At 69.9% G+C, this 56,159-nt stretch carries 55 protein-coding genes and 1 tRNA gene (1 of these 56 running past the window's edge); 27 read left to right on the top strand and 29 right to left on the bottom strand.

Features of this window, described 5'->3' with window-relative positions:
- Both FK530_RS17795 and FK530_RS17790 read right to left on the bottom strand, forming a co-directional pair.
- On the bottom strand, positions 1–1,828 hold the 5' portion of the coding sequence (locus tag FK530_RS17795; protein ID WP_231706686.1) for an arabinosyltransferase domain-containing protein. 1,595 nt of this gene lie to the left of the window's left edge; 1,828 of the gene's 3,423 nt are visible here — the first part of the coding sequence; its start codon is at positions 1,826–1,828; the stop codon falls past the left edge of the window.
- 110 nt (positions 1,829–1,938) lie between these two features.
- Complete coding sequence (locus FK530_RS17790; protein WP_231706685.1) at positions 1,939–5,190, bottom strand: arabinosyltransferase domain-containing protein; 3,252 nt, start codon at positions 5,188–5,190, stop codon at positions 1,939–1,941.
- A gap of 101 nt (positions 5,191–5,291) precedes the next feature.
- On the opposite strand from FK530_RS17790, the gene FK530_RS17785 reads away from it, so the two are divergent.
- The gene (locus FK530_RS17785) at positions 5,292–5,717 is read left to right on the top strand and encodes an ImmA/IrrE family metallo-endopeptidase (RefSeq protein ID WP_158645132.1); all 426 of its coding nucleotides are present in this window, start codon (positions 5,292–5,294) and stop codon (positions 5,715–5,717) included.
- Positions 5,714–6,766, top strand: a complete 1,053-nt coding sequence (locus tag FK530_RS17780) for a hypothetical protein (RefSeq protein ID WP_146488322.1) — start codon at positions 5,714–5,716, stop codon at positions 6,764–6,766. The genes FK530_RS17785 and FK530_RS17780 overlap by 4 nt, the downstream gene beginning before the upstream one ends.
- Before the next feature lie 36 nt (positions 6,767–6,802).
- Here the strand turns inward: FK530_RS17780 and FK530_RS17775 are convergent, their stop codons facing one another.
- Positions 6,803–7,204, bottom strand: coding sequence for a transcriptional regulator (locus FK530_RS17775; RefSeq protein ID WP_146488321.1), 402 nt, complete (start codon positions 7,202–7,204; stop codon positions 6,803–6,805).
- Between the two features lie 117 nt (positions 7,205–7,321).
- Between FK530_RS17775 and aroQ the strand changes: the two genes are divergently transcribed.
- Positions 7,322–7,762 (top strand): type II 3-dehydroquinate dehydratase, encoded by a 441-nt coding sequence (gene aroQ, locus FK530_RS17770; RefSeq protein WP_146488361.1) that lies wholly within the window; start codon positions 7,322–7,324, stop codon positions 7,760–7,762.
- Positions 7,763–7,791: 29 nt separating this feature from the next.
- Here aroQ and FK530_RS17765 read toward each other — a convergent pair whose 3' ends face one another.
- Complete coding sequence (locus FK530_RS17765) at positions 7,792–8,373, bottom strand: TetR/AcrR family transcriptional regulator C-terminal domain-containing protein (protein WP_158645131.1); 582 nt, start codon at positions 8,371–8,373, stop codon at positions 7,792–7,794.
- A gap of 40 nt (positions 8,374–8,413) precedes the next feature.
- Between FK530_RS17765 and FK530_RS17760 the strand changes: the two genes are divergently transcribed.
- The 3 genes from FK530_RS17760 to FK530_RS17750 are packed head-to-tail and all read left to right on the top strand — an operon-like array spanning position 8,414 to position 10,309.
- Entirely contained in the window at positions 8,414–8,980 is a 567-nt protein-coding gene (locus tag FK530_RS17760; RefSeq protein WP_191834109.1) for a biotin transporter BioY, read from the top strand.
- A gap of 34 nt (positions 8,981–9,014) precedes the next feature.
- A complete protein-coding gene (locus FK530_RS17755; protein WP_146488318.1) occupies positions 9,015–9,734 on the top strand; it encodes an energy-coupling factor ABC transporter ATP-binding protein in 720 nt (239 codons plus the stop codon).
- Positions 9,734–10,309 carry an energy-coupling factor transporter transmembrane component T family protein gene (locus FK530_RS17750; RefSeq protein WP_146488317.1) on the top strand — a complete coding sequence of 192 codons (576 nt, stop codon included), beginning with the start codon at positions 9,734–9,736 and terminating at the stop codon, positions 10,307–10,309. The genes FK530_RS17755 and FK530_RS17750 overlap by 1 nt, the downstream gene beginning before the upstream one ends.
- Positions 10,310–10,338: 29 nt before the next feature.
- Here FK530_RS17750 and FK530_RS17745 read toward each other — a convergent pair whose 3' ends face one another.
- From FK530_RS17745 to FK530_RS17715, 7 genes are all read right to left on the bottom strand, one after another.
- Entirely contained in the window at positions 10,339–12,003 is a 1,665-nt protein-coding gene (locus FK530_RS17745) for a TIGR03767 family metallophosphoesterase (protein ID WP_146488316.1), read from the bottom strand.
- A gap of 104 nt (positions 12,004–12,107) precedes the next feature.
- Positions 12,108–13,130: an ABC transporter substrate-binding protein gene (locus tag FK530_RS17740; RefSeq protein WP_146488360.1), complete on the bottom strand. Its 1,023-nt coding sequence runs from the start codon at positions 13,128–13,130 to the stop codon at positions 12,108–12,110.
- 95 nt (positions 13,131–13,225) lie between these two features.
- Positions 13,226–14,053: an SDR family NAD(P)-dependent oxidoreductase gene (locus FK530_RS17735; RefSeq protein ID WP_146488315.1), complete on the bottom strand. Its 828-nt coding sequence runs from the start codon at positions 14,051–14,053 to the stop codon at positions 13,226–13,228.
- 2 nt (positions 14,054–14,055) lie between these two features.
- Positions 14,056–15,945 (bottom strand): arabinofuranosyltransferase, encoded by a 1,890-nt coding sequence (locus tag FK530_RS17730; RefSeq protein WP_146488314.1) that lies wholly within the window; start codon positions 15,943–15,945, stop codon positions 14,056–14,058.
- A gap of 42 nt (positions 15,946–15,987) precedes the next feature.
- Positions 15,988–16,749, bottom strand: coding sequence for a decaprenylphospho-beta-D-erythro-pentofuranosid-2-ulose 2-reductase (gene dprE2, locus FK530_RS17725; RefSeq protein WP_146488313.1), 762 nt, complete (start codon positions 16,747–16,749; stop codon positions 15,988–15,990).
- Positions 16,750–16,770: 21 nt separating this feature from the next.
- Positions 16,771–18,201, bottom strand: coding sequence for a decaprenylphosphoryl-beta-D-ribose oxidase (dprE1, locus tag FK530_RS17720; RefSeq protein ID WP_146488312.1), 1,431 nt, complete (start codon positions 18,199–18,201; stop codon positions 16,771–16,773).
- Between the two features lie 68 nt (positions 18,202–18,269).
- Positions 18,270–18,881, bottom strand: a complete 612-nt coding sequence (locus FK530_RS17715) for a TetR/AcrR family transcriptional regulator (protein WP_146488311.1) — start codon at positions 18,879–18,881, stop codon at positions 18,270–18,272.
- 111 nt (positions 18,882–18,992) lie between these two features.
- Here FK530_RS17715 and FK530_RS17710 point away from each other — a divergent pair, with 111 nt between their 5' ends.
- Positions 18,993–20,153 (top strand): acyl-CoA dehydrogenase family protein, encoded by a 1,161-nt coding sequence (locus FK530_RS17710; RefSeq protein WP_146488310.1) that lies wholly within the window; start codon positions 18,993–18,995, stop codon positions 20,151–20,153.
- 7 nt (positions 20,154–20,160) lie between these two features.
- Here FK530_RS17710 and FK530_RS17705 read toward each other — a convergent pair whose 3' ends face one another.
- Positions 20,161–20,376: a sigma factor-like helix-turn-helix DNA-binding protein gene (locus tag FK530_RS17705; protein WP_146488309.1), complete on the bottom strand. Its 216-nt coding sequence runs from the start codon at positions 20,374–20,376 to the stop codon at positions 20,161–20,163.
- Positions 20,377–20,500: 124 nt separating this feature from the next.
- On the opposite strand from FK530_RS17705, the gene doeB2 reads away from it, so the two are divergent.
- Genes doeB2 through FK530_RS17685 form a run of 4 tightly spaced genes read left to right on the top strand, consistent with a single transcriptional unit; the run spans position 20,501 to position 25,552 of the window.
- Entirely contained in the window at positions 20,501–21,652 is a 1,152-nt protein-coding gene (gene doeB2 / locus FK530_RS17700) for a N(2)-acetyl-L-2,4-diaminobutanoate deacetylase DoeB2 (RefSeq protein WP_146488308.1), read from the top strand.
- Between the two features lie 26 nt (positions 21,653–21,678).
- A complete protein-coding gene (locus FK530_RS17695) occupies positions 21,679–22,932 on the top strand; it encodes an aspartate aminotransferase family protein (RefSeq protein WP_146488307.1) in 1,254 nt (417 codons plus the stop codon).
- A complete protein-coding gene (doeA, locus tag FK530_RS17690; protein WP_146488306.1) occupies positions 22,929–24,176 on the top strand; it encodes an ectoine hydrolase in 1,248 nt (415 codons plus the stop codon). The genes FK530_RS17695 and doeA overlap by 4 nt, the downstream gene beginning before the upstream one ends.
- The gene (locus FK530_RS17685) at positions 24,173–25,552 is read left to right on the top strand and encodes an NAD-dependent succinate-semialdehyde dehydrogenase (RefSeq protein ID WP_146488305.1); all 1,380 of its coding nucleotides are present in this window, start codon (positions 24,173–24,175) and stop codon (positions 25,550–25,552) included. Before doeA ends, FK530_RS17685 begins: the two co-directional genes overlap by 4 nt.
- A 12-nt stretch (positions 25,553–25,564) precedes the next feature.
- On the opposite strand, the gene glmS is transcribed toward FK530_RS17685, so the two are convergent.
- Both glmS and FK530_RS17675 read right to left on the bottom strand, forming a co-directional pair.
- The gene (gene glmS, locus FK530_RS17680) at positions 25,565–27,400 is read right to left on the bottom strand and encodes a glutamine--fructose-6-phosphate transaminase (isomerizing) (RefSeq protein WP_146488304.1); all 1,836 of its coding nucleotides are present in this window, start codon (positions 27,398–27,400) and stop codon (positions 25,565–25,567) included.
- Positions 27,401–27,414: 14 nt separating this feature from the next.
- Positions 27,415–27,675 carry a hypothetical protein gene (locus tag FK530_RS17675; protein ID WP_146433602.1) on the bottom strand — a complete coding sequence of 87 codons (261 nt, stop codon included), beginning with the start codon at positions 27,673–27,675 and terminating at the stop codon, positions 27,415–27,417.
- Between the two features lie 150 nt (positions 27,676–27,825).
- On the opposite strand from FK530_RS17675, the gene FK530_RS17670 reads away from it, so the two are divergent.
- The 6 genes from FK530_RS17670 (at position 27,826) to FK530_RS17645 (ending at position 33,474) form a co-directional block, all read left to right on the top strand.
- A complete protein-coding gene (locus tag FK530_RS17670) occupies positions 27,826–28,041 on the top strand; it encodes a helix-turn-helix transcriptional regulator (RefSeq protein WP_146488303.1) in 216 nt (71 codons plus the stop codon).
- On the top strand, positions 28,031–28,522 hold the full coding sequence (locus FK530_RS17665) for a hypothetical protein (RefSeq protein WP_146488302.1): 492 nt from the start codon (positions 28,031–28,033) through the stop codon (positions 28,520–28,522). The genes FK530_RS17670 and FK530_RS17665 overlap by 11 nt, the downstream gene beginning before the upstream one ends.
- A 29-nt stretch (positions 28,523–28,551) precedes the next feature.
- Positions 28,552–28,989, top strand: a complete 438-nt coding sequence (locus FK530_RS17660) for a GtrA family protein (protein ID WP_146488301.1) — start codon at positions 28,552–28,554, stop codon at positions 28,987–28,989.
- Positions 28,989–30,623 carry a glycosyltransferase family 39 protein gene (locus FK530_RS17655; RefSeq protein WP_146488300.1) on the top strand — a complete coding sequence of 545 codons (1,635 nt, stop codon included), beginning with the start codon at positions 28,989–28,991 and terminating at the stop codon, positions 30,621–30,623. The genes FK530_RS17660 and FK530_RS17655 overlap by 1 nt, the downstream gene beginning before the upstream one ends.
- Before the next feature lie 147 nt (positions 30,624–30,770).
- Complete coding sequence (locus FK530_RS17650) at positions 30,771–32,270, top strand: FAD/NAD(P)-binding protein (RefSeq protein WP_158645130.1); 1,500 nt, start codon at positions 30,771–30,773, stop codon at positions 32,268–32,270.
- Positions 32,263–33,474, top strand: coding sequence for an MFS transporter (locus FK530_RS17645; RefSeq protein ID WP_146488298.1), 1,212 nt, complete (start codon positions 32,263–32,265; stop codon positions 33,472–33,474). Before FK530_RS17650 ends, FK530_RS17645 begins: the two co-directional genes overlap by 8 nt.
- A gap of 88 nt (positions 33,475–33,562) precedes the next feature.
- Here FK530_RS17645 and FK530_RS17640 read toward each other — a convergent pair whose 3' ends face one another.
- The 5 genes from FK530_RS17640 to FK530_RS17620 all read right to left on the bottom strand — a co-directional run bounded on the left by FK530_RS17640 (position 33,563) and on the right by FK530_RS17620 (position 38,428).
- Positions 33,563–35,197 (bottom strand): acyl-CoA synthetase, encoded by a 1,635-nt coding sequence (locus FK530_RS17640; protein WP_146488297.1) that lies wholly within the window; start codon positions 35,195–35,197, stop codon positions 33,563–33,565.
- A gap of 79 nt (positions 35,198–35,276) precedes the next feature.
- The gene (gene glfT1 / locus FK530_RS17635) at positions 35,277–36,188 is read right to left on the bottom strand and encodes a galactofuranosyltransferase GlfT1 (protein WP_146488296.1); all 912 of its coding nucleotides are present in this window, start codon (positions 36,186–36,188) and stop codon (positions 35,277–35,279) included.
- On the bottom strand, positions 36,181–36,975 hold the full coding sequence (gene wzt / locus FK530_RS17630) for a galactan export ABC transporter ATP-binding subunit Wzt/RfbE (RefSeq protein WP_146488295.1): 795 nt from the start codon (positions 36,973–36,975) through the stop codon (positions 36,181–36,183). The genes glfT1 and wzt overlap by 8 nt, the downstream gene beginning before the upstream one ends.
- A 1-nt stretch (position 36,976) precedes the next feature.
- Positions 36,977–37,834 carry a galactan export ABC transporter permease subunit Wzm/RfbD gene (gene wzm / locus FK530_RS17625; RefSeq protein ID WP_146488294.1) on the bottom strand — a complete coding sequence of 286 codons (858 nt, stop codon included), beginning with the start codon at positions 37,832–37,834 and terminating at the stop codon, positions 36,977–36,979.
- Positions 37,835–37,918: 84 nt separating this feature from the next.
- Entirely contained in the window at positions 37,919–38,428 is a 510-nt protein-coding gene (locus FK530_RS17620; protein ID WP_146488293.1) for a bacterial proteasome activator family protein, read from the bottom strand.
- Positions 38,429–38,498: 70 nt separating this feature from the next.
- Between FK530_RS17620 and FK530_RS17615 the strand changes: the two genes are divergently transcribed.
- Both FK530_RS17615 and FK530_RS17610 read left to right on the top strand, forming a co-directional pair.
- Positions 38,499–39,755 (top strand): cysteine desulfurase-like protein, encoded by a 1,257-nt coding sequence (locus FK530_RS17615; protein WP_231706684.1) that lies wholly within the window; start codon positions 38,499–38,501, stop codon positions 39,753–39,755.
- Between the two features lie 2 nt (positions 39,756–39,757).
- Positions 39,758–40,396, top strand: coding sequence for a LysE family translocator (locus tag FK530_RS17610; RefSeq protein ID WP_158645129.1), 639 nt, complete (start codon positions 39,758–39,760; stop codon positions 40,394–40,396).
- A gap of 9 nt (positions 40,397–40,405) precedes the next feature.
- On the opposite strand, the gene FK530_RS17605 is transcribed toward FK530_RS17610, so the two are convergent.
- Complete coding sequence (locus FK530_RS17605) at positions 40,406–41,392, bottom strand: hypothetical protein (RefSeq protein WP_146488290.1); 987 nt, start codon at positions 41,390–41,392, stop codon at positions 40,406–40,408.
- A complete protein-coding gene (locus FK530_RS17600) occupies positions 41,389–42,354 on the bottom strand; it encodes an NAD(P)H-quinone oxidoreductase (protein ID WP_146488289.1) in 966 nt (321 codons plus the stop codon). The genes FK530_RS17605 and FK530_RS17600 overlap by 4 nt, the downstream gene beginning before the upstream one ends.
- A 146-nt stretch (positions 42,355–42,500) precedes the next feature.
- Here FK530_RS17600 and FK530_RS17595 point away from each other — a divergent pair, with 146 nt between their 5' ends.
- From FK530_RS17595 to FK530_RS17585, 3 genes are all read left to right on the top strand, one after another.
- Complete coding sequence (locus tag FK530_RS17595; RefSeq protein WP_146488288.1) at positions 42,501–43,259, top strand: 3-hydroxyacyl-CoA dehydrogenase; 759 nt, start codon at positions 42,501–42,503, stop codon at positions 43,257–43,259.
- Positions 43,260–43,291: 32 nt separating this feature from the next.
- The gene (locus FK530_RS17590; protein ID WP_146488287.1) at positions 43,292–44,467 is read left to right on the top strand and encodes a thiolase family protein; all 1,176 of its coding nucleotides are present in this window, start codon (positions 43,292–43,294) and stop codon (positions 44,465–44,467) included.
- A gap of 40 nt (positions 44,468–44,507) precedes the next feature.
- Positions 44,508–44,592, top strand: a tRNA-Ser gene (locus tag FK530_RS17585).
- Between the two features lie 660 nt (positions 44,593–45,252).
- On the opposite strand, the gene FK530_RS17580 is transcribed toward FK530_RS17585, so the two are convergent.
- From FK530_RS17580 to FK530_RS17550, 7 genes are all read right to left on the bottom strand, one after another.
- A complete protein-coding gene (locus FK530_RS17580; protein ID WP_146488286.1) occupies positions 45,253–45,720 on the bottom strand; it encodes a hypothetical protein in 468 nt (155 codons plus the stop codon).
- Positions 45,710–46,405, bottom strand: coding sequence for a DNA/RNA non-specific endonuclease (locus tag FK530_RS17575; RefSeq protein WP_146488285.1), 696 nt, complete (start codon positions 46,403–46,405; stop codon positions 45,710–45,712). Before FK530_RS17575 ends, FK530_RS17580 begins: the two co-directional genes overlap by 11 nt.
- Before the next feature lie 964 nt (positions 46,406–47,369).
- Positions 47,370–47,705 carry a hypothetical protein gene (locus FK530_RS17570; protein WP_146488284.1) on the bottom strand — a complete coding sequence of 112 codons (336 nt, stop codon included), beginning with the start codon at positions 47,703–47,705 and terminating at the stop codon, positions 47,370–47,372.
- A gap of 625 nt (positions 47,706–48,330) precedes the next feature.
- Complete coding sequence (locus tag FK530_RS17565; protein WP_146488283.1) at positions 48,331–50,034, bottom strand: polymorphic toxin type 44 domain-containing protein; 1,704 nt, start codon at positions 50,032–50,034, stop codon at positions 48,331–48,333.
- A gap of 246 nt (positions 50,035–50,280) precedes the next feature.
- Positions 50,281–50,763, bottom strand: coding sequence for a helix-turn-helix domain-containing protein (locus FK530_RS17560; RefSeq protein WP_146488282.1), 483 nt, complete (start codon positions 50,761–50,763; stop codon positions 50,281–50,283).
- Positions 50,760–50,981, bottom strand: a complete 222-nt coding sequence (locus FK530_RS17555) for a hypothetical protein (protein ID WP_146488281.1) — start codon at positions 50,979–50,981, stop codon at positions 50,760–50,762. The genes FK530_RS17560 and FK530_RS17555 overlap by 4 nt, the downstream gene beginning before the upstream one ends.
- A 30-nt stretch (positions 50,982–51,011) precedes the next feature.
- Positions 51,012–52,199 (bottom strand): MspA family porin, encoded by a 1,188-nt coding sequence (locus tag FK530_RS17550; RefSeq protein WP_146488280.1) that lies wholly within the window; start codon positions 52,197–52,199, stop codon positions 51,012–51,014.
- Positions 52,200–52,743: 544 nt separating this feature from the next.
- Between FK530_RS17550 and FK530_RS17545 the strand changes: the two genes are divergently transcribed.
- From FK530_RS17545 to FK530_RS25915, 4 genes are all read left to right on the top strand, one after another.
- The gene (locus tag FK530_RS17545; protein WP_146488279.1) at positions 52,744–53,067 is read left to right on the top strand and encodes a hypothetical protein; all 324 of its coding nucleotides are present in this window, start codon (positions 52,744–52,746) and stop codon (positions 53,065–53,067) included.
- A gap of 703 nt (positions 53,068–53,770) precedes the next feature.
- Positions 53,771–54,286, top strand: coding sequence for a hypothetical protein (locus FK530_RS17540; RefSeq protein WP_146488278.1), 516 nt, complete (start codon positions 53,771–53,773; stop codon positions 54,284–54,286).
- A complete protein-coding gene (locus FK530_RS17535; protein WP_146488277.1) occupies positions 54,280–54,846 on the top strand; it encodes a hypothetical protein in 567 nt (188 codons plus the stop codon). Before FK530_RS17540 ends, FK530_RS17535 begins: the two co-directional genes overlap by 7 nt.
- Before the next feature lie 122 nt (positions 54,847–54,968).
- The gene (locus tag FK530_RS25915) at positions 54,969–55,136 is read left to right on the top strand and encodes a hypothetical protein (RefSeq protein WP_158645128.1); all 168 of its coding nucleotides are present in this window, start codon (positions 54,969–54,971) and stop codon (positions 55,134–55,136) included.
- Between the two features lie 70 nt (positions 55,137–55,206).
- On the opposite strand, the gene mihF is transcribed toward FK530_RS25915, so the two are convergent.
- On the bottom strand, positions 55,207–55,518 hold the full coding sequence (mihF, locus tag FK530_RS17530) for an integration host factor, actinobacterial type (RefSeq protein WP_146488276.1): 312 nt from the start codon (positions 55,516–55,518) through the stop codon (positions 55,207–55,209).
- Positions 55,519–55,689: 171 nt separating this feature from the next.
- Between mihF and FK530_RS17525 the strand changes: the two genes are divergently transcribed.
- Positions 55,690–55,989 carry a hypothetical protein gene (locus FK530_RS17525; RefSeq protein WP_146488275.1) on the top strand — a complete coding sequence of 100 codons (300 nt, stop codon included), beginning with the start codon at positions 55,690–55,692 and terminating at the stop codon, positions 55,987–55,989.
- Positions 55,990–56,159 lie beyond the last annotated feature (170 nt).

Below are 56,159 nucleotides of genomic sequence, written 5' to 3'. Positions count from 1 at the left end.
CCACCGCCACCGTCGTCACCGCGGCGAGCGCGGCGGCGAGGCCGGCGTACACCCCGAAGTGCACCGTCCACTTGGTGGGCGTGAGCGAGAGCAGGGCCGCCGCGATGAAGACGGCGCCCACCAGGCGCCACACCGGGCCCGGTGCGATGCGGGGGATGCGCCGGCCGCGGAGCATCACGAAGAGCGCCACGAACAGGCACATGACGAAGAGGTAGACCGGCACGCGGCGGACGAGCGAGCCGTCGGTGGTCTCGACCGTGAGGAAGAAGAAGCGCAGGTACTCCTGCGTCCACGGCGCCGCCGGGCCCACTTCGAGGCGGATCCGGATGGCCTCGGCGACCGAGGCCAGCGACTGGTCGCGGAAGGCGATCGGGATGATCACCGCGGCCGCGGCCAGGACGGGCAGCACCAGCGCGGCCAGTCCGGCCTCGCGCCGGCGCGCGACGAGCACGCGGAGCACCGCGGCCGACGAGGCCAGGAGCAGCGCCGCCGCGATGACGCCCTGCGGCGCGAGGCCCAGCGTCAGCCCCGCCGCCATCGCGGCGATCGCTGCGGGCAGCGCGCGGTGCGTCGCGACCGACCGCTCCACGGCGGCCCAGGTGACGATGGTGCCGAGCACGATGATCGGCTCCGAGCGCAGTCCCGAGGCCAGCGGGAACCAGAAGGCCAGCAGCATCGCGCCCGCGGCCCACACGGCCAGCGGGTAACGGCGGATCCCCGGCCCGAGACGGGGGAGCAGCACGCGGCTGAGCAGCAGCCACACCACGACGCCCGCGGCCAGCATGGGCAGGCGCATCCAGATGGCGTTGGCGCTGACCGAGCCCCAGTGCGAGAGGAAGGTGTAGTACCAGTCGAACGGGGCCTCGGGGGCGCCGAAGAAGCGGTAGTAATTGGCGGTATACCCGGCCTCTGCCGCGACCTTGCCCATGGACAGGATGTAGCCGTCGTCGGAGCTGCCGGCGCCGAGCACGGTCCACAGGGCCAGGCCGCCGATCACCGCCGCGTCGACGGGGCGGGGGCGCAGGAGCTGCCCGAGGGTGCGGTGCGGCGCCCGGCGGTGGTGCCCGAAGGCCCGGTCCAGCAGCCACAACGCGACGAGCGAGGCGAGCACGCAGAGCAGGCCGAAACCGATCGCCGCCGCCTTGAGCGGGGACGGGGAGAGCTCGAAGCGGGTGTCCAGGTCGGCGTGCAGGCGCAGGCCCGGGCCCGCGGCCGCGACGTCGTCGGCCTGGAGCGAGGTGAAGACGCCGCCCATGACCGGACGGTTCTCCGTCGGGATCGCACCGGCCACGTCGATGCCCTCGAAGCGCGCGCCCACCTCGGCGGCGTTCGACCACAGCCGCAGCTGCGAGCAGCCCCGCACCCGGTCGACGGGTGCCGCCGCGATGACGGTGTTCCGCGAGGAGACGGTCACCGACTGACCCGGCCCGGGCGCCCCGACCACGACGTTCAGGCCCAGCTCCCGCGCCGCGCCCGAGCCGACGGGCAGCGTCGACAGCACCGTCCCGCCGGAGCCGGCGGCGCGGGCGATCGCTGCGCACGGCACCGTCGCGGTGAGATCGGCGGGCGACTGCGTCACCAGGGAGGCCGTGACCTCCGCGCTCTCGGCGCCCGGCCTCAGCTGCGGCCAGTCGAGCGAGGCGGTGGACTGCTGGACGGGCAGCAGCGGGGTCAGCAGGCAGAGCAGGAGGCCGACGGCGCCGGCGACGACCGCGACGAGGCGGGCGCCGGCGACACCGCGCGGAGCATCGCTGGTGGCTCGCCGCGGACCATCGCTCGCGGGTCGCCGCTCTGGCTCCTGCTCGGAGCTCGACGTAGGCACGGACACGGGTGCTCATGGTATGCCAGAGAGCTGGGAGAACCGATTCGCCGTCCGGGGAAGCCCCCATCGTTCAGGCGATTCTCAGTCCGCGCGATGCCGCAGGTCAGGAAACCCGGTCAGGAATCGGTCCGGTCCTTGCGGATCGGCGCCTCGACGTGGGTCCCCCACACGGTGCGTTTCCCGAGTGTGAGATCCGCCGCTCGGGCCTGCGAGTACGGGACCAGCCGCATCACGTCGCCGAAGTCCTGCCCCAGATCGCCCTGGAGGTAGCCGGGGATCTTCTCCTGCTGGAGCAGCATCTGCGCCCAGCCCAGCGGCCCGCCGCCGAGCGTGCCCTCCCACTCCGTGGTCACCGGCGACAGGTTCTGGTCGGGCGTGATCCGCCACTGCGGCACCTCGGCGACCCCGTTGCTGTGGCTGAACGGGCGCTGGCACGGGAAGGCCAGGCCCGACGTCCAGTCCAGGAGCACCGGCTCGGTGGAGCCGATCAGCTCCTGCGCCGTGACCAGCTTCGACACCCGCGGCGGGGTGACGGCCAGCCAGTGGTCGATCGCCAGGTCGTCGTCGACCGCGACCACGCGGATCGCGGTCGCGTTCGCGGGCAGATCGGTGCGCGGCAGGCGCAGGTTGCGCCACGCCGGCTTCGGGCCGATGTCGATGAGGGACTTCTTGCCCGCGACCTTCGGTTCGGCGCCGACGGCCGGGGCGTCCGTGGCGTACTCGAGGTACAGCTCGTCGTCGGTGAACTTGCCGGCGGCCGAGAGCGTGATCAGGGAGCGGTCGGCGGCCTGTGCCGGCAGCGGATACCACTTCGAGACCACCTGGGCCTTGGACTGCGCCTCCTGCGAGTACGAGCCCAGCACGGGGGTGCGCGCCGGGTCCAGCCCGTACGGCAGGCGCATGTGCGAGCCGTTGATCCCGGCCGTCGACGTGCGGCCCGACGTCGTGTCCTGCGGCAGGCGCGCCATCGCGTCGAGGGAGGTGCTCGAGTCGTCGGTGTTCGAGCTGGTCGTCGCATTGATGATGGTCGGCACCCCGTCGGGCGAGACGCCGGTCGTGCCCGGCCCGGCGAGCCCGTCGCGGATGTTCCCGTCGAGCGGCAGTAGCAGGCCCGACGTGGGGTCGGGCTCGGTGAGCACGTAGTCCGCCAGGTTGCACCCGTGGCCGCCGAGCGCGCGCAGGTTCGCCTTCCCGTTGGAGAAGGAGGAGAACTGGGTGATGCCGGTGGTCGCCGCCATCGAGCCGATGCAGAGGATCACCACGGTCCACGCGGCCCAGGTGATCGACGACTGCCTGCCGAAGAAGTCGACGACCCGCTTCGCGCGCGGCGGCACCGGGGCCGGATCGGGCTCGTGGAAGTGCAGCCACCCCGCGACGAGCAGGGCGATCCCCGCCCCGGCGAAGAAGACCGTGCCGAGCGCCAGCACCGTCGACTCGCCCCACGGGACGCCGTAGTTGCTCGCGTACCACCAGCCGTTGGGACCGCTGAAGGACAGGCCGAGGACCAGGAGGACCACCGCGGCGCTGAGCGCGCGGTTGCGGGCGCTGCGCAGCGCGGCCGGGGCGATCGCGATGGCCGCCAGCGCCGCGAGGGCGCCCGCGAGCCCCGCGAAGGCGCCGAACTGGTGCGTCCACTTGGTGGGCGTGAACATCAGCAACAGGAGGCCGCCGAGGGTGACGGCGACCAGGCGCCGGCTCGGCCCGAGGCTGGCGCCCGGGATCCGGCCCTTGCGCAGCAGTACCGCGCCCGCCAGCAGCAGGCAGACGATGGTGACGATGACCGCGAACCGCCGGGCGACGCCGCCGTCGGCCGTGAACGTGAACAGGGCCGAGTACCGGTCGATCTCGTTGTACCACTTCTTGGTGTCGACGACGGTGCCCACATCGGACTGCATGAGCGTCTTCGCGACGAAGGCCGACGCGGTGAGTTTGGAGAAGATGATGGGCACCAGCAGCACGCCCGCGGCCAGCACGGGTGCGACGTACGCCGCGATGGTGAGCCGGAAGCCGAGGGGACTCGTGCGGGCCCGCGCCAGGATGCGGCGTCCCACCGGGCGGACGCCGGCGAGCAGCGCGGCCACCGTCATGATGCCGGTCGGGCCGGCGGCCACCGTCCACCCCGCGAAGACCGCGGCGGCGGCGAACGGGAGGACCCGCCCCGTCGCGATGGCGCGTTCCACGGAACACCAGGTGAGCAGGGCGCCGAGGGCGATCACGGGCTCGGGGCGCAGGCCGTTGTTGAAGGCGAACCAGTAGACCAGGAAGACCCCGGCCGCGGCCCAGAGTGCGAACCGGGAGCGGGCCGCGCGCCCGAGTCTCGGTACCACCTCGCGGCTGATGATGAGCCACGTCGCGATGCCGCAGATCAGCGCGGGCAGGCGGACCCAGGGGCTGGCCGTGGAGAGGTGCGAGAGCCAGGCGAAGGCCTGGTAGTACCAGCCGAACGGGGTCTCCGGCGCGCCGTACCAGCGGTAGTAGTTGGCCGTGTACCCCGCGGCCTCGGCCGTGCGCGCCATGGTGAGGATGTAGCCGTCGTCGGAGGTGTTCGCGCCGATGAAGTGCCACGCGACGAGGAGCGCGATGACGGTGCTGTCGAGCTTGCTCGGGCGCCACCAGCCCGCGGGCAGTATCCGACGGTGCCGGCGGCCGTCGGCGGCGACGTCGAGCCGGTGGAGCGCGACGAGGCTCGCCACGATCAGCGCGATCGCGAGGATGATGACGACCCACCGCGCAGCGGCCGGAACGGTCGAGTAGCGCGTGTCGATATCCGCACGGAACTGAATTCGCGTGCCGTCCGTCACTGTGCCATGTAGTTCTGTGAACACACCGACGACCTGCGGCCGGTAGTCGAAGCCGTTGTCCTTGCCACCGGTGAGCGGCGCCCCGTCGGGGCCTGCGACGCCCGTGACCTCAGCTTTCACCGTTTTCGTGTCGCCGGAGAAGACGATCGATCGGCAGCCGGGCGCGGCCAGGGCCGCGACGTCGACCGTGAGCAGGGGGGTGTTGCGGACCACCACCTCCAGCATGCGGCGCTGGTCGGGAAGGGTGGTGACGCCGATCGTCATGCCCCGTCGGACCGTGTCCGGCGAGTCCACGGGCCCCGTCGCGACCAGGGTCCCGACCCCGCCGGGCAGGGCGCTCACGGCGGAACACGGGATCGTGACGTCGATGCGATCGGGCACGTACGACAGCAGGGGCGCGGTGACCGCTTCGAGCGAACCGCGCTGCGGCCAGTCCAGCGCCGCGGTCGTCTGCTTGACGGGCATGAACGGCGTGAGCAGCGCGAACAGCACCCCGAGCACGCCGGTCAGGGCGGCGGTCCGGGCTGTGGTGCGGGCTGCGCGGGCAGCAGCGGACGGTTCGGGCACCCCGCGAGTCTAGACGCCGCGACCTGGTGGAATCCGGGCGAACCGGTGCTATGCGCGGCTTGGTGTACAACGAGCCGACGAACCGACGTACAGTTTCGTGCATGAGGGGATCCGACCGGCCGACGCGCGCAGTGCGCGCCGTCGTGCGCGCCGTGACCCCGCAGGCGGGGTCGGGTCCCGGCACCGTCGCCGAGGTGGTCGCCGCGTACGCCGAGCACCTGGGCCGCCGGATCGACGTGCAGCGGATGACGATGCCCGTCGGCGTCTTCGGCATGTGGCTGCGCTCCGACGAGCGGGACCTCCTCGTGGTCTCCAGCGGCGTCGCCACCTTCGAGCAGACGCTCGCGCACGAATTGGGCCACCTGGTGCTCGGCCACGAACAGGGCTGCTCGTCCGACCCCGACAGCGGCAGGGCCGCGCGGTGCGAGGCGGAGGCGGAATCCTTCGCCACGCTGCTCGTGCGCCGGGTCAAGGCCGGACACACGATCACCCGCGTCGACTCGGTGGTCGACGAACTGCTCGGATGATCGCTTCACTCGTCGCACCGATCCTCTGGCTCGGTGCGCTGGAACGGTACAGCCGGTGGCGCGCCAATCGGAACGCCCCCGCCGGCGGCGCGCTGCTGACCGCCGTGGCGCTGGCGCTGATGGTCACGATCGACACCCCCATGGTCATCGCCGCCCTGGGCGACCTGGGGATGCGGGAGTTCGAGGTCGTGACCGTCGAGCGCGTACTTCTCCTCGTGGCCTGCTTCGGGGCGCTCGTCTTCGCGTTCGCGCTCGACGGGGTGCTCACCCGTGCCCGGTTGACCGCGTGGGCGCTGCCGCTGGTCGCGGTCGGCGTCGTGATCGTGACCGGTGCGGTCCTGGGCCGGCTCGACGATCCGACGGGCCTCGGCTTCGGCGGCGAATTCGGGCTGGCCGTCGAGACGGCCCTGATCTACACCTGTCTCGGCACCACCGCGCTCGTCGTGGCGGTGTCGACGTGGCGGGTGTCCAAGCGCAGCCGGGTGCACCGCGCGCAATTGCGTCTGCTGGCGCTCGGCGGCGTCCTGCTCGCGATCGTGGCGGTCGCGAACGTCATCGCGGGCGGCGTCCTGCTGCAGCAGTTGCAGGTGGGCGTGTGGGTGCTACGGCTCAACCGGCTCATGCTCGACGCGGCGTTCGCGAGCTGGACGCTCGTGCTGATGGCCTCGTGGCTGACGTCGATCCTGATCTCCGCGCGCGAGTGGCTGCACTTCCGGCCGGCGTACGAGCAGGTCAAGGAGCTCTTTCCCGACCTCGAGGCCGTCGTGCGGCAGGGGGGCGGCTGGGTCGAGACGGCGGAGGCTCGCGCCGTGGTCGTGCTCGACGGCTGGGCGATGCTCGCGAGCCCGGGCGAGGGGAAGCTGTCCGGGGCCTCGCCGACCGACCGCGCGGACGCGGTGGCCCGCTGGCTGGACCGCGAGGCGCCGTACGGTTCCGTGCACGCCGTCGACCTGGAGCCCCCGTCGGGCTGGCGGACGTCGCGGTGGACGGCCGCAGTGACGAAAAGGGCCCAGCACACCCCGTCGCCCCTGTTGGAGCGGGTGCGCTGAGCCCCGGTGGGCCGGTGCCGGCCCGGAGGGATACGGCTAGGCCGTACCCTCCTTGCCGTCCTCCGCCTCGAGCTCGGCGAGGAGACCGGCGAGCGCTGCCCGACGGTCCGCCGACAGCTTCGTCGAGCGGCGTGCCATCTCGAGCATGCCCGACTCGCGCAGCTCGCGGGTCAGCTCGAGGTCGGCCAGGACCTCACGCTCGTAGAGCGGATCCGAGAAGTACTCGGCGCGCACGCCGAAGGTCTGGGCGATGGACGCCACCATGTCGTACGCCGGGCGCGAGCTCCGGCCCGAGCGCAGCTGCGACAGATAGGGAACGGACAGCTTGCCGCCGCTCTCCTCGACCATCCTGCAGAACTCCGAGGAGGTGTAGGGCCCCCGGTCTGCGGGATGCACGACCTCGAAAAGTCGGTTCAACTTGGCCGCGAACGTCGTCATGAGGCCCTCCCTTCCAGATTGCGAATACTGGGAGATTACATGATCCGCGGGCGCGATGCGCACGGCGTGGGACATGTATCCCATTTCTCTGGAACGGTGGACAGCTATTCTGGCCGCATGGGAGCCCGCATTCTGGTGCTGAACGGACCGAATCTGAACATGCTGGGAGTGCGGCAGCCGCAGGTCTATGGGGATAATTCGTACGCCGACGTCGTCGACGTCTGTCGCCGGGCCGCGGCCGCGCGGAACGCCGAGGTGGAGGTCCGGCAGACCAATGACGAGGCCGAGCTGTTGGGGTGGATTCACGACGTCGCGCGGGAACGTGAATTCTCCGCGATCGTGATCAATCCGGCAGCGTGGACACATACTTCAGTGGCGCTCGCCGATGCATTGGTGATTCCGGACGTCCCCGTCATCGAGGTGCACATCTCCAACGTGCACGCGCGTGAGGCGTTCCGGCACCACTCGTACGTCTCGCCGGTCGCTGCGGGCGTGATCGCCGGATTCGGGATCGCCGGGTACGGCTACGCCGTGGATCGCGCCGTCGATCTGTCCTGACGCCCTGCCCGATCCGCTGCGCGGCGGAGTCAGGCCAGCGTGGCCGTGCGGGCCCGCAGCCCGTCGACGATGAGGTCGACGCCGCCGGCGAAGGACCGGTCGGTGGCGGTCTGATCGAGGTCGCCCGCGGCGGCACCGGCGCGGGCCATCGCCTCGCGGGTCTGCTCCTCGAAGGTGAAGCCCACGACGAAGTGCGTCAGGGTGAGGGCGACGGCGTTCGCGTCGGCGGGTCCCGCGCCGGCGGCGGCCGCGATCTCCGCGATCTGCGCCTGCAGGTTGCTGGTCCCGAGCTGCGAGGCGAGGGACGCGGAGACCACCTCGGCGCCGTCGCGGTGCTTGCGCAGCACGGCGCGCAGCGCGTGCGCGTAGCCCGTGAGTTGGCGGTCCCACCGCATCCGGGACTTCGACGCCGCCGCGGCGAGCGACGGGTCGGCGAGAATGGTGTCGGCGATCGCGGCCAGCAGCGACTGCTTGTTCGGGATGTGCCAGTACAGGGCGCCCGGGGCGACACCCAGGTCGGCGGCCACCCGGCGCATCGTCAGGTCCGGCAGGCCCGACCGGTCGAGGACGCCGATCGCGGAGGTCAGCACGTCGGAGCGGTTGATGGCCACGGACTTGACTCTAGCCGAGCGCCCCGATACTTCTTGAACCGTGTTCAACGCCGCCACGTATCGCGCCACGCCGCGCGATCTCGCTCTCGTCGCCGTCTTCACCGCTCTCACCGCGGTGCTGGCGATGCCCACGGTCACGATCAGCGGCATCGCGCCCATCACCCTGCAGACGCTCGGGTTCATGCTCGCCGCGTCGCTGCTCGGCTACCCCTGGGGCGGGGCGTCGGTGGCACTGTACGTGCTGCTCATCGTCGTGGGACTGCCGATCGGCGCGGGTGGACGCGGCGGTCTGGCGGTGCTGACCGGCCCGACGGGCGGCTTCCTCATCGGCGGCATCATCGGCGCGCTGGTGACCGGCTGGCTCGTCGACACGTGGGGCCGTACCAACCCGCTGAAGGTGGGGCTCGCCAACGTCATCGGGCTCGTGCTCGTCGTCTACGCCGTCGGCCTGCCGTGGCTGGGCTGGCGCACCGGGTCGGGCCTGTTCGCCAAGCTCACGCTGGGCTTCCAGTTCGTCCCCGGCGACCTCATCAAGGTGGTCATCACCGCGCTCGTGGTGGTGACGGTGGCGCGGGCGTACCCCCGCATCGCGAAGAAGAGGGCATGATCCCGCCGCGGCGCGCCCCCGCGGGGAGCCGGGCGTGATCCGCCTCGACGACGTCCGCCACACCTACGACGAGCGGCCGGTGCTCCGTGGCATCACGGCGGAGCTGTCGGAACGACGGATCGGGATCATCGGTGCCAACGGCTCGGGCAAGTCGACGCTCGCGCGCACGTTCAACGGCCTCGTCGTGCCCGACTCCGGCACCGTCGAGACCCTGGGGCTCGACGTGCGGAAGAAGGTGTCGGAGGTGCGGCGCCGCGTGGGCTTCATGTTCGCCGATGCCTCCGCGCAGATCGTCATGCCGACGCCGGCCGAGGACGTCGCGCTCTCGCTCCGCCCGCCCGGACGCGAGCGCCGCCGGGCGCCGTGGAAGCGTTCCGAGCGGTCCGAGGCCGTCGCCGCGGACGCGGAACGGGTCGCGGAGATCCTCTCCGAGTTCGGCCTCGCCGACCACGCGGACGCGCCCGCCCAGCTGCTCAGCTCGGGCCAGAAGCAGATGCTCGCCTTCGCGTCTGTGCTGGTCACGGACCCGGAGATCCTGGTCTGCGACGAGCCCACGACGCTCCTCGACCTGCGCAACGTGCTCACGGTCCGGGACCGGCTCGCCGCGCTCGAGCAGCAGGTCATCCTGCTCACGCACCACCTCGACATGCTCGACGACTTCGACCGGGTGCTGGTCATGGACGACGGTGCGCTCGTCTTCGACGGTCCGCCCGCCGACGCGATCGCCTTCTACCGCGAGCTGGCGGCCCGCTGATGCTCGGCCGCTACGTCCCGCGCGAGTCGCCGCTGCACCGCACGCCGGCCGCCGTGAAGCTGGCGGCGATGCTCGTGCTCGTCACGTTCCTCGCGGTCCTGCCGCGCCCGATCCCGCTCGCGGTGTCGGCGCTGGTGGTCGCCGCCCTGTTCCCGGTGGCGCGGCTGCGCCCGGTGCACCTGTGGCGCGCCCTGCGTCCGGCCCTGCTCTTCGCGGTGGTGCTGACCGTCTTCTACCTGATCAGCCAGGGATTGTCCGACGGTGCCCGCGCCGCCGTCGGCCCCGTCGGGCAGCTCGTCGTGGGCGTGCTGGCGGGCAACCTGCTGGTCTTCACCACGCGCGCCGGCGACCTCGCCGCGCTCGCCGGCCGGATCCTGGGGTGGCGGGTGGAACTGCTGGTCGCGCTGACGATCCGCTCCATCCCGACGGTGATCGCCGTCGTCCGGCAGAGCCGCGAGGCGGCGTGGGCGCGCGGTCAGCGCGCCTCGCTCGTCCGCGTGCTCCCGACGGTGCTCATCCGCCTGATCCGCGACGCGGACCTGCTCGGCGAGGCCCTCGCCGCCCGCGGGCTGTAACCGCTCGCGACTCCGCCCCGCCGCGACGGTCAGCGCAGCGGGTGGGTGAGGAGGAGCTCGCAGTTGCGGTCGGCCTCGGCGCCGAGGAGCTTGTCGTCGCGGTGGATGTCGTTGTAGGCCAGCTCGCGGTAGAGGCTGGCGAGGCCCTTCGCGCTGAGGTCCGAGGGGTTCGCCGTGGCGGGGCTCGCGGCCTCGATGAGCGGGGTGAACAGGCTGATCGTCCCGTCGCGGTTGTCGGCGACCTCGATGATCCGTGCCAGCTGCGGGAAGTCGACGTGGCTGGCGGTGTTGATCTCCCAGAAGCTCTGCTTCGGCGTGGGGCCGGTGTGCGCGATCATCTCGTTCTTGTGGGTGTGTCCGTTGACCCAGGCGATCACGTTGGGGTGGTCGGTGAGCGTCTTGACCACCACCTCGCCCTGGTACTGCTTCTCGCCCGGCTCCTCGGGATCGGGGAGCCCCGCGGTCATCGACTTCGAGGTGTGGTGGCTGAAGACGATCACCAGCTGGTCCGGGTGGGCCTTGAGCTGCGCGACGAGCCAGGCCAGCTGCTTCTCGCCGATGGTGCCCTCGGCGATGCCGAGGTTGTTGGTGGTGTCGAGGGCGATTCCGAGCACGCCGGGGGCGATCTGGAAGGTGTACCAGGTGGGGCCGTCCGGGCTGGAGAAGCCGTGCCCGACGGGCCCGGGGCCGGTGACGGCGGGGTCGAAGTGCCGGCGCACGAAGTCGCGCGGGCTGAACGGGGCCCGCTTCGGGTCGACGGTGACGGGGATGACCGGACCGGAGAGCTTGAGCTTGGTGAGCATCGGCCCGACCTGCGACGGATCAGTGGTGAGCGCGCGGGCGATGGCGAGCGCCGCGGGATCGGTGTGCGGGATGTCGAGCTTGACCGGCGAGAGGTAGAGCCAGTCGGCGATGCCGTTGGGCAGGGTACCGAGCAGGCTGTCGTCGTGATTGCCGACGACGGCGTACCAGGGCATCCGCAGGCCGGGGCTGGTGTGCGCGCCGATGGCCGCGCGCAGGAAGCCGGGGATCTGCTGGAAGCCCTTGTCCTTGTACATGTCCCAGTAGGGCGATTCGGGCTGCCAGTAGAGCGCGGCGCCATGGGCCTGCAGGCCCTCGAAGCGGTCGGGGGCGCCGGTGTTGGGCACCACGGTGCCGCCCGAGAGCACCGTCTGGAACCAGTTCAGCTCGGCGAACTCCCGGTTGTCCGTGTTGTCGCCGGTGGTGATGACGCAGTCGAAGGCGCGGCCGGTGAACGGGCCGGAGCCGATCGCGTTGATCCGCTCGACCAGCGAGACGGCGCCCTGCGTCGTCAGCGTCTCCTGGGGGCGGAAGGCCGGGGCCTGGAAGGGGTGGACGAACTCGAACCGGGCGGGACTCTGGGCGTCCACGATGTGCATGTCGGTGAGCTGCACGAAGGAGGCGAGCGGGGCGCGCATCGCCTCGCGGGTGGCGCCGGCGGTCGCGAGTTCCTGGCGGACGTACAGGGGCCAGCCGGCACCGTCGACCAGCGGGCGGTAGCCGCCGGCGCGGGCCTGCCCGGGCACGCTCACCCGCTCGAGCGTGGTGCCGGTGATGCGCCCGGCGACGGTCGTCCCGGGCAGTGCGTGCGCGATGCGGCCGGTGGCGGCGGCGGTGGCGGTGGCGAGCGCGGCGACGGCGCCCGCGCGCAGGAATCCCCGGCGTGTGGTCATGGATAGAGACCCTAACCACAAACCCCATGAGACACATGAACAACACGCGTAACATCGTTAACAGGCGGGTGACACCTGCGGTGCGCAGGTGCCACCCCCGACGCCTACTTGGCCAGGTACTCGCCCAACTGCTTGACGATGAGGTTCGCGCCGGTTGGGCCGAGGCCCAAGTACCAGACGTCGTCGTCCACGCGGAAGGACTTGCCCTTCTGCACGCCGCTGAGCTGCGACCATGCCGGGTTCGCCAGTGCCGCGGTCTCGCCTGTGTTCTCGGGCTTGCCGTAGCTGGAGTAGAAGATGTAGTCGCCGTCGGCCTGCGAGATGTTCTCCAGCGAGATCTCGGTGGCCAGCTCGTCGACGCCCTGGTTGCCGGCCCGCGGCAGGCCCGCGTCCTGCAGGATCACGCCGATCAGCGACTTGTTGCCGTACAGGCGCAGCCGGTTCGGCATGAACCGGACGAGCGAGATGGTCGGCTTGGCGCCGGTGAACTTCGCGCTGAGCGCCTTGGCGTTGTCGGCGTACGAGTTCAGGGCGTCCTTGGCCTTCTGTTCCTCGCCGACGGCGGCGCCGATCAGCCGGAAGTTCTCCTTCCACGGGAAGCCGGGGCGGATGGAGAAGACCGTCGGTGCGATCGCGGCGAGCTGGTCGTACTGCTTGTCCACGCGCAGCTGGCTGCCCAGGATCAGGTCGGGCTTGAGCCTGGCGATCTTCTCGAGGTCGAGGCTTGTGTTCTTGCCGACGGTCTCGACGCCCTGCACCTTGTCGGCGAGGTACGTCGGGATCGGGCTGGCGCCGTCGGTGACCACCATGCCGACGGGCTTGATGCCCAGCGTGAGCACCGCGTCCAGCTCGCCGCTGTCGAGCACGACGACGCGCTCGGGCTTCTTCGGGAGCTCGGTCGCGCCGCGTGCGTGCGTGATCGTGCGGGGGAAGACGCCGGGCTTCGCATCGGTGCCGAGCTTCGCCGTTTCGGCGTCGGCGGTGCCGAAGCGCTCGCCGCCGGTGGCGACCTCGGTGTTACCCGGGGTCTTGGCGTCGTCGTTCGAGTTCGAGCAGGCGCTGATGCCGACGGTGGCGGCCAACAGCACGACCGCGGGCGCGAGCCGGCGGGCGAGGGATCGTGTCATCACGCGCCGAAGCGTATCCCACGTCTTAGGTGAGGCACATCAAAGTTACGTCGGGTAAGAGGTGCGATCGCGACGGCCCGCAACGGCGGGGCCGCTCAGGTCAGCGATGAGATGGTGCGATCGGAGGCCGTGGGGGAGAGCAGGTCGACGACGGGCAGCAGCGCGCGCAGCGCGGCCGGCGAGACCTCGACGGGCTGGTGCGTGATCGCCCGGACGATCCACCGTCCGGCCTCGTCGGGCTCGAGCGCGGAGGCGCCCGCGTACTCCGCGGTCGGCGCGATCATCTCGGTGCGCACCAGCGGGAAGTAGACATTGGTCGCGCGCACTCCCGGATGCGGCTGCTCCGCATTGAGGCTGCGACCGAAGATGGCGAGCGCGCTCTTGGACGCCGCGTAGGCGGAGAACTTCGGGAAGGTGTTGGCGAGCAGGCCCCAGGTGCAGACGTTGACGATCTGCCCGCGGCCGCGCTCGATCATCCCCGGCAGCACGCCCAGCGAGAGCTGCACGGCCGAGAAGTAATTGAGGTTCATCGTGCGCTGGTAGTCGTGGAAGCGTTCGGTGGAATCGGCGATGGTCCGCCGGATCGAGTGGCCGGCGTTGTTGACCAGCACGTCGACCTCGCCGAGGCCGGTGAGCAGCCCGTCGATCGAATCGCTGTCCGTGAGGTCGCACACGCGGTACTCGCCGCCGGTGAGCGCGCACAGCTCCTCGAGCTCCTGTTCGCGCCGCGCCACCGCGATGACGTGCGCGCCGCGCTCGGCCAGCTGCAGCGCGGCTTCCCGGCCGATGCCGGCCGACGCCCCGGTGATGACGATGCGCAGGCCGCGCAGCGTGCGCCCCCGCCCGGAGAGCGCGGCGTCGACGGACTCGGGCAGGAGGCTGCGGCGCTGCATCAGATCGCGTACCGAACGGGACAGGGACATGGTCACTTCCTCACGATCACGACGAACGGGCCCGTCTCGGTGACGGCGAATCGGGGGTCCTCGAAGAGCTTCTCGGGGAAGACCACGGTGTACCGGCGCACGTTCGGGTCGTTCGGGTACACGTCCTCGGCGAGGCGCAGCGAGAGGCCGTCGGCGGACCGTCGGAAGACGAAGGCGTCCGGGGCGCGCCAGGGGGTTTCGTCGAGGGCCTTGATGAGCTCGTCGGGCTTCTCCAGCTTCGCCCACGACTCGATCGCGGCGGACCGTGCGGTGAAGTGCGCCAAGGGGTTCGCGTAATTCGAGGTCAGGTTCTGGAAGCCCCAGTAGGGGTAGATCGCGAGGAAGCCGTAGTCGGCCGTGAGCACGACGGTGTCGGTCCGGGGCTTGCCGGTGGCGGCCAGGATCGCGGCGTCCACGTCCTTGTACGACGATTCCGCGCCCGCGGGCCGGCGGTCGCCGCGCTGCCCGTCGCCGTCGGTGTCGGAGTAGGCGACCGCGATCTCACCGGCCAGCTGCGCGGGAATCGTCTGCGCCACACCGATCGCGGCGAGCACGCCGAGCACGACTCCCGCATCGCGGTAGCGCGGGTAGCCGTCGCCGAGTGCGCCGACCATGGTCACGGCGCCGAGCGCGCCCGCAGCGGCGAGCAGGATGTGCAGCACCGGTTCGGTGCGGAAGCCGAGCAGTGTGGTGCCGGCGGGTGAGGCGACCATCGACAGCAGCGCCCACAGGTACGAGCCCGCGATGCCCAGCCCGAGCGCCTGCGCGGGCAGACATCCGCGGGCCTTCACCAGGATCCAGACGATGCCGATCATGCCGAGCGCTCCGAGCAGCGTGAAGTGCAGCATCGGTAGCGACAGCACGGAGCCCTGCTCGGGCAGGTAGTGGAAGGCGGAGCCCTTGGAGTCGGTGCCGTCGCGGGCCACGCGCAGCAGGAAGGGGCCGTACGCGGGCAGGCCGATCACGATGGCGATCAGGCCCATGACCGCGACGCGGGCGGGGTAGCGCCACTCGAAACGCCGCTCGCGGATCCACGCCGCGCCGAGCGCGACGACGCCCATGAGCACCACCGCGAACGCCGCGACGCCGAGGTAGAGCGTGTAGAACCACACCGCGACACCGAGATACACGCCCACGAGGGCGATCGCGCCGCGACGGCCGCGCAGGATCGCGAACCACGCGACGATCAGCACCGGCGGCAGCAGGATCGCGACGGCCGCGCCGTAGGGCTCGGCGGAGCCGTAGAGCAGCATGGCCACGGTGGTGGCGAGGGTCGCGGCGAGGGCCCGGGCGGGGCTCACGACGACGAGCCACAGCGCCAGCGCGACCGCGGCCGCGACGGCGAGGGAGATGATCGACCAGGGCTGGAACGCCTCCCAGCCCTGCATGCCGAAGACCTTCGCGAACCGGCCGCCCAACCAGAACCAGCCGGGGGAGTACAGCGGCGGCATGTCGATGTAGGTCATGTCCGCCAGCCGCGGCGACGACGTGAACCGGGTCAGGAACTCGGTGCGGAACTGCTGGTCGACGGAGATGCCGCCCAGGTACAGCTTGGTGCCCCCGAGCGGCAGGGCGAGGGTGACGGTGACGAAGCCGGCCACGGTCGTGAAGGAGAGCAGCCGGGCCGTGCGGGCCTGCCAGGCCGGGATCGCCCGCGAGAGCAGCACGGCGCATCCGGCGAGCACGGCGATCGCGATCACCTGGAAGACGGTCGCGAAGGCCCGCGTGACGTTGGAGCTGCTGTACGCGGGCCAGTCGACGGTGCTGATCGCGAACCACCCGACGACGCCGACCGCCGCCGCGAGGATCGCGGCGGCGGCGAGGTCGAGGACCAGGTCCCGGGCCCGTGGTGGTGCTGGCGGGGCGACGGTGCCGGGGCGTGTATCAGTCACGCGGGCCAGCGTAGACGGTGGCGTCGTGGCTCCACGGAACGCCTAGATGGGGAGCTTGCGGAAGATCGGCTGCGGGATGTTCTTGAGGCCGAAGCTGACGAAGCCCCACGGCGCGGGGGCGTAGACCAGCGACTTGCCCTTGATCGCGGCGTCGACCGCGAGCTTGCCGATGACGTCCTTGTCGATCGTCAGCGGGGCCTCCTTGACGTGCGCGGAGAACTTGGTGCGCACCATGCCCGGCCGGACCACGAGCACCGAACCGCCGAAGGGCTCCAGCGCCTGGCCGAGGTTGAGGTAGAAGCCGTCGAAGCCGGCCTTCGAGGAGCCGTAGACGAAGTTGCTGCGGCGCGGGCGCAGGCCCGCGACGGAGCTCATCGCGATGATCTGGCCGTGGCCCTGCTCCTTGATCTTCTGGCCCAGGAGCACGCCGACGGACACGGCGCCGGTGTAGTTGACCTGCGCGAGCAGGACGGCCTTGCGCTGGTTCTGCCACAGCTCCTCGGCGTCGAAGTCGAGGGCGAAGGCCACGATCGCGACGTCGATGTCGCCGCCGGAGAAGGCGGCGTCGATCGTCTTCTGGTGGCCGTCGAAGTCGGTCGCGTCGAAGTCGACGACCTCGACCGAGGCGGCACCGCCCGCCGTGACCTGGGCGACGGCCTGCTCGCGCAGCGGATCGTTCGGCAGCGCGGCGAGCACGACGCGCTGCGTGCCCTTGGCGAGGTACTCCTCGACGATCGACAGGCCGATCTCGGAGGTGCCGCCGAGCAGCAGGATGGACTGGGGGACGCCGACGGCGTTGATCATGCGAATGCTTCCTTACAGGTCTTAGGCGAGTTCGAGGCGGCGGCCGAGATCGGAGATGAAGACGCCCGTGGGGTCGATCTTCCGGCGGGTGGCGATCCACTCGTCGATCTGCGGGTACATGGCGTGGAAGCGCTCCGCGGTGGTGCGCGAGTCCTTCGCCGTGTACAGGCGGCCGCCCATGGCCATGATGCGCACATCGAGCTCGTTGAGGAACTCGGCGAGGCCCCGCTTGACGGGGAAGTCGAGGCAGACGTTCCAGCCCTTGAACGGGAAGCTCAGCGGAGCCTGGTTCCCGTCGCCGAACAGCTTGATCACGTTGAGGAAGCTCACGTTGCCGGAGGCCTGGATGTCCTCGATCAGCTTGATGAACTCGGGCTCGTTGCCGGTGGGCACGATGAACTGGTACTGGCAGAAGCCGCCGGTGCGGCCGTACGCGTTGTTCCAGCCGCCGAAGACGTCGAGCATGTGGTAGAAGCCCGCGAGATTCTTCACCTTGCCCTGGCTGGGCGGCCCGGCGCGCCAGTAGGCCTCGCCCACCAGCGAGAAGTCGAACTTGTTCGCCAGCCCGTTGGGGAAGATGTTGGGGAAGCTGATCAGCGGCTTGTTGTTGAAGCTCAGCGGATCCTTGCGGTACTTCTCCGGCAGCTCGTCGAGCGTGGCCAGGTTGCCGCGGGAGAAGGTGCCGCGGCCGAGCTTCGGCGGCGCGCTGATCGCGTCGAACCAGCCCGAGGCGTACTCGTAACCGTCCTCGAAACCGTCCTGCAGGTGCAGGTCGATCGTCTCCTGCAGCGAGCCGGTGCGCTCGGTGTCGGCGATGAAGTAGGCGCTCTCGGTGCGCTTCATCTGGATCTTCGCGCGCAGGATGATGCCGGTCATGCCGACGCCGGCGACGGTGGCCCAGAACAGCTCGCCGTCGGGATCGTCGGACGAGCCCTTCGGGGTCAGCGTGAGCACCTTGCCGTCGGCCGTGAGCAGCGTCATCTCGAGGATGTGATTGCCGAACGAGCCCTGGCTGTGGTGGTTCTTGCCGTGGATGTCATGGGCGATGGCGCCGCCGATCGTCACTTGGCGCGTACCGGGCAGCACGGGCACCCAGAGGCCGTACGGCAGCGCCGCCTGCATCAGGGTGTCGAGGTCGACGCCGGCGTCCACGTCCACGACGGCGCTCTCCGCGTCGATGTCGTGGATGGCGCTCAGCGGCGTCATTTCGATCGTGAGGCCGCCGGTGTTCTGCGCCGACTCGTTGTACGAGCGGCCCAGCCCGCGCGCGATCACGCCGCGTCGCAGGTAGGCGGGCTTATCGGCCTCGGCGTCGGCCACGAGGGCGACGGCCTTGGCGATCTGGTCCACGTCGGGCGTGGACAGCACGTGGCCCTCGATCGGCGTGGTGCGCGACCAGCCCACCAGCTTGCGCGTCGAGATGGGCAGATAGGGAAGAGTTGTCTCGGACATCGCCCATCAGATTACCGCGCCCAACCTGAGTCGATGCTGAGGTTGCGGAGGCTGTGACCTCGTCTTGGTCACATCGACGGGGCGTCCGGCCGGGTCGGCTCGGTGCTCACGGACAGCACGGGCTTCGCCTCCGACGGTGCGCCGGGCTCGCGCAGGTGCTCCCACATCGCGTCGACGAGCGGCTGCAGGAACAGCGTGCCCATCTGCCGCACCATCAGCCCGATCACCTGGTCCGATTCGGGCCGCTCGGTGGAGGCCAGGTGTGCGGCGCGCAGCCGGACCACCTCGCTGCGACCGAGTTCGGTGAGCCGGATGAGGAGCTCCGAGCCGCTGGGCTCCAGGAAGGAGCGGCGCAGGTAGTCCACGACGGCGGGCCGCCGCGACAGCATCTCCCGCACGGATCCGTCGCGAGCCGCCGCGACCTCGGCCGGCGGCCCCTCGTCGGGCACGGCGGCGATCGCCCGGGCGTGCAACTCGACGATCTGTTCCTCGACGGCGCGGCGCAGTCCGTCCTTGGTCGTGAAGTGGTGCTGCACCAGGCCGACGGTGACCCCGGCGTGCGCAGCCACGGCCCGCAGGGAGACCGCGCTCGCCCCCCGCGCGGCGAAGAGTTCGAGCGCGGCGTTGCGGATCCGGGCCTTGGCGGTGAGGTCGTCGTTCGACGCGGGGAGGTCGGTCACGGGTGTCCCTTCATCTCCGACCGAGCCTAACGGCGGAGGCTTGCGCTATACAGACACATCGGTGACTATACAAACGTATTGCCGACTCGCCCGTGGAGAGAAGAGAAGCCCATGACCGCACTGTTCCCCGACTACCGGCCCGCCTGGGAGACCCCCGAGCACACCGAACTGCGCAAGCACGCCGCGGAGTTCTTCCGGCGGGAGGCCACCCCGCATCAGGAGCGCTGGGCCGAGCAGCACCAGGTGGACCGCGAATTCTGGAACAAGGCCGGCGCGGCGGGCCTGCTCTGCACCGAACTGCCCGAGGCGCTCGGCGGGGCGGGCGGCGACTTCGGGCACGACACGGTCGTGCTGGAGGAGCTCGTCCTCTCGGGCGACGGTGCCTTCGGCTACGGCGTGCACTCGACCATCTGCGCGCACTACATCGCCGACTGCGGGACCGAGGAGCAGAAGGAGCGCTGGCTGCCGAGGGCGGCGTCGGGCGAGGCCGTCCTGGCGATCGCGATGACGGAGCCCGGCACGGGGTCCGACCTGCAGGCCGTGCGCACCACCGCGGTGCGTGAGGGCGACGAGTACGTGATCAACGGGTCGAAGACCTTCATCTCCAACGGCAGCCACTGCGACCTGCTGATCATCGTCGCGAAGACCGACCCGTCCCAGGGCGCCAAGGGGATATCCCTGATCGTGGCGGAGACGAGGGATCTCCCCGGCTTCGAGCGGGGCCGCGTCCTCAAGAAGATCGGTCAGCACGGCCAGGACACGCGGGAGCTCGCGTTCACGGACATGCGCGTCCCGGTGGACAACCTGCTCGGCGGCGTCGAGGGCCAGGGCTTCTTCCAGCTGATGCGCCAACTCCCGCGCGAGCGGCTGAGCATCGCGATCGGCGGCGTCGACGCGGCGGAGAAGGCGGTCGTCGAGGCCATCGAGTACACCAAGGAGCGCACGGCCTTCGGCCGGCCGATCGCCGACTTCCAGAACACCAGGTTCGTGCTCGCCGAGGCCAAGACGGAGGTCTTCGCGGGCCGCACGCTCATCGACCACTGCATCGGCCGCGCGATCGACGGCACGCTCGACGCCACTACCGCGTCGATGGCGAAGCTGTGGGCCACCGACATGCAGTGCCGCGTCGTCGACAGTGTCCTGCAGCTCTTCGGCGGGTACGGCTACATGATGGAGTACCCCATCGCGCAGCTGTACGCGGGCGCTCGCGTCCAGAAGATCTACGGCGGCACCAACGAGATCATGAAGGAGCTGATCGGCCGAAGCCTCTGACCACTCCCTACCCGGCCTCGGCATCGGAACGTGCGAGGCCGCAACGGATCCGCTCCAGCGCGCGGTGCTGCTGCAGCCGCACCGCCTGCGGCGTGGTCCGCAGCAGCGCGGCCGTCTCGTCGACGGTCCGCCCCTGGGTCACGCGCAGCTGCAGCACACGGTAGAGCTCCGGCGGCAGCGTCGCGCGCAACCACGCGTCGGTCGTCCGTGTCCTTCGCCCCATGATGATTCACGGTAGGGCGCTGTGATTCCGGGCACATCCGCCATTCGGGTGATGTCCGCTCGCCTTTCGTCGGATCGCGGTACGTTGAAAGAGACCGAAACGGACACCCATCCGAGGAGGTCCGATGAACGACTCTTGGGCCGAGACCGTTGCCCGGGCCACTGAACTCCGACGCGAACTTCATCGCCGCCCCGAGCTCGCCTGGGCGGAGCAGGCCACCGCCGCGGCCGTGCGCGCCGAACTCGACGCGATCGGCCTCGGCTGGCGGCCCTGCGCGGATACGGGCACCGTCGTCCGCCTCGCCCCGCACGCGCCCGGCCGGCACGTGGCGCTGCGCGCCGACCTGGACGCCATGCCGATCCGCGAGGCCACGGGCCTGCCGTACGCCTCCACGGCCGAGGGGGTCATGCACGCCTGCGGGCACGACGGTCATACGGCCGCCCTGCTCGCCGCGGCGCGCTGGCTCCGCGTGCACGAGGCGGAGCTCCCCGGACCGGTCACACTCCTGTTCCAGCCCGCCGAGGAGGGCGGGCACGGCGCGCGCGGCATGATCGCGGACGGTGCGCTCGACGGGGTGGACGTCGTCTTCGGGTGGCACAACTGGCCGGGACTGCCGCTCGGACGGGCGCTGTGCCCCGACGGCCCCGTGATGTCGGCGAACGGCACCTTCGAGGTCCGGCTGATCGGCCGGGGCGGGCACGCCTCGCAGCCCGAGGCCACCCGCGATCCCGTCCTCGCCGCCGCGGCCGTCGTGCTCGCCCTGCAGCAGATCGTGGCGCGCCGGACCTCCCCGCAGCAGGCCGCCGTCGTGGCCGTGACCTCGCTGACCGCCGAGAGCGCCGCCACCGTGACCCCCGACGAGGCCTCGCTGGCCGGCAGCGTGCGCGCCGCCGACGACGACGCCAGGTCCACGGTCTTCGCCCTCATCGACGACATCGCCCGGGCCACCGCCGCGGCGCACGGCGTGCGTGCCGAGGTCACCACGACGGTGCGCTACGGCGCCACCGTCAACCACGCCGGCCCTGCCGCGGAGCTGCGGAGGCGCCTGTCGACGGTGCTCGGCCCGGAGTGGTCCGCGCCCGCCGCCGTACCGGTGCTCGCCTCGGAGGATTTCAGCTACTACCTGAAGCGGATCCCGGGCGCCTTCGCTCTGCTCGGTTCCGGCACCACGGCGCCGCTGCACAGCGCCGAATACGACTTCGACGATGCCCTGCTCGATCCCGCCGCGCGCCTGCTGGTGGGTCTCGCGGGGGCGCCGGAGCCGCCCGACCACTGAGGACCGCACGAAACGAAGGGATTCGCATGGACACCACTGCTTTCGAGAACTGGGAATCGGAAGTCCGCGGCTACTGCCGGAACTTCCCCACCGTCTTCGCGTCCGCGTCCAACGCCCGGCAGGTGGACGAGGCCGGGAAGAGCTACATCGACTTCTTCGCCGGAGCCGGGGTTCTCAACTTCGGGCACAACAACCCGACGATGAAGCGCGCCATGATCGACTTCCTGGAGGCCGACGGCGTGGCCCACAGCCTCGACACCTACACCACCACCAAGCGCGACTTCCTGACCCGGTTCCACGACGTGATCCTCGCGCCGCGCGGCATGGACCACCGGATGCAGTTCACCGGCCCCACCGGCACGAACGCCGTCGAGGCCGCGCTCAAACTGGCGCGCCTGGCCACCGGCCGGCGGGAGGTCGTCGCCTTCAGCCACGGCTTTCACGGCATGACCCTCGGCGCCCTGGCCGCGACGGCGAACGAGGCCTTCCGGCAGTGGGCGGGCGTCCCGCTGCGCGACGTGGTGCGGCTGCCCTTCGAGACCGCACCCGGCGGGAAGACGGCCCTCTCCGACTACGCCGCGGCACTGGCGGATCCGTCCAGCGGGCACACGGCGCCCGCGGCCTTCCTCGTGGAGGCGGTGCAGGCGGAGGGCGGCGTCAACGTCGCCAGCGCCGACTGGCTGCACGCCGTCCAGGACCTCGCGCGCGAGACCGGCGCACTGTTCATCATCGACGACATCCAGGCCGGATGCGGTCGCACCGGTAGCTATTTCAGCTTCGACGGCTACGGACTCGATCCCGATGTCATCACCCTCGCCAAGGGCCTCGGCGGGTACGGCACCCCGATCGCCATGAACCTCAACAAGCCCGCCGTGGACGCGCACTGGTCGCCCGGCGCGCACACCGGCACCTTCCGCGGGCAGGGCCTGTCGATGGTGGCGGGCACCGTCGCCCTCGACTACTTCGCCGACGACGAGCTGATGTCCGCCGTCGCCGCGAAGGGCGAGACGATGCGGGAGAGGCTCGCGTCCATCGCGGCGGCGCACCCGGACCGCGACTGGGAGGTGCGGGGCAAGGGCATGATGCAGGCCCTGGACACGGGCGACGGCGCCTTCGCGAAGGCCGTGCAGAAGGCCTGTTTCGACACGGGTCTCCTCATCGGCCCGTGCGGGAGCGGAGGCCGGGTACTCAAACTCATCCCGCCGCTGACGATCCCGGAGCAGGACCTCGCCGAGGGACTGGACCTGCTCGAGGCCGCCGTGGCGGAGGTGGCGCGATGAAGCAGCGCGACGACATGACCTTCCCTCCCGAGGAGTACGAGCGCCGCCTGGCGGAGCTGCGCGAGCGGATGGACAAGCGGGGGCTGGACGCGGTGGTGATCACCGACCCCGAGAACCTGATGTACCTCACCGACTACCAGACCACCGGCTACTCGTTCTTCCAGGCGCTGGTCGTCCCGCTCGACGACGAGCCGGTGATGATCACCCGCGCGATGGAGGAGTCCAATGTCATCGCGCGGACCTGGGTCGAACGCACCCGCCCGTATCCCGACACCGGCGACGCCATCCAGGAACTGGTGCTCACGCTCAAAGAGGGCGGCCTCGGCACCAAACGCGTGGGCTACGAGCGCAACAGCTACTTCTTCCCCGCGTACCAGCAGGACCGCGTGCACACCTCGTTCCAGCAGGGCGTGCTCATGGACTGCTTCGGCATCGTCGAGGCCGGCCGCGCGACGAAGTCGGACGCGGAGATCGCGGTGATGCGCCGCGCCGCGCGGGCGGCCGAGGCGGGCATGGCGGCCGGTCTCGAGGCCGCCGTGCCGGGCAACACGGAGAACGACGTGGCGGCGGCGATCAGCGCCGCCATGTTCCGCGCCGGCGGCGAATTCCCCGCCGTGATGCCCTACGTCGCCTCCGGGCCGCGCTCGATGATCGGCCACGCCACCTGGGAGGGGCGCACCATCGAGCCCGGTGAGCACGTCTTCCTCGAGGTGGGTGGCTGCTACCGCCGGTACCACGCGGCGCTCATGCGCACCGCGGTGAACGGTGAGCTCTCGCCCACGATGTACGAGGCGCAGGAACGGATGAAGCTCGCGCTCTCCGAGCTGAAGTCCCTCATGCGCCCGGGCATGACGGTCTCCGACGCCGATTCGCTGGTGCGCCGGATCATCTCGGACAACACCGTCGGGGCGCGCCTGGTCACGCGCTCGGGGTACTCGATCGGCATCGCCTTCCCGCCGTCGTGGGACGAGGGGTACATCCTCAGCCTCAACCCGGGCGACTTCACCGCGCTGGAACCGGGGATGACCTTCCACGTGATCCCGTGGATGTGGGGCGTCGACGGGGACAAGACCGTCGGCATCTCGGACACGATCCGGATCACCGAGGACGGGTGCGAGTCCTTCTTCACGCTGGACGAGGACTTCACCGTCCACGACGACGCCGCGGCCACGGCCGGGGTGAACGGCGCCGTCGTGGACGAAGGGCCACACCAGGACACGACCGAGGCGGAGGTGCTCCCATGACGACGATGCTGACCGTGATCGACCCCTCGACCGGCGCGCAGATCCGCGAGGTCCCGGCGGCGGGGCCCGCGGAGATCGAGACCACGCTCGCACGGGCGGAGACGGCCTTCGGCGACTGGCGGCGGACGAGCTTCGCCGACCGCGGGGAGCTCCTGCGCGCCGTCGGTGCCGAGCTGCGCCGCGGCATCGAGGATTACGCCTACCTGATGACCGAGGAGATGGGCAAGCCCATCACCGAGGCGAGGGGAGAGGTGGTCAAGGCGGCGTGGGCGGCGGAGCACTACGCGGAGCACGGCGAGCAGTACCTGGCCCCCGACGTCGTCGAGTCGGACGCCACGTCGAGCTACGTCCAGTACCTCCCGCTCGGGACGGTGCTCGGCGTGCTGCCGTGGAACGCGCCCTTCTGGTTGGCCTTCCGCTTCTGTGCGCCGGCGCTCATGGCGGGCAACACCTGCGTCATGAAGCACGACCCGCACGTTCCCGGATGCGCCGCGGCGATCGCCGGGGCGTTCCGCGCGGTCGGGGCTCCCGACGGGGTGTTCGCCTCGCTCCCGGCGGCCACGCCGGACGTCGCGGGGGTGATCCGCGACCGCCGCATCCGCGCGGTCTCGTTCACCGGCTCCGACCGTGCCGGCGCCGCGGTGGCCTCGGTGGCCGCCTCCGAGATCAAGCCCGCGGTACTGGAACTCGGCGGCTCCGACCCGTCGATCGTGCTGGCGGACGCCGACATCGAGGCCGCCGCCGAGACGCTGGCGCTGTCCCGGATCATCAACGCCGGCCAGTCCTGCATCGCGGCGAAGCGCATCATCGTCGAGCGATCGGTGCACGACGAATTCGTCGAGGCGCTCCGCAGCCGGCTCGCCGCGCTGCGGATGGGCGATCCTCGGCACGACGACACGCAGGTGGGGCCGATCGCGCGCGCCGACCTGCGCGACGCCCTGCATCGCCAGGTGACGGAGACGGTGACCGCCGGCGCCACGTGTCTGCTCGGCGGCACGGTGCCCGACGTCCCGGGCTTCTACTACCCGCCGACCCTGCTCACCGGGGTGCGACCGGGGATGGCGGCCTGCGCCGAGGAGACCTTCGGGCCCGTCGCCGCGGTGATGATGGCGGTCGATGCGGAGCACGCCGTCGACCTGGCGAACGCGACGCAGTACGGCCTCGCCGCGAGCGTCTGGACGGAGACGGCGCGCGGCGAGGCCATGGCCCGCGAACTCGAGGCGGGGCAGGTCAGCGTCAACGGGATCGTCAAGACCGACCCGCGGCTGCCGAGCGGCGGGATCAAGCGCTCCGGCTACGGCCGCGAGCTGGGCCGCGCCGGCATCCACGAGTTCGTCAACGCCCAGCAGGTCTGGGTCGGCCCGAAGCGGGACTGACCTCCCGCGGCGCTACTCGACGGTGACCGACTTCGCCAGGTTGCGGGGCCGGTCGATGTTGAGTCCCAGGCTCAGCGCCGCGTAGTAGGCGAGCAGCTGCGTGGGGATCATCAGCAGGATCGGGTCCAGTTCCGGCTCGTTCTTCGGCACCGTGAGCGTGACCTTGGACTCGGGCAGCTCGACGCCCGGGTTGGTGATCGCCACGATGTCGCCGCCGCGGGCCGCGATCTCGTGCAGTGCACCGATGTTGCGGTCCAGCAGCTCGTCGTCGGGGACGATGGCGACGGTCGGCATCTCCGGGCTGATCAGCGCGAGCGGGCCGTGCTTGAGCTCGGACGCCTGGTACGCCTCGGCGTGGCGGTAGCTGATCTCCTTGAACTTCTGCGCGCCCTCACGGGCCGTCGGGTAGCCGCGCACGCGGCCGATGAAGAACAGGCTGGGCGCCTCGGCGAGCAGCTTCGCCGCCTCTTCCACGTCCCCGGGCTCGCTGATGATCTCGCCGATCTGCGCCGGGAGTGCCTTGAGGCCCTTGACGATCCGCGTGCCATCGGTGATCGAGAGGTCGCGGACGCGGCCCAGGGCCAGCGCGAGCAGCGCGAAGCCCACGGCCATGTGGGTGTTCGCCTTGGTGGAGGCCACGGAGACCTCGGGGCCGGCGTGCAGGTAGATGCCGCCCGAGACCTCGCGCGCGATCGTGGAACCGACCACGTTGACCAGGCCGACGATGGTGCCGCCCTTGCGCTTGACCTCCTGCACCGCGAACGCGGTGTCGGCGGTCTCGCCCGACTGGCTCACCGCGACGTACAGCGTGTCGGGCTCGACGATCGGATTGCGGTAGCGGAACTCGCTGGCGGGCTCGGCATCCGCGGGGATGCGGGCGAGCTCCTCGATGAGCGAGGCGCCCAGCTGTCCCATGTAGTACGCGCTGCCGCAGCCGAGGATCTTGACCCGCTTGAAGCGCCGCATGGCCTGCGCGTCCAGGTTCAGGCCGTCGAGGCGGGCGGTGGCGAAGCGCTCGTCGAGCCGGCCCGAGAGCATGCGCTCGAGCGAGGACGGCTGCTCCGCGATCTCCTTGAGCATGAAGTGGCTGTGGTTACCCAGCTCCAGCTCGTCGGGCGAGATGTCCACGGTGGTGGCCGACTTCGCGACCGCGCGGGCGTCGTCGGCGCTGAACATCCGGAAACCGGAGGCGGTGACGGTGGCGCACTCGCCGTCGTCGAGGTGAACCACCTGGCTGGTGTGCCGGACCACGGCGGAGATGTCGGAGGCGACGAACATCTCCTTGTCACCCACGCCGAGGATCAGCGGGGAACCGTTACGGGCCACCACGATCCGATCGGGGTGCGCGGTGTCGATGACAGCCAGCGCGTAGGTGCCGCTGAGGCGGTGCAGGGTCGCGCGGACGGCGTCCTCGAGGGTGTCGGCGTCGCTGCGGGCGATCAGATGCGCGACCGCCTCGGTGTCGGTGTCGGACGTGAGCTCCACGCCCTGCGCCTCGAGCTCGATCCGCAGGTCGCGGGCGTTGTCGATGATGCCGTTGTGCACCACGAAGATCCGCTCGTCGCCGTTGGCGTCCGGGGTGGAGGTGTGCGGGTGGGCGTTGGCCTCCGACGGAGCGCCGTGCGTAGCCCACCGCGTGTGCCCGATGCCGGTCTTACCGGCGAGGCGCTTCGGCAGCGCGGCCTCCAGGTCGCGCACGCGCCCGACGCTGCGGACGCGCTTGGCGCCCGACGGGCCGAGGACGGCGATGCCCGCCGAGTCGTACCCGCGATATTCGAGCTGGGTCAGTCCGTCGACGAGGATGTCCACGGCCGTCTGGCCACCGATGTATCCGACGATTCCGCACATGCTTCAGGCGGCTCCTAGCTGTAGACGAGGCGGCGCAGCTGCCGCTCGGTGAGGTCCGGGGCCGCGACGAGCCGGCTGCTCAACTCGTCGGCGAGGGTCGCGAAGATCTCCGCGTTCTTGGCCCCGCGACCCTGGAGGTCACGGTGGCGGCGGCGGACGAACTCCTCGACCGGCTCCCGGTAGTACGCCGTGACATCGTCGATGACACGCACGGCCTCGGCGGCGGAGAGCCCCGTGGTCCGCGCGATGTGATCCACGAGATCGCTGTCCGGCACGGTGTCGATCTTGCGGCCCCGACGGTGCGCTGTCAATTATCTGCCCGGTTTCGGGCAGGAATGAGACCGATTCGCGACGAATCGGCGCGAAGATTCCCGCAATGACAAGAATTCTTGACAGGATATGTCAAGGCTGCTTGACTTCGGGGTGTGGACGACGAGAACCCGGTGCGAGTGCGGCGACGCGCTCAGCGGATCACCCAGGCCGATCTGGCCGCCGCGGTCGGCGTGAGCCGGCAGACGGTGGTCTCGGTCGAGAAGGGCGACTACGCGCCCAGCGTGTACCTCGCACTGAAGATCGCCCGGGCCCTGGAGTCCACCGTCGAGGACCTGTTTCCCCTGAAGGAGGACGATCATGTCGGCTGAGAGTCGCATCGAGGACTTCATCCTCGCCCCGTCGGACCCCGCCTGGGGGGACGAGCGTCATCGCGAGGAGTACTACCGCGCGATGACGGTGGGCTACTACTGGGCCGCGCCCGCAGCGCTCGTCGCGTCGCTGATCGCAGCGGCGGAGGGCGCCCGGGTCACCGCGATGGCGGTGCTGCTCCTGCTGCTCGCGACGCAGCTGGCCACGTACCGCTACTGCACCCGGCACGACGTACCGCTGGCGACCATCTACCGCGCCTTCATGACGCCGAGGCGCAAGGCCGCGATGGCGGCGATCCTCATCCCGTACCTGGCGATCTGGTGCGCTCTGCAGTTGGACCGCGACGCGAGCACCATCGCGGGCGCCGCCGTCGGTGGGCTCGTGGGTGCCGGGATCGCGGGCGGCGCCGTCCTGCTGGCGACGAGGGCGGAGCGCCGCCGGGAGGCCGCGGCCGCCGCTGACGACGACGTATTCGAGTAACGAAGGATGTCTCGGTACGCTGTGACCTCGTGACCACCTCCGAAGCGGCCGATCGGGAACACCTCGATCTCAAGACCCAGCTGATCCGTTTCGTGCTGACCGGCGGCTTCTCCGCCGTCGTCGACTTCGGGCTCACCCTGCTGCTCGGCAAGTTCCTCGGGCTCGACGAGGCACTGGCCAAGACCATCGGCTTCATCTGCGGCACGACCACCGCGTACCTGCTCAACCGCCGCTGGACCTTCCAGGCCGAGCCGTCGACGAAGCGGCTCATCGCGGTGTGGGCGCTCTACATCGCCATGTACGGCGTGCAGCTGGGGCTCTACATGGCGTTCTACACGCTGTTCCCGCCGCCCGAGGACGGCATCGGCAGCTATCTCAACCGGCTCTTCGCCTTCGTGATCGCCCAGGGCACCGCGACCGTCGTCAATTTCATCGTCCAGCGCACGGTGATCTTCAAGCTGATGTGATGGCCCCGGCAATTCGGCCGCGGCGAACACTGCTCGTGCCCGGGGCCTTCGCGCTCGTCGGCATCCTGCTCTCGCTCTGGCACGGTGGGCGTCCGTCCGTGTGGTTCGACGAGCTCGCCACGGCCTCCGCGATCGACCGGTCGCCCGGTGAGCTGTGGCACCTGCTGACGAACATCGACGCGGTGCACGGCCTCTACTACTGGGGCGTGCGCACCTTCTCGCTGGTCTTCGGTCTCGACGAGACCGCGCTGCGGGCGTTCTCCGCGCTCGGCGTCGGCGCGGCGGTCGCGGCCTGCCACGTCCTCGCGCGACGGCTCGGCGGCGAGGCCTTCGCGCTGGTCGCGGGCGTGATCGCGCTGATCCTGCCGCGGCTGACCTGGTCGGGCGTCGAGGCCCGGTCCTACTCCTGGGTGATCGCGTCCGCGGCGCTGGTGCTGATCGCCGCGCACGGTGCGGCCGGGGCGACGCTCCGGAACGAGAGGGCGCCGTCGGCAACGCGGACGGTGCGGAGGGCCTGGCTCGCGTACGGCGCGGCACTGCTGCTCGCGACGGTGCTCTTCCTCTACTCCGCGACGCTGGTCCTCGCGGTGCTGGCGGTCTTCGCCTGGGAACCGAGGACGCGGACGCGCGCGGTGCTGCGACCGGTGCTGATCGCCTCCGCGTCCGCGATCGTCCTCGCGAGCCCCGTCGCGATCCTCGCCGCGACGCAGCGCGACCAGGTCTCGTGGCTGCGCTGGCCGGGGTGGCGGATCTTCCAGAACGTGCTGGTCGACCAGTGGTTCGACCACTCCTGTGCCTTCGCGATCGCGGCGTGGCTCGTCATCGCCGCCGCCGCGCTGCTGTGGTGGCGGCGCGGCGTCCCGTCGGACCTGCTCCCCGCGCTCCGGTACGGCCTGGCCGGCGCGCTGGTGCCGCTCGCGGCGATCCTGCTGGTCTCGCCCGTGGTCCCGTCGTACGTGGGGCGGTACGTGAGCTTCACGGTGCCGGGGGTGGTGCTGGTGCTCGCCGCCGCGGTCACGACGGTGGCGCGGGCCCTGCCGCGCCCGCGGATCGCCGGCGCGGTGCTGCTGGCGGCGTTGACGGTGGCCGCGATACCGGGCTACCTGTGGCAGCACAGCCCGCTGTCGAAGCCGGGCGGCAGCGACTTCAGCTACGCCGCGCGCTACATCCGCGACAACGCCCGCCCCGGGGACTGCGTCTTCTTCCAGGTCCAGCCGAGCTGGGCGTGGCCGTCGCTGCGGATCGCGCACGACGGCCTGCCCGGGATGTTCGACGGCCTGCGGGACATGGGCAACGACGGTGACCGGCGCGCCGAGGGCAAGCTCTGGGACAAGGAGAAGGGCGTCAACCAGTGGGCGTCGTGGGCGGCCGACGAGTGCACCGCCGCCTGGGTGCTCACCGATGCCGACCGCGCCGAGGACGACTTCCGGCAGGAGAACGGGAACCTGTGGTGGACGTTCCGGCCGTCCCGGTTCATGGGCTCCGACATGCAGGTCTCGCTGGACTACGGCGGCCTCGCGGTGGTGCATCAGGAGCAGTTCCACATCCTGCAGGTGGTGCACCTGCGGCGGCCCCCGCCCGCGGTCGGTCCCGATCCGCAGCCGCTCCCGCACACGGTGCATACCTACTGGTGACAGCCCCGAGGGAACAATTCGTTAGGCGTATATACCACTTTGTCGGTCGTGTCCACCCTTGTCCGGTGTGAGATATCCAGGGTTGCCCGCGCTCGCCGCCTTCGCGACGATCGTTACGCACAGGTAACGAATCGAGGGGAGAGCGTCGTGGTGTCAGTCGGGATCGTCGGAGGAGGTGCCGCGGCCGTCAGTCTGCTGCGGCAGCTCCCGGTGAGCGACGATCTGTCCGTCTCCGTGTACGCCGACCGGGTCATCGGACCCGGGCGGGCCTACGCCGAGGAATCCGATTCGGCTCTGCTCAACAGGCAGGCCTTCGCGATGTCCATCTCGGCGGAGGAACCCGACGAGTTCGTGCAGTGGTGCCGCACGGAGCATCCGGAACTGCTCCTCGACGGCGGGCACAGCTTCGTCCCGCGCTGGGCGTACGGCCGCTACCTCCGGCAGTGCACACAGGCGCGGGCGCTCGATTTCGGCGACTCGCTGACCCGGATCACCGGCCGCGTCACCGACGCGGCGCGCGAGGGCGATGTCTGGCGCCTCGTCGTGCACCGGCCGGGACTCCCGCCCGAGACGTACCGGCACGACATCGTCGTCCTCGCGCTCGGGTCGAGCCCGCCCGCCGACCCGTACCGGCTCGAGGGCACCGAGCACTACACGCAGGACCCGTACCCCGTCGACGACTGGCTGCCGACCGTCCTCGCCGGCGAGACCGCCGCCGTGATCGGCACCGGGCTCAGCGCGATCGACGTCGCGCTGGCCGTCCGGTCCCGCAACTGGACCGGCCGCCTGCTCATGGCCTCCCGGCAGGGCATCCTCCCCGACGTGCGCAGCGACCTCGAGCCGCTCGACTTCGACCCCGACGTGGGCGCGCTCATCCGGCGGGTGCAGCTGAGGCACGGCGGCCTCGAGTGGGAGGACGTGGTGAACATCGTCGACTACCTCGCCGTGGGCGAGGGGCTGCGCCGGTCCGAGGTGCGGGCCGCCTTCCGCGCGATCGCCGAGCCCGCCGGTCCCCGCCTCGCGGGATTCTCCGGCCGCCCCGCCTCGATCGCGCCGGAGGTCCAGCGCCTCGTCATCTGCGTCGCGCAGTACTACGCCAACGATCTGTGGTCCGCGATGACGCGGTCGGCGCGCTCCGCCATGGTCGCGAGCGTGCACGCGCCCTTCCAGGCGCTCGCCAACCCGCTGCCGGCGCGCAGCGCGCAGGTCCTCGGCGCCATGGTGGTCGACGGTTCGCTGACCGTGCGGCACGGCGTCCGCGACGTCGCCCCGTCGGACTCCGGGCTGGTGGTGAGCAGCGCCGACGGCGACGAGGCCGTCGAGCACGTGGTGAACGCGACGCGCACGCCGGCCGGTGCGCCGTCGGGCGCGGCGGCGAGCCTGGTCTCGTCGCTCGTCTACGCGGGCACCGCGCGACGAAACCCGTACGGCGGGCTGCGGATCAACGTGAACGACAATTCGATCGTCGGCCGCGACGGCGCCTCGGTGCCCGGGCTGTACGCGCTCGGCGAGATCGCCTCGGGCGACCTGTACTACATCAGCAGCATCGCCAAGATCCGTCGCCGGGCCCGAGCCGTGGCCCGGTCGATCGCGGAGCGGGTGACCCCGGCTGCGCACGAGCCCGTGCGGGTGGTGGCCGGTGGCTGAGGCGAGCGCGGTCGCGGAGCGACGGGAGGCCGCCGTGCGCGCGCCCGGCAGGTGGACCACCGTGATGCTGCTGGTCGCGGTCACCGGGCCGCAGCTGGGGCTGAGCCTGCTCAATCCGTCGACGCCGCAGATGGCGGTCGACCTGCACACCAGCGTCTCCGCGGTCCAGCTCACACTGTCGTGTTACATGGCGGGCTACGCGGTCTCGATGTTCGCCGCGGGCGTGCTGGCCGACCGGTACGACGCGCGGGCGCTGCAGGCGCTGGGGCTCGTGCTGTTCGCGCTCGGCGGTGTGCTCGCCGCCGCGGCTCCCACGGTGGCCGTGCTCGGCGTCGCGCGGTTCGTGCAGGCCGTGGGCGGGACATCGGCGACGGTGCTGTGCCGCTTGGTGATCCAGCGACGGTATCCGACGGATGCCCGGATGCACCTGCTCACGTCACTGTCGATCGTGATCGCCGCGACGCCCGCGCTCTCGCCCTTCTTCGGATCGGCGCTGGTCCAGGTGGCGCCGTGGCGGGCGCTGTTCCTGGGGCTGGCCGCGGTCGGTGTGGTCCTGGCGCTCGCCTTCCTCCGGCTGGTGCCCGTCGCCCCGCCCGTGACGCCGGTCGCCCCCTCGCCCCGTGCCATCGGGCGCGGGGTGGCGGAGGCGTTCTCGCGCCGAGGATTCCACCGGCATGCCGTGGTGATCTCGCTGGCCTGGATGGGCTACTTCCTGTTCATCGAGCAGTCCGCGTTCATCCTGCAGGGGCTGCACGGCGCGACGGAGATCCAGTACGGGTTGCTGCTCATCGTTCCCGCGCTCGGGTACATCGCGGGCAGCGTCGTGATCCGCCGGGCCGCCGAGGCACGGACCGCGGTGCGCGCGTGCACGATCGGCTCGGCTCTGGGTGGCGCCGCCCTCGTCGCGCTCGCCGCGACCGGCGTCCCGACCGCCGCCGCGGTCGTGGTGCCGCTCGCAATCGGATTTCTCGGGGTCGGGGCGTCGATCCCCTTCGCGCAGGCGGGCCTGCTGGAGCTGGATCTCAAGGCCCAGGGCGTCGGGGCGGGGCTGTTCTTCTTCCTCCAGATGGGCGCCGGCGCCGTCTACTCCGTGCTGATCGAGGCGCTGCACCTGCGGTCCGCGCTCAGCACCTCGGTGGCGATCGGCCTGCCCCTGCTCGCGCTCGCCGCGGTGGTCTGGGGGACGACGCGGCGCACGGCCTGAGACGACGACCGCCGCAGGGATCTTCGGTGGATCTCGGCGGCGGTCGCTCGGCGTGTCGTCGCCGACACGCACCAGAACTCGTGGGCCGTTAGTCCTTCGGCAGTTCGCGGCGGACGATCTTGCCCGTCGGGTTGCGGGGCAGGGTGTCGAGGAAGACGACGTCGCGCGGGACCTTGAACCGGGCGAGATTGCCGCGGATGAAGTCCTTGAGATCCTTGACCAGGGCCTCGTCGTCGGAGGGGGCACCGCCGTCGATCACGACGAAGGCGCGCAGGCGCTGGCCGAATTCGGGATCGGGCACGCCGATCACCGCGGCCTCGACCACGTCGTCGCGGGTGACCAGCAGGTTCTCCACCTCGAGCGGGTAGACGTTCTCGCCGCCGGAGACGATCATGTCGTCGTCGCGGCCGTCGATGTGCAACAGGCCGTGCTCGTCCCAGTGGCCCATGTCGCCCGACGAGAGGTGGCCGTCGATGATCTGCTTGGTGCGGCCGTCGCTGTAGCCCTCGAAAGGCGCGCCGGCGCGGACGAAGACGCGGCCGCGCTTGCCGACGCCCTCGACGAGCGCGTCGTTCTCGTCGTAGAGCCGGACGGTGGTCAGCACGGGGGGCTTGCCGACGGTGCCGGGCGCGGTGCGCAGGTTGCGCGGCGTGGCGACGGTGGCGACGGCGACCTCGGTCGAACCGTAGACGTTGTAGAGGACGTCGCCGAAGACGTCCTGGAACTTCTCGGACAGTTCGGGGGAGACCGCGGATCCCGCGACGACGACCGACTTCAGGCAGCTGGTGTCGTACTTCGCCAGGGTCTCCGCGGGCAGGCTCAGCATGCGGGTGAGCATGGTGGGCACCGCGACCAGCATGTCGGCGCGGTTGTCGGCGATCAGCTTGAGCGTGTTCTCGGGGTCGAAGCGGCGCATCGTCACGGTGGTGCACCCGACGGACATCCCGGCGGACCACATGGCGAATCCGGTGGAGTGGAAGATCGGCGAGGCGATGACGACGGTGCCGCGCCGCTTGAACGGAATGCGGTCCACGAGCATCGCGGTCGCCAGTGAGGGCACCTTGCTGCGGGTGGCGCCCTTGGGCAGGCCGGTGGTGCCGGAGGTGAGGATGATGAAGCCGCCCTGCTTCTCGGGCGGGGGCACGCGCTTGGCGTCGCGGCCGGCGGCCAGCTGGTCGATGGTCTGGGCGCCCTCGGGCACCGAGTCGGCGTCGTCGACCCAGGTCAGGTAGCGGGGCATGTCCTCGGGCAGCGCATCGAGCAGCGAGGTGAACTCGCTGTCGTGGAAGACGGCCTGCACCTTCTCCCGCTCGCAGACCTCGGCGAACTGGGGCTTGGCGAAGCCGGTGTTCATCATCGCCAGCCGCATGCCGGCGCGGGCCGCGGCGCTGATGATGAGCAGCAGGCCGCGGTGATCGCGGGCCAGCACCGCGATGACGTCGCCCGACTTCAGGCCGGAGGCACGGAGCCCGCGGGCCAGCGCGTTCGACTGCGCCTCGTACTGCGCGTAGGTCAGGGAACCGCGCTCGTCGACGATGGCCGTGCGGTCGGGGCTCTCGGCGGCGCCCTTGATCACCAGGGCGGCCTGCGGGCCGTACTGCCGGTTGTAGCCGAGGGCGCGCAGCGCGACGTCCGGACGCGCGGGGTCGACGACCCGTCGCTGCAGCATGCGCGTGAGGGCATGGCCCTGTGCGAACAGATCGGAGACCAGGCTCGTTCCCATGACGACGATGATAGAGGCAGCGCCCGCTCTTTGTTGAGGGGGTCTCAATAGGCTCGTGATCGAGGGCCTCCCGCGCGGCTCAGGGGCGGGTGAACCGCTCGTCCCGACCGAGCTTGCGCAGCCGCAGCCACTCCCGGAACCCCGCGACATCGCGACGCTGCACCAGGAAGAACCATCCGAAGCGCGCCCACTCCTGCGGGATCAGCTTGCGCATGCCCGGCTGCGACTGCAGGTAGCCGCGGTTGCGGTACGTGAAGAAGCGCTTGGTCTCGTTGTCCGGGTACTGCGTGTGCATGCGCCCGCCGAGGATGGGACGGAACTCGTCGGCGCCGTTCGGGTGCAGGTACGCGGTGGTGAGGCAGGTGCCGAAAGGCAGGCCCGAACGCACCAGCCGGCGGTGGATCTCCACCTCGTCGCCGCGGATGAACAGCCGCAGGTCCGGCACGCCGACCGCCGCGACGGTGTCCTTGCGGAACAGTGCCCCGTTGAACAGGGAGGCGATGCCGGTCAGCACGTCGTCCGACGGGGCCTCGGGATCGATCAGCTCGGAGCGCGTGCGCCGCCAGACCAGGCCGCGGCGCAGCGGGAACGCGAGCGTCTCGGGATCGTCGATGGTGGCGACCACGGGGGAGACCTCCGCGAGGCCGTGCCGCTCGGCGCACTCGAGCAGCGTGGCCAGGACCTTCGGCCCCTCGGGGCGGCCGTCGTCGTCCGCGAGCCAGATCCAGTCGGCGCCCAGCGCGAGCGCGTGCAGCATGCCCAGCGCGAAGCCGCCGGCCCCGCCGAGGTTGAACTGCGAGGGGAGGTAGGTGGTGGCGACGGGCTGCGACTCGACGAGTGCGCGTACCTCGTCCTGCGCCGCGTTGTCGACGACGATCAGGTGGTCGACGGGGCGCTCCTGCGAGCTGAGCACCTCCAGCGACTTCGACAGCAGCTCCGCGCGGTCGTGCGTGACGACCACCGCGACGACGGTGCCCCGGTCGTCAGTCATCCTCGGCCGCGATCTTGTCGAGGACCGTGCGGACCTGGGCACCGGCCTCATCGCCCTCGTAGGCGGTCACGACCTCCTCGATGCCGCCCTCCTGGCGGATCTGACCGTGGTCGATCCACATCGCCCGGTCGCAGAGCTGCGCGAGGAACTCGTTCGAGTGCGACGCGAAGACGAGGATGCCCGAGCGCTCGACCAGCGCCTGCAGGCGCTTACGGGCCTTGCGCATGAACTCCGCGTCGACGGCGCCGATGCCCTCGTCGAGCAGCAGGATCTCCGGATCGATCGACGTGACCACCCCGAGCGCGATCCGGACCCGCATGCCCGTCGAATAGGTGCGCAGCGGCATCGAGAGGTAGTCGCCGAGCTCGGTGAACTCCGCGATCTCGTCGGCCTTGCGCTGCATGGACTTGCGGGTCTGCCCGAGGAACAGGCCGCGGATGATGATGTTCTCCATCCCGGAGATCTCCGGGTCCATGCCGACCCCCAGGTCGAAGACCGGGGCCACGCGTCCCTTCACCGCCGCGGTGCCGCGGGTCGGCTCGTAGATCCCGGCCAGCAGGCGCAGCAGCGTCGACTTGCCGGCGCCGTTGTGGCCGACGAGGCCGACGCGGTCGCCCTCATCGAGGCTCATGGTGATGTTGCGCAGGGCCTCGACCACGACGACGTTGTCGTCGGCCATCACCTTGCCGCCGGCCGAGCCCATGACGGCGCGCTTGATCGAGCGCGATTTGGCGTCGAACACCGGGAAGTCGACGCAGGCGTCCTGCGTCCGAATGGAAACGCTCATCTCACACCCAATACGCGACTCGGGAACGGAACTGCTTCATGAGCACCAGCATCAGCGCGATGCCGACAACGGTGCAGCCGATCACCACGTACCAGTGCTGGGGATCGAAGGGCTTGCCCGTGAGCGGCCCGCGGACCATCTCCAGGTAGTGGTACAGCGGGTTGAGCTTGACCAGCTTCGCGCGCTCGGTGTTGCCGCCCGGCACCGTGTCGAGCGTCCACACCACGGGGGTGATGTAGAAGAGCAGCTGGGTGAGTGCGGTGAGCAGCGGGGCGATGTCGCGGAATCGGGTGGCCAGGATGCCGAAGGACATCGAGACCCACACCCCGGTGATGGCGAGCATGCCGATCGCCGGGATCAGGCTCAGCTGCGTCCACGACCACTGCTCGGGCGGGAAGATCGCCAGCACGATCACCAGGATGATGGCGTTGTGGGCCAGGAACAGCAGGTGTCGCCACACCAGCCGGTAGACGTGCACCGAGAGCGGTGAGGGCAGCTGCTTGATCAGTCCCTCGTTGGCGATGAAGACCTCGGCGCCGTCGATGATCGAGCTCTGGATGAAGGCCCACAGCACGAAGCCGACGGTGAGCTGCGGCAGCAGGACCTTCACGTCGGCGCTGAGGAGGACGGACCACAGCAGCGCGAGCGCGCTGGCCGTGACGCCGGTGGCGATCGTGATCCAGAACGGGCCGATCACCGACCGGCGGTAACGCTGCTTGATGTCCTGCCAGCCCAGCTCCAGCCACAGCTCGCGGTGCACGGTGGCACCGTCGACGAGGTCCCGGATCGCGCGCCGGAAGGTGCGCGAGTCCGAGACGAGTGGCGCCGGTTGGGCGGCGTTGGGGCTATCGACGGGCACGAGTCTGAAGGGTACCCGTCGCGCACTGGGGACTCGGGGAGGTCGACGGCGCCCGGCCGCCCCGGCCCGGCATCGGCGGCGGCGTCACAGGTACTGGCCGTGGCCCGTCTGCGACTCCGGTCCGGGCGTCATCCCCGGAGGCAGCGCGCCCTGCCGCATCTGCTCGAGCTGCGCCCGGGCGGCCATCTGCTGGGCGAAGAGCGCGGTCTGGATGCCGTGGAACAGGCCCTCCAGCCAGCCGACGAGCTGGGCCTGCGCGATCCGCAGCTCGGCGTCCGACGGGGTCGACTCGTCGGTGAAGGGCAGCGCCAGGCGCTCCAGCTCCGCCTGCAGGTCGGGGGAGAGCCCGTCCTCGAGCTCCTTGATCGACGTGCGATGGATGTCCTTGAGGCGCGCGCGGCTGGCCTCGTCGAGCGGTGCGGCGCGCACCTCCTCCAGGAGCTGCTTGATCATCGTCCCGATCCGCATCACCTTCGCGGGCTGCTCGACCATGCCGTGCAGCTCCTCGGCGGCGTTGTCCGCATCGTCGTCCCCACCGGGTGCGCCGGTGCCTGTTCCTGCAGGAATGATCTCCACCTCGTTGCGATCGTTCATAGCACCATTCTGGCAGCTCCCCGCGGGCGGACCACGGTGTCGTCAGTGCGGCGGTGTAATCTGCGTCCCAGTGAACACGTTCTCAGAAGGCCAGGGTGCACCCGGCCGGGCATCGACTGCGGTTGCGGTATCCGCATTCGACGTTGCCCGCGTCCGGGGGCTCTACCCTGCCCTGGGGGACGGGTGGATCCACTTCGATCCCCAGGCCGGCGCGCAGATCCCCGGCGCCGTCTCCTCGGCCGTGGCGAATGCCTTCCGCGGGTTCGTGAGCAACCCGTACGGCGTGTACGCCGCGGCGGCCCACACGCGCTCGATCGTGCAGGCCGCCCGGGTCGCCGTGGCGGATCTGGTGGGCGGCAAGCCCGAGGGCGTGGTGTTGGGGCCGAGCCGTGAGCAACTGCTCAACTCGCTCGCCGAGTCGCTGAGCGCGCGCCTGGGGCTCGGTTCGGAGATCGTGCTGTGCCGCCTGGACGACGATGCGAACCAGTCTCCGTGGTTGCGCGTCGCGGACCGCGGCGGCGGCCGGGTCCGGTGGGTCGAGGCCGACATCGAGACCGGCGAGGTGCCGGCGTGGCAGTTCGCCGAGCTGGCCGGGCCGAGCACGTCGGTGATCGCCGTGCCCTACGCCTCGTCGACCATCGGCACCGTCATCGACGTGGCCGCGGCCGCGGAGGCCGCCCACCGGGTGGGCGCACTGCTCGTGGTCGACGCGACGAGCGCCGCGCCGTACGAGCTCCTGGACATCGAGCGCCTGGGTGCCGACGTCCTGCTCGTCAGCGCGAACCGGTGGGGCGGGCCGCAGGTGGCCGCGATGGCCTTCCGCGATCCGTCGCTGTTCGGCCGGCTGCGCGCCGTGAACCCCGACCGCAGCCTGACGGGGCCGGAGCGGTTCGAGCTCGGCGAGCACCAGTACGCCATGCTCGCCGGTCTCATCGCCTCGATCGACCACCTCGCGGGCCTCGACGAGTCGTCGGTCGGGACCCGGCGCGACAGGCTGGAGCAGTCGATGTTCGGCCTGCGCCAGTACCAGCAGCGGCTCCTGTTCTACTTGCTCAACTCCCTGGCCTCCGCGCCGCAGGTGGCGATCATCGGCCGCGCCGAGCGACGGGTTCCGACTGTCTCCTTCACCATGCCCGGCGTGCCGGCGGCCAAGGCGGCGAAGCGTCTCGCGGACAACGGCGTGTGCGCCCTCTCGAACGTGCCCAGCCGGTACTTCGCCGGGCTCGGCGTGCCGGAGTACGGCGGTGCCGTCACCGTCGGGCTGGCGCCGTACTCGACCCCGTACGACGTGGACCAGCTGGTCCGCGCCCTCGCCTCCCTGGGCTGACGGTGGGCCCGTCGGCCCTGGCGGGCGCGTTCGGCGCGGGGATCGTGGCCGGTCTGGGTGCGGTCCTTCCGCTGGGTGCGATAGGGATTCTGCTGCTGAACGAGGGCTCGTCCCGGGGGTGGCGGCGCGCGGTTCCCGCCGCGCTCGGCGTGGGCGTCGCGGACCTGCTGTTCGCGATCGTCGCCCTCGCGGCCGGCACCGTCGTCGCTCCGATCGTGGAGGGCTGGGAGCCGTGGCCGTCCATCATCGGCGGGGTGCTCCTGCTGGTCGTCGCAGTGGTCCTCGCCCGCCAGGCGCGCCGGCCCGCCCCGAAGGATGACGACTCCGATTCCTCCCGCGGCGGCAGGGGCCTGGCCCGGTTCGGGATGTTCTTCGCCCTGACGGTGGTCAATCCCTTCCCGCTGGTGTACTTCGGTGCGATCGCCGTGGGATTCGGCGAGAGTCTGAGCCGCGTGCCGGTGGCGACGGCCTTCGCGCTGGGCGTCGGGATCGCCTCGGTCGGCTGGAACCTGGTGCTGCTCTCCTTCGGCGCAGTACTGCGCGCCCGGTCCACGGACCGGATCCAGCGCATCGTGACCGCGGTCGGTGCGGCGATCTCCGCCGTCGCCGGCGTGGTGGTGCTGGTACTCGCGTTCGTGTGACGGTGCCCGTCAGCCGATCGCGGCGCGGTACTCCTCGGACTCGAAGAACGGGGTGAGCCGACGCCGGAGGAGGTCCTCGATCACGCCGCGCTCGTCGAGCGTGGCGATCACGGGCGGGCCGAAGCGCAGCGCCTCCTCGATCATGTCCTCGCGGCCCACTCCCAGTTCGGCGAGCAACTCGTACAGCGAGGAGTCGCCGTACTTGTCGAAGACGTGGTCGATGCCCTCGTCGAGCAGTGCCCGGAAGTAGTCGGTGTCGCGGAAGGTGCGCCAGAACTCGAAGATCAGCACCACGACGTCCTCGAGGTCCCCGTCGGTCAGCACTCCGCGGTAGTCGGCGAGGACGCTGCCCCGCTGCCGGCGCCAGAAGTCGCGGATCGCGTCGGCGAGGGTCTCGTCCCCCTCCACGGCGACCCTCCGCAGCGCGAAGCGGACGCCGCGCCGCGCTGCCGCATCGGCGCGCTGCCCGATCGTGGGGAGGGCGGGGCGCAGCGCGCGGGCGGCCGCGCCGGCGACGGTGCGGGTCACCGCGTTCCGGGCCAGGGCTCGGGTCGCGTCGTCGGCCGCCGACGAGGCGGCGGCGTGCAGGACCGAGGCGACCGCGTCCTCGGTCGCCGGGCTCTCCGAGACCGCCTGCAGCACGCGATGGGTGAGGTCCATCTCGGTGACGGTCGCCAGCAGCTTCTCGAAGCTGTGGCTGTCGATCACCTCATCGAGGCGGGTGGTCTCGTTGACGGGGTGCCGGTGCAGGCGTCCGGCGATCTCGCCGACGAGCTCGGGGATCGCGCCCTCGACCGGGACCTGGACCGCGTACTTCGCGGCGACCGCCTTGATCATGTCGGGCGTGACGGCCTCGGCGAGCGTCAGCTCGGAGGCGACGGCGAGTGCGTGGTCCACCTCGTCGATCACCAGGGAGTGGTAGGCGGTGTCGCGGAGCTGTTTGCGCGCGAAGGCGGTCTGCGCCTCGAGGAGGCGGGTGGCGAGGTCGTCGATCATGGCGTCAGCAGTACCTTTCCGACGGATTCGGGGGAGTTCAGGCGCTCGTGCGCCGCCGCGGCGTCGGCGAGCGGCAGTCGCGCGGAGACGACGGGGCGCAGCGCACCGTCGGCGAACAAGGGCCAGACCTGCGCGCGGACCGCGGCGACCACCTCGGCCTTCCCGTGCGGCCCGTCGGCGGGACGGTTCCGCAGGTTGGTGGCGCTGACGCGGCCCCGCTTGCCCAGCAGCGCACCGATGTTCAGCTCGCCGGTGACGCCGCCCTGCAGGCCGATGATCACCAGCCGGCCCTGCGGGGCGAGCGCCCGGACGTTGCGGGGCAGGTACTTGGCGCCCATGATGTCGAGGATCACGTCGGCCCGGTCCCGCAGGACCTCCGCGAAATCCTCGTCGTGGTAGTCGATCACGATGTCGGCGCCCAGGTCGCGGCAGCGCTGCGCCTTGAACCCCGAGCCGACGGTGACCGCCACCGTCGCGCCCAGCGCCTTGCCGAGTTGGATGGCGTGCGTCCCGATCCCACTGCCGCCGCCGTGGATCAGGAGCGTCTCGCCGGCGCGGAGCCCGGCCTCGGTGACGACGTTCGAGTGGACCGTGCAGGCGACCTCGGGCAACGCCGCGGCGTCGACGAGGGACACTCCGGCGGGCACGGGTAGGCACTGCACCGCAGGAGCCAGCGCGTACTCGGCGTAGCCGCCCCCGGACAGGAGCGCGCAGACCTCGTCGCCGACGGCGAGGCCCTCGACCCGCGGTCCCACGGCGTCGACGGTGCCGGAGACCTCCAGGCCGAGGATCGGGCTGGCGCCGGGCGGTGGCGGATAGAGGCCCCGGCGCTGCATCAGGTCGGCGCGGTTGACCGCTGTCGCGGCGACGGCGATGCGCACCTCGCCGGGGCCCGGCTCCGGGGTCGGCAGGTCGATGAGCTGCAGGTCCTGCGTGGTTTCGTCGACTCCGATCGCCCTCATGGTTCATGGGTAGCACACCGGGTGCCGCCGCCGCGTGGGCTGTGGTGTGGGCCCCGGCTTCGTGAGAATGCGACCGCGCCGGCCGCCGTGTGTTAGAAGTGAATGAACATTCTGTCACTTGGACGCCTGATGGTGAGGAGAACGCGATGGACCTGAAGAACACGACGGCGCTCGTCACGGGCGGGGCCTCCGGCCTGGGCCTCGCGACCGTGACCCGCCTCGCCGCAGGTGGCGCCCGCGTCGTCGCGATCGACCTGCCGGGCGCCGATACCTCGGCGCTCGCGGCACTCGGCGACGCCGTGCGGTTCGCGCCGGCGGACGTGACCGACGAGGCCGCGGTGCAGGCCGCCGTCGACCTCGCGAACGACGAGGGCTCGCTCGCGATCGTCGTGAACTGCGCCGGCATCGGCAACGCGATCAAGACCACCGGCGCGAAGGGTGCGTTCCCGCTCGACGCCTTCTCGAAGGTGGTCTCGGTCAATCTGATCGGTACGTTCAACGTGGTCCGGCTGGCCGCCACCGCGATCGCGGGGAACGAGCGTGACGGCGAGGAGCGCGGCGTCATCATCAACACCGCGTCCGTCGCGGCCTTCGACGGACAGATCGGCCAGGCGGCGTACTCGGCGTCCAAGGGCGGCGTCGTCGGCATGACCCTGCCCATCGCCCGTGACCTCGCATCCGTCGCGATCCGCGTCGTGACCATCGCGCCGGGACTGTTCCTCACGCCCCTGCTCGGCACGCTGCCCGAGGAGGCCCGCGCCTCCCTCGGCGCGCAGGTGCCGCACCCCGCGCGGCTCGGCGATCCCTCCGAGTACGCCGATCTCGTCGCCGCCGTCGTGGGCAACCCGATGCTCAACGGCGAGACCATCCGCCTCGACGGTGCCATCCGCATGGCACCGCGCTGACAATCCCTCCCACTGCAGAAGGAACTCCCGCCATGACCGACGCCGTCATCGTCGACATCGTCCGCACCCCGTCCGGCAAGGGGAAGCCGGGCGGCGCCCTGCATCCCGTGCACCCCGTCGACCTGTTCGCGGGTGTCATCTCCGCCCTGATCGAGCGCAACGACCTCGATCCCGCCCTCGTCGAGGACGTGATCGGTGGCTGCGTTCAGCAGGTGGGGGATCAGGCGCTCAATATCGCGCGGGTCGCCGCGCTCACCGCCGGGCTCCCGATCGAGACGCCCGGCACCACGATCGATCGCCAGTGCGGATCCTCGCAGCAGGCGGCGCATTTCGCGGCCCAGGGTGTGATCGCCGGTGCGTACGACGTGGTGATCGCCGGCGGCGTCGAGTCCATGAGCCGCGTGCCCATGGGCACCAGCCCCGCCGGGGGTGCGCCCTTCGCGCCGCTGGCGGCCCGCTTCCCGAGCCTGCCGCACCAGGGCATCGGAGCCGAGTTGCTCGCCGCACGAGGCAAGTTCGACCGCGAGGCGCTCGACGCCTTCGCCGCCGAATCGCACCGTCGGGCCGCGTCGACGCAGGCCGCCGGTGGCTTCGACCGGGAGATCGTGCCCGTCGCGCTGCCGGACGGTGGCACGCACGCCGTCGACGAGACCGTGCGCGGCTCGACCACTGCGGAGGGGCTGGGCGGTCTCAAGCCCGCCTTCGCCGATCCCCGGTTCGCGGAGCGGTACCCCGAGATCGACTGGTCCATCACGCCGGGCAACTCGTCGCCGCTCACCGACGGTGCCTCCGCCGCGCTGATCATGAGCGCCGCGAAGGCCGAGGCCCTCGGCCTGACGCCCAGGGCGCGGTTCCACTCCTTCTCCGTGGTCGGCTCCGACCCCGAGGTCATGCTCAGCGGACCGATCCCCGCGACGCACAAGGTGCTCGCCCGCGCCGGCCTGCGCGCCGACGACATCGACGCCTTCGAGGTCAACGAGGCCTTCGCGTCGGTGCCGATGGCCTGGGCCGCCGAGTTCGACGTCGACCCCGCCCGCCTGAACCCCCGCGGCGGCGCCATCGCGCTCGGGCACCCGCTCGGCGCGTCCGGCACCAGGCTGCTCGCGACGCTGGTCAACCACCTCGAGCAGACCGGCGGCCACTACGGCCTGCAGACGATGTGCGAGGGCAACGGCATGGCGAACGGGACGATCATCGAGCGGCTGTGAGCGGTGATCCCCTGGTGAGTCCGGTATCGTACGGCGCTAGGGAAGCGTGGCAGAGCGGCCGAATGCACTCGCCTTGAAAGCGAGCGTGGGTGAAACCACCGGGGGTTCAAATCCCTCCGCTTCCGCAGGTAGAACAGGGTCCCGGTGCCGGACACGGCATCGGGACCCTCGAAACTTGCCACACCTTGCCACACCTTGCCACTTGTGTTCGGGCTGTCGTTGTGGGATTCACCGCCTTCACCGGAGGCACCGCCACCACCAGGATCGGTTGCATCCGCCACCAGTGGGTACAACGCGTTCTTGTTGGGGGCGATGTGCTGGGTGATTGTCGATGTCTGATCGTCGATCTTGTCGATGGTGTACCAGGGATTGCTCGCGTCCGAGGGCGTCTTTGGCGCGGTATTTCATCGGCAGCCAGTCTCCGGCACGGAACTTCTCCCAGCCGCTGCGGGTCTCCTGGCTGACGGTGCCGTTGGGGGTGATCCGATCACCGGAGTTCGCGAAGTTGCTCTCCGGGGTGGCGGGCGCTGCCGCGTGCCCTCCACGAGCGGCTGGGGGCCGTGACACTACCCCCAATGGTGGGGCGGCGACCATTGCGAGCGCTGTCTCCGGTAACGATGCTGATCGCCACCGTATTCGCCCCGCCTGGTTCTCGGAATAGGCCTCCTCCTCCAACTCCATCGACACACCCTCAGGGCCGGGGCGCGCTTCGGCCGACCGGAGTATGTCGGGACCGGGATACTCACAGCGAGTGGCCAGACACCATGGACAGATAGGTATGCGCCCTATTCGAAGCCCAGTTCCCGACGACGCTTCACGCCCTCCGCGATCTTCTCCTGCAACCAGGGCGGCTGCTTTTCGACATCGCGGGGGAAAGTTTCTTGATCGGTCAGGTAGGCGATGGAGTCAACGGGCGCGTCCCACTCGGGTTCGTCATCGTAGTTGAACGTCGCATCAACCGCTCCGCTGCGGTCCACACGAATCACGGCGGAGAACCAAGTCCCGAGCCCGTCTTGATACATCGCGGCTCGGAGGTTCCTGATCAAGCCCAAGTCGAGCCCTCGTGGTCGCCTCACGTACTCGACAGAACCGTCGTCTGCCTCTGCATCGAAGGTATACAGAGAAACAGGGTCGAGTAACGAGGCGGTGATCCTCAGGGCGGTCGCATCGGGTGGTATCAGCTGGACCACTGCGGCGCTGAGCGCAGCCTGCGCTTCGTGCTGTGCATGAATCCCTCTGCTATTACCGAACATTTTCGAAGATCTTTGTCATTGGTCTGCCTCCATCGATTCGGTAGTCGACAATGAACTTTGTTGGCACCTTGCTGTCGCCTTCGAAAATTTTCTCGACGGCGACCTCGATATTCGGCGGATTGGGGCTATCTAGCAGTGTTCGCCAAGATCTTTCCAGGTTGCCGAAGCTTTCGCCGCTTCCTCTGTTGACGGCGCGGAGCATCGGGTCGAGGTTGGTAACCTCGGTGCCGCCGCCGAAGAAGTTGCCGAAAGTGTGTCCGCCTTCGTAGGCTTCGCCGCCCAGGTTACCAACACGTCCTGTCACACTGCCAGAGCGATATGCGTCACCTGGTTGCAGGCTCTCTGTGTGCGCGAAGGTGACACGGCCCTCGCCGTCTGTTTTGAAGATGTGCGCATTGCTGGCGTCAGCGGAGGGGGTGTGGACGCTAGGGTGCACGGCATAGGTGGTGTTGGGCTGCGGGTTCTGCAGTTCAGCGTTGAGTTTACCGTTACTGCCGTAGGTGGTTTCGATGAAGTTGACCTTGCCGTCTGTGTCTGTGTAGAAGTCACCTCGTCCTTCGACGCGGTAGACGGCGTTGGGCTCGAGATCTGATCGGCTTGCGAACGAGGTCTTTGGGCCGGGTATGTCTTTGCCGGTGACCGTGAACTCGCGGTCAACCTGCGGGCGAGGGGTATCGGAAGGCATTGCAGCAGTGCCGATAGGCGTCCGGTCGGCATCGGGTGCCGCCGGTGTGTCTGGGGTGGCTTGTTTGTCTGCTCTGGGGGGTGGGGTGTCAGCTCGTTCGGCAGCGCCGACGGCGTGCTCTGCGGCCGGTAGAACACGGGCAGGGCTCGTGGGGGTGTGCGCGGTGTCGCCGATGACGCTGCCTGCAGTGTTGCCGTCGGTGACTGTGGTTCCGGGTGTGCGCGGTGTGGGTGAGGGTTATTCGGCGGGGCTGCTTAGCTCGTGAACGCGGTCACCTCGCTGTCGATGTTGGTACGGACGAGGTGCCGACGCTCGGGTTCCCGCAGCTGCTGCCGCACGAGGTGGCCCAGATCGCGAGGAGACTCAGCGCGATGACCACCACCAGCGAGATGAGGAACACGATCTGCCACTTGCCCGGACGTCGCATCGTCACCACTTCGGCCGACTCGTCGGTTCGACTGTTCGACCTCTGCGATGCCGCCTAACCTTGGCGACCACAGTCGTTGTGAGCAGGATTGTTCCACCGGCGAGGAATGCGATAGCCCAAGGCCAATACGGAGCGATGGAGTCTTGCCGGACGGAAGGGCATGCTCCACTTAGCCACAGTGCGAACGGCACAACCGTTGCCGCAGTCGCGACGATTGAACTCCATAGGTATGTGGCGACTGCGAGGGCAGTGCCAACCCGGCGTCTGAGACATACCGCGGCGGAGATTAGGATCGGCTCGAACAGCGCGCATAGCACCAGGGCCAGGAATATCCTGGCCAGGTACGCGAAGCCATAACCCGGGGTTGTATCGTCGCAGACGTTCGGGTAACGGAACATGATCGCGCAGAATGCGGTGGATGCGATTAGAAACACGGCCAGTCACCCTTCATGCGGGCCTTATTTGGAAGATGTCGTTGCCGCCAGCCTTCTTCGCGAGCACGCCGCTGTACGTCGGAACGGGAGCGTTGATTCACGCTCACATCACCTCCTTGGATCGGTCACCGCGTCTCGAAGCGAGTGCGACTGTTGCCCGTATGTATGCCGTGACCAAGACTGCGAGGACGAAACCCGCAGCCGGTGCGATGAGGACGCCGAAGAACAAGGCGAGCGCTCCCATCCACAAGATGTACAGGAGCGCGGGCCCCACGAAGCGTGGAAAGGCCTGTAGGCCGAGCACGAGGGCCACGGGAATCGGGGTCAACACCAGCGCCACGTATGTCCATGTCGTGAACCGGATGAATCTCGAGTAGAAGACCGACCGCCGCGGGGCGGCTACGGATTCGTTCCAACGCCAAGTGTCGTCGTCACTCATGGCACCGGTTGGAGCGGGGGGAATCCGAGAACCGGTCGTTCAGCCGGGCCGTTGTTGCCGATGACTAGATGCTGGTACACCGAGATCAGCCCTTGGTGCGCAGCGCCCGCGAGGCCGATGTCTACACCTCCGACTCCTACCGTGAGAAGTGCGCGGGCGACCTTGCGCTGCGAGACCATCTGGATTTGTGGTGTCGGCGGCGGGGCCCGCCTCCGCTGGGTGACCAAGGCGTTAGTGGCCCGCATGGTTTCCGCGCTGGAAAGCGGAGTCCGGCACTGAGCACAGCGTGTTGTGGCTCCACATATGCACAGCTGCGACACCGCTGATCAGGAGTATTGCTGCGGAGGCGACGATGGCAAATCGAACCCACCTGGACATTCGCCCCGTGTGGAGGCCGAAGTAGACCGCTGCGGACAGCGCCATCGCCCACGTCGACCACCCCACGGTGTACAGAGTGATCGATGTTCTCGAGCTTGCATCGACGGAGAGCGGAAGGCACTCGCGGACGGAAGCTCCGATCCCTATGAGCCCGCCCGCCAAGACTCCGGCAAGCGACGCGAAGAGCAACGCTCGTTGCGCAATCGCGCGCCAGTTCGTCCTGGCATACCCCCGCCCGCTGTAGTCGCTAGGCGAGACCACCGGTACCCCCGACGATCACCTTGCCGCGGCCCCCAGCGGCCACCCACTCCTTGACCATTTCCGTCACCGCCAAATTCAACTGGGAACTGGTCATGTCTGCTCCGAACTTGTCGTACAGCTGCATTCCGAGGCGGATGCTCTCCAGATCGCCGCGGTCTACCAGGCCGACGCCGGGTAGCGGGATCATCTGTCCGCCCATGAGGACGGTCGACGGAATGCCCGACGCGCGACCTACGTAGCCGTAGTGGATGTTCGAGAAGATGTCGTAAAACAGCAGGTCGGCCGCGCCATCAGGGCGAACGCTGCCAGGCATTCTGAAGTAGTAGCCCATCTTCTCCATGTTGAACATGGCCGCCAACTTGGGCTTATGATCCCACGAGCCTCCGGAATGGACTTGCGCAGTCCAGATCGCGAGTGCGGCCGCCTTTCCTCCCTTACTGACGTCGCCTGTGTTCTCGTCGCCCTCCATGTTCCATGCTGCGCGGATACTCTCGGCCACCTTGCCCGACGAATTCCGCATCATCTCGTCGTAGATGTACTGAATCGCCCGGTTGTACGCCGAGTTGCCCTCGGTCATCTCGCTCGTGGAGGAACCAGGAGTCATATCCCCGGATCCACGGTCGGGCATGCTCTTGAAGACCATCTGCGTCGTGTCGCTCGCGACGGTCCGACCGTCCTGCAGCGCTCGATTCGCCCAAGCGGTGCGCCGCCGGTACGTTCCAGCCACGGCTGCGAGCTCGGCGGCCTGGTACGGGATGCCGGAGTTCTTGTCGCGGTCCTCGTTGCTGCTGCGCTGCTCGTTGATGTCGCGGGCCCTGCGCGACGCGGAGGTGGTGGTCTCCGGTGTCGGGGTGCGCAGCTGCGGCGTCGTGGTCGGTGCCTGCGGGGTGGTCGCGGGCGTGTTCGGCGCGGTGGTGACCGGGTTCTGTCCGGTCTGTGGCGGGGTGGCCTGTCCGGTCTGCGGGGCCTGTGCTTGGGTGGGGCCGCAGTTGAAGATGCAGCCGTTGGACGGTGTGTCGCCGGTGGGCATGGTCGGGACCTGGCCCTGCACGGTCGGGGTGCTGCCGTTGCCTTGCTGCGGCGGCGCGTCGGGTGGGGTGTAGCCGGGCACGGTCGTGTTCGGTGCCTGCGGGGCGGTGGTGTTGCCGCCGTTGCCCTGCGTCGGCTGGTCCTGAGTCGGAGCGGTGGGGCCGCAGGTACTAGAACCGTCGGGACACGGCGCCGCGTTGGCCGGCGCATCGGAGAGGCCGGCGGGGAGCAGGATCAATGCGGACGCGATGCCGACGGCGCCGATCGCAGCGGCGACCCGGGCGCCGGGTGAGGCGGGTCCGTCGCCGGAGTGCAGGTTCGGGTTCGAGTCCCGGAGCTCGCGGACGCCCTTCCAGAAGACGAGCCCGATGAGGCCGGAGATGAGGAAGTAGCCGAGGAAGACCACTGGCACTGGAGTCCAGTAGCGGGCCGGGCCGAAGGTCAGCAGGAACCCGAGGATCAGCAGGACCGCAGCGGCGATGGTGATGGCCCACCAGCCGCCACGGGTGATGCCGGAGCCCGAGTCGGATCCCACCGCGTGCGCGGGCCCGTCGGTGGGTGCGGCGTCGCTGGGCTGCGCCGCGTGCGCGCCGGTGCGGGCGACCGGGAACTGTTCCGTGTCGCCGGCGCGGCCGGTGGGTGGATCGGATGGGGATGCCACAGGGGTGCCTCGTTTCGTGAGGAGAAGAGGGGTGCCGATCGGTGCGGTGTTCACGATCAGCGGGAAGTGGGTTCACCAGAGCACGGTCAGGGGCGCGGGTTCAACGGTCCGGCGGGGTCTTGCGCGGTCTTGCGGCATCGGACCGCTGGTCACAGCATTTTCCGTGACCAAACCGTGATATTCGGGGCGGGCGTCCGGGGGCCCGCAAGAGGTGCGGGTCTTGCGGTCTTGCGGCCTCCAGCACCATCAGACGTAGGCCTTACTCAAGAAGAACGCCCCGACGGCGAGGGCCGCGACGAGGACGACCAGGAGGGTGACGACGGCGAGAGCGAGTGGCTTGCGGTCGTACTCGTCCGGCGGATCCTCGGCCAGTGGAGCAGGGGCGTTCGCGCCACCTCGATCCCCCTCGCCGGCGTCTCCGCCTGGTTCGGCGGTGAGCGAGCGACTCCATGCCTGCCTCCAGTGCCCTGCCTCCCAGAGGGTGACCCGCTCGGCACCGAGCGAACCGTCCGTAGCGGCGCCCGAGCTGTCACTGGCGAGGTGCAGGTACGCGACGACGGGCTCGAGGTCCTCGAATCGCGAAGGGACGTGCCGGCCCGACCGCCACGCCGACAGGCGCTGGCGAGAGACCCCGGACCCGGTGGCGACGGAGCTGATGCTCGGCTCGCCGGCCTCGATGAACGCCCGCTGCAGCGCCTGGGCGAGGTTCAGCTCCGCAGGATCGCTCACCGTCGCATCGCCTCGTACAGCTTCTGGACGTTCGACCAGAACAGCCAGCCCGCGACCATCGTGATGACGAAGAACCCGCCCCACACCGGCCAGGGGCCGATCGCCTCGACCGCCTTCGGGAGCTGCGGGAGCGTCACTGCGCAGCACACGATCAACACCGCGCCTGCAGCGAAGCCCAGCGCGTCCTTGAGCACGCTCCCGCGTCCCTGTTCAGCCATGAGTCCGCTCCCCTGCTCTACGGCGCGCGGTCACCGGACCTGCACCAGCTGCTCAGCGCCACCCGGCTTCACCGGGGCGGACTTCGCGGGCGGTGCGGCAGCCGACGGCGGCGCGGGTGCGGGGGCGGGCTTCGGCGGGGTCGCAGCGACCGGCTTCGCGGCCGGTGCAGGGGCAGGCCTCGGCGCCGTACCTTCGGGCTTGGGCGCCGTACCTTCGGGCTTGGGCGCGGGTTTGACCGGCTCGGCCTTCTTGGCGGCAGCGATCGTGGTTCCCGCGACAGCCGGTGCGGGAGCCGGCTTCGGATCCTCGCTGACCTTCGGCGGGTTCTTAGTCGGACCGGGGTTGTCGCGCTCGATGAACAGTGGCTTGCCGTAGGTCGTGATCGCGGAGTCGCCCTGATCGGTCGACAGGGTCGCAGTCGCGTACGCGCGGACCTGCGCCCCGCCCAGGCACGAGTCCATCGCGATCCGCGTCTCCTTGGTCACCACATACCCGGACTGGCCCGCGAGGCTCTTCTTGGCGATCGGGAAGTCCTTCGACGTTCCCGGCGCGATGGTGCCGGTCATGGTTCCCGACGTGGTGACCGTGTCACCGAGCGTCCCCGAGACGCCGGGCGTGATGGACCCGTTCACCGAGCCGCTGCCCTGCCCGCCGCTCGAACCGCCCTGGCCACCAGCGGTGGCGCCGACGGTGCCGGACAGTGACGGCGTCACCGAGGCGTTCACCGCGTTCGATAATGTGCCGCTGACCTGCATGTTTTGGGGGGTTGCCGCGCACGCCAAGGTCAGACCGACCGTGATCGACGCGCTCCGGATCGGCACCTTCGGCTTGTTCTTCGGATCCTTGTACTCGATCAGGCCTTCGCCGGCGATCGAGACTATCGCCTCATATGTGTTCAGGGCACGGCCGAGCGGGATGATCGACCGGAGTTCCTCACCGTACTTCCACGCCCGGATCACATACCCCTCGCGGGTTTCGAGCGCCCGGGAGGTGTCGGCGAACAAGCCCGTCCGGATGGCTCCGGGCCGCGGCGCCTTATCTGCCGACGGCGGTGCCGCGGCGACGACGCCGCCGGCGAGAACGACGCCACTGACGACAGTGATCGCGGCCGCGGTGCGCAGGTTCGACTTGATGTCGCGGTCCCGCTGCTTCTGCTCGAGATTGCCACGTCGCGCGGGCTCAGTGCGCCGAGGCTGCTTCCGAGAACTGTCGGTCACGATTTCCCCAACCTTCTACGCCCATCGCTAGACGTAATCACATTTGTCACATCAGTCACTTGCGTAACGGAGCTAAACAGGAAGCTTCGGATGTTTGCAACCCGCAGGTACGATCGTTACTGAACTGAAACCAAACGTGTGTACGTGGAAGTCGTGCTGTGCGGCGGAGGCTAACTCCGGTACGTGGGTCTGCGTCACCGAGTCGGTAACGCAGGTGTCCGAATTGTTTATGCAGGTCGAGACCTATTCGGAGAGGGGACGCGCCGGTGACGCAGCCGTTACGCCACGACGAGGATGACCACTGCGGCACTGGCTCACCAACCGCCAGCACCTCGAAACCGGGGGCAAACCGCTGCCCGACCCGTGGGTCCACGCCCTCCTCGACCACCTCCACCCCGCCTGGCGCACCACACCCAGGCCACCGTCCACGTCCACGAAGCGAACACTCAGCCGTGCTTCCACCAACGAGAGCCCGGGCGGGACTGACGCCACGAGCGCAGCCGCAGAGCTACCACACAGCACGGCGAGCGCCGCCGACACGGAAGTGCCTGCCGGTTACACGATCGACCAGCACTGGCAAGACCGGCTCGCCCGCGCCCGCTGGACCACCTGGAACGACGCCATCAACTGGGCCGCACACCACCACGCCGGCATCTCCGTCATCGCCGCACACCTCGGCGTCCCGCAAGTCGACATCCTCGAACAGCTCCGACACTGGTGGACAGCACACCCCGAGACTCTCCGCCAGTCCTCCCGCCCCAATGCACAGGCCTCCCTGCCCGGCTACGGAATCCGAGCACCGTGTCCGGCCTGCCGCCTCTACTTCACAGACGTCGCCGCCCACTACCGCGCCGCTCATACGCGCTGATAGCAACTCCAGGTACCCGACCTCTGGGCCGTTCTGGTCAATCATGTATCGCAACCAGTAAATACTTTGGTATATTGCTTTGACTGCTGTTCGCGTTCGTGAACAGCTTGAGGGGGCGTGAGCTGTGCTTGATTGCAATGGAGAAGTACGGGCGCATCGCGGCGCGGCTTGGCGGCGGCGTTTGCGCGGCGCGGGTCTGGTGGCAGTTGCTGCTACGGCGATCGCGATGGTGCCACTGGCCGCGTCGGAGTCGACCGGCGGCAGCTGGCTGGCAGCTCCGGCGGCCGCTGCACCCTGTCCCGACGGATCTGGCAACACGTGCGGCCCAAACCCGACGCAGGGCAATGTTCCGACGCAGGGCAATTCAGTTCCCACCACCGCGCCGCAGGCACCCCAAACGACGGTACCGGGACAACTCCCGGAGACAGGTTTGCAGGCACCTACACAAGGAGCGGGCACTCCCACGGTACAGGGCAACGTGCCGACGATGCCGACCGCTACTCCTACGGAGTCGGGGTGCATCTTCAATTGCTCGGAACCGAGCCCCACCTCGACGCTGAATCCCCCGACAGTGACGACAACGCCGAGTGCCCCCACTGAATCGAGTGGTCGCACGCCGTATCCGTGCCCGGCGGGCATCTACAACTGCACGATTCCCACTCCCGAGCGCGTTGAGGGTACTGCCACGGCGTCTGCTCGCGACGTGTTGTACTACCGCCTGCGCAAGGAGCTCGAGGCCTCACCGCTGCTTCGCCGACAGCTCGACAACCTCCTGGAAAGCGGTGGTTCAGTGCAATACGGCAAGCCCGGCGGCGGGACCTACGTCAACGGCGGCAAGGACATCTACCTCGATCCCAAGCTCAACACTGGGAACAACTCCGTACTGGCGGGCATGCTGGCACACGAACTCGGACACACCCTACGGCCGCGGCCGGCCACGCCGGACGGAGGTCTGCTAGGCGAAGCCGACGCAGCGCTCAACAACCTGACAGTCGCTCAGGAAGCCGCCGCCAACGGAGTACAGATCGCTGTCTCCTCGGGAAGCTCCAAGAACGTTGCCGTGTACCGGGCCGCCTACGACGAATTCGTTGCAGCAGGAAAAACGGCCGCCGCGTACGAAGCGGCGGCTCGTAAGATTGCTGACCACTGGGGCGTGAACGAATCGCCGTCAACATGCCCGACCATCAACTACCTCCAATACTATACGAAGGGATGCTGACCACCATGCCGAAAACTGTTAACGCGGCAACCTTCACGGCTGCGATCCTCGGATGCGCAATGGCTCTGACCAGCTGTTCTGACCCATCCACAGCGAAGGACCCGATGCCTGTGTCCACCGGAACCAGCGGCGACACCACGCAAGACTTCTGGAAGTTCGTAGACACCGCAATCAGTCAGATGCCGCTCACCCGCGACACCACAGCGAAGCTAATCGGCAAGCCGCTCGAACCTGCCACCCTGACCGACGAACGCTACGAATCACGCACCGGCAACGTCGGAACAATCCAGTTCGACTCCGTCCTCGTCGCCAACAGCCCGACCACCAAGAAGTGGGTCCGAACCCGCTTCACAGTGTCAGCCGCTAGCCAGCCCTGCGCAACGAACATCGCGGACACAATCAAGAGCAAGTACACCATCACCGGCGAAGCTCTCGGTAGCTTCGACGGCCCCGACCCCACTGTGGCGTACTACGCAAACATCAACGGCGGCGTCGCCGACTTCTACGTCTCCAAGAAGACCGGATGCATCACCACAGTCGCGCTCGCAACCAAACGCTAAAGATCCAATCGGGCGGGACCAAAACGCTGCATCACGCAGCGACCGGGCCTACGGGCTTTGATCACCCTCGACGATGGATAAGAACGCCTCGCTCGCTCGTGCGCCGCAGCTAATCTCAGGCGGTGACCGACGACGAGCCGATCGAGGGCGGGCAGCGCCTACCCGACTGGGTTGAGCGCGAGTTCGCTCGCCGCCGCGAATACTGGCGCGTGCTCCGCGACGGCGGCGCGATCACGGCAGCCGAGGAAGCTGAAGCAATCCGGCGTGAGACGGAGGACCTGCCCGAGTAGCCGTCATACCCGCGCCGGAAACATTGAAGCTCGCCACCACCACGGTGACGGGCTTCGGTGTGGAACTCGGTCAGGCGGCGAATCTCTCGACCAGTGCGGCGCGCTGACGCTCGCCGAGGCCGGCGACGCGGCGGCTCTCCGCGATCTCCAGCTCGGTCATGATTTCGGAGGCCTTGACCTTCCCGATCTTCGGCAGGGCCTCGAGCAGCGCGGCGACGCGCATCTTGCCGACCGCCGGCTCATCCGCACGGCCGAGGACCGCGGAGAGGGTGGTCGCCCTGGTCTTGAGCTGATTCTTGATCGCGGCTCGGGCGCTACGAACGGCGGCGGCCTTGGCGAGTGCGTCGGCGCGCTGTTCCGGGGTGAGGGTGGGGAGTGCCATTGTGTGTTCCTCCTGGTCGTGACGAAATGTGCTGTCGAGCGCGACCGTAGCCGGGTGGGCTGACAGGATCCAAGGAGGACGCGAGGTGAATACCGATGCGCTCGCGTTCGCGGCCTACCTGCCCCCGCCACGATGTGGAGACGTGTCGGTGGTCGCCGGTAGCCTCCGGCCATGGATGAGTTCGAGGCCGACACCCAACTCCGCGTGTTCGTGCGCGACCTCATCGACGGCGACCTGACCGGATATCCCGCCGAGGACTGGCTCAACGCCTACGCCGAGGGGGGCAACGAGGCGATCGAGTTGTGGCAGGCGTCGCTCGGCGGCACGATCGCCGTCACTGGCACGCCCGAGCAGGGGCGGGTCACTGTCAACGACGCGGACAGGGTGATCGTGCTCGATACGCAGTGGTGGACGGTCACCGTCGAGCGCGACGGAACCCCGATCTCCGCGTCGGCCACCGATGGGCTGTGATTATGCAGTGCAGCGGGTTCGAACAACGCTAGCCGTGCCCGATTGGCTATGTCAAGTTGATCTGGCCCCGGTAGGGCGGTTTCATTCGGCCCCACCTGAGTGGGGCCCTGAGCCGCTAGAGTCCGGGGTGTGGATGGGCGGCCGCGGGTGCGCAGTGTGGTTGCGCCGAC

It is taken from the genome of Tsukamurella conjunctivitidis (genome assembly GCF_007858475.1).
Lineage (GTDB): Bacteria > Actinomycetota > Actinomycetes > Mycobacteriales > Mycobacteriaceae > Tsukamurella > Tsukamurella conjunctivitidis.
The sequence above is the reverse complement of the archived record's forward strand: the minus strand, read 5'-3'. Positions and strand labels throughout refer to the sequence as shown.

What these genes read in the sequence shown, in the direction of transcription:
- glmS (WP_146488304.1), bottom strand. Translation starts at nt 27,400, where the DNA reads ATGTGCGGAATCGTCGGATACATCGGTGGCCAGACGGCCGTGGACATC.
- FK530_RS17740 (WP_146488360.1), bottom strand. Translation starts at nt 13,130, where the DNA reads ATGACACGATCCCTCGCCCGCCGGCTCGCGCCCGCGGTCGTGCTGTTG.
- FK530_RS17665 (WP_146488302.1), top strand. Translation starts at nt 28,031, where the DNA reads ATGTCGGCTGAGAGTCGCATCGAGGACTTCATCCTCGCCCCGTCGGAC.
- doeB2 (WP_146488308.1), top strand. Translation starts at nt 20,501, where the DNA reads ATGAACGACTCTTGGGCCGAGACCGTTGCCCGGGCCACTGAACTCCGA.
- FK530_RS17750 (WP_146488317.1), top strand. Translation starts at nt 9,734, where the DNA reads ATGCTCGGCCGCTACGTCCCGCGCGAGTCGCCGCTGCACCGCACGCCG.
- wzt (WP_146488295.1), bottom strand. Translation starts at nt 36,975, where the DNA reads ATGAGCGTTTCCATTCGGACGCAGGACGCCTGCGTCGACTTCCCGGTG.
- aroQ (WP_146488361.1), top strand. Translation starts at nt 7,322, where the DNA reads ATGGGAGCCCGCATTCTGGTGCTGAACGGACCGAATCTGAACATGCTG.
- FK530_RS17735 (WP_146488315.1), bottom strand. Translation starts at nt 14,053, where the DNA reads ATGTCCCTGTCCCGTTCGGTACGCGATCTGATGCAGCGCCGCAGCCTC.
- FK530_RS17655 (WP_146488300.1), top strand. Translation starts at nt 28,989, where the DNA reads ATGGCCCCGGCAATTCGGCCGCGGCGAACACTGCTCGTGCCCGGGGCC.
- FK530_RS17705 (WP_146488309.1), bottom strand. Translation starts at nt 20,376, where the DNA reads ATGGGGCGAAGGACACGGACGACCGACGCGTGGTTGCGCGCGACGCTG.
- FK530_RS17685 (WP_146488305.1), top strand. Translation starts at nt 24,173, where the DNA reads ATGACGACGATGCTGACCGTGATCGACCCCTCGACCGGCGCGCAGATC.
- dprE2 (WP_146488313.1), bottom strand. Translation starts at nt 16,749, where the DNA reads ATGATCAACGCCGTCGGCGTCCCCCAGTCCATCCTGCTGCTCGGCGGC.
- dprE1 (WP_146488312.1), bottom strand. Translation starts at nt 18,201, where the DNA reads ATGTCCGAGACAACTCTTCCCTATCTGCCCATCTCGACGCGCAAGCTG.
- FK530_RS17525 (WP_146488275.1), top strand. Translation starts at nt 55,690, where the DNA reads ATGGATGAGTTCGAGGCCGACACCCAACTCCGCGTGTTCGTGCGCGAC.
- FK530_RS17590 (WP_146488287.1), top strand. Translation starts at nt 43,292, where the DNA reads ATGACCGACGCCGTCATCGTCGACATCGTCCGCACCCCGTCCGGCAAG.
- FK530_RS17555 (WP_146488281.1), bottom strand. Translation starts at nt 50,981, where the DNA reads ATGGCTGAACAGGGACGCGGGAGCGTGCTCAAGGACGCGCTGGGCTTC.
- mihF (WP_146488276.1), bottom strand. Translation starts at nt 55,518, where the DNA reads ATGGCACTCCCCACCCTCACCCCGGAACAGCGCGCCGACGCACTCGCC.
- FK530_RS17695 (WP_146488307.1), top strand. Translation starts at nt 21,679, where the DNA reads ATGGACACCACTGCTTTCGAGAACTGGGAATCGGAAGTCCGCGGCTAC.
- doeA (WP_146488306.1), top strand. Translation starts at nt 22,929, where the DNA reads ATGAAGCAGCGCGACGACATGACCTTCCCTCCCGAGGAGTACGAGCGC.
- FK530_RS17745 (WP_146488316.1), bottom strand. Translation starts at nt 12,003, where the DNA reads ATGACCACACGCCGGGGATTCCTGCGCGCGGGCGCCGTCGCCGCGCTC.
- FK530_RS17785 (WP_158645132.1), top strand. Translation starts at nt 5,292, where the DNA reads ATGAGGGGATCCGACCGGCCGACGCGCGCAGTGCGCGCCGTCGTGCGC.
- FK530_RS17580 (WP_146488286.1), bottom strand. Translation starts at nt 45,720, where the DNA reads ATGTTCGGTAATAGCAGAGGGATTCATGCACAGCACGAAGCGCAGGCT.
- FK530_RS17605 (WP_146488290.1), bottom strand. Translation starts at nt 41,392, where the DNA reads ATGATCGACGACCTCGCCACCCGCCTCCTCGAGGCGCAGACCGCCTTC.
- FK530_RS17600 (WP_146488289.1), bottom strand. Translation starts at nt 42,354, where the DNA reads ATGAGGGCGATCGGAGTCGACGAAACCACGCAGGACCTGCAGCTCATC.
- FK530_RS17620 (WP_146488293.1), bottom strand. Translation starts at nt 38,428, where the DNA reads ATGAACGATCGCAACGAGGTGGAGATCATTCCTGCAGGAACAGGCACC.
- FK530_RS17710 (WP_146488310.1), top strand. Translation starts at nt 18,993, where the DNA reads ATGACCGCACTGTTCCCCGACTACCGGCCCGCCTGGGAGACCCCCGAG.
- FK530_RS17535 (WP_146488277.1), top strand. Translation starts at nt 54,280, where the DNA reads ATGCTGACCACCATGCCGAAAACTGTTAACGCGGCAACCTTCACGGCT.
- FK530_RS17575 (WP_146488285.1), bottom strand. Translation starts at nt 46,405, where the DNA reads ATGCCTTCCGATACCCCTCGCCCGCAGGTTGACCGCGAGTTCACGGTC.
- glfT1 (WP_146488296.1), bottom strand. Translation starts at nt 36,188, where the DNA reads ATGACTGACGACCGGGGCACCGTCGTCGCGGTGGTCGTCACGCACGAC.
- FK530_RS17775 (WP_146488321.1), bottom strand. Translation starts at nt 7,204, where the DNA reads ATGACGACGTTCGCGGCCAAGTTGAACCGACTTTTCGAGGTCGTGCAT.
- FK530_RS17570 (WP_146488284.1), bottom strand. Translation starts at nt 47,705, where the DNA reads ATGAGTGACGACGACACTTGGCGTTGGAACGAATCCGTAGCCGCCCCG.
- FK530_RS17595 (WP_146488288.1), top strand. Translation starts at nt 42,501, where the DNA reads ATGGACCTGAAGAACACGACGGCGCTCGTCACGGGCGGGGCCTCCGGC.
- FK530_RS17780 (WP_146488322.1), top strand. Translation starts at nt 5,714, where the DNA reads ATGATCGCTTCACTCGTCGCACCGATCCTCTGGCTCGGTGCGCTGGAA.
- FK530_RS17640 (WP_146488297.1), bottom strand. Translation starts at nt 35,197, where the DNA reads ATGGGAACGAGCCTGGTCTCCGATCTGTTCGCACAGGGCCATGCCCTC.